The organism is Sporosarcina sp. QA0331, from assembly GCF_055808055.1.
In genome coordinates this window covers 3,928,516-3,986,186 of record NZ_CM147850.1, presented here as the reverse complement: position 1 = coordinate 3,986,186, position 57,671 = coordinate 3,928,516, and the positions used below count along the sequence as shown (strand labels likewise).

At 40.7% G+C, this 57,671-nt stretch carries 57 protein-coding genes and 1 pseudogene (2 of these 58 only partly in view); 32 read left to right on the top strand and 26 right to left on the bottom strand.

The window, feature by feature from the left end; translation table 11 throughout:
• The 12 genes from AC0L13_RS20270 to rlmH form a co-directional block, all read left to right on the top strand.
• On the top strand, positions 1-216 hold the 3' end of the coding sequence (locus AC0L13_RS20270) for a DHH family phosphoesterase (RefSeq protein WP_473642526.1). It extends 1,752 nt beyond the left edge of the window; only the last 216 of its 1,968 coding nucleotides appear in the window; its start codon lies off the left edge, out of view; the stop codon is at positions 214-216.
• Positions 217-218: 2 nt separating this feature from the next.
• Positions 219-665 (top strand): 50S ribosomal protein L9, encoded by a 447-nt coding sequence (rplI, locus tag AC0L13_RS20265; protein ID WP_473642525.1) that lies wholly within the window; start codon positions 219-221, stop codon positions 663-665.
• A gap of 15 nt (positions 666-680) precedes the next feature.
• Positions 681-2,036, top strand: coding sequence for a replicative DNA helicase (dnaB, locus tag AC0L13_RS20260; RefSeq protein WP_440498615.1), 1,356 nt, complete (start codon positions 681-683; stop codon positions 2,034-2,036).
• Between the two features lie 269 nt (positions 2,037-2,305).
• Positions 2,306-3,769, top strand: a complete 1,464-nt coding sequence (locus tag AC0L13_RS20255) for a peptidoglycan DD-metalloendopeptidase family protein (protein ID WP_473642524.1) — start codon at positions 2,306-2,308, stop codon at positions 3,767-3,769.
• Positions 3,770-3,976: 207 nt separating this feature from the next.
• The gene (gene yycF / locus AC0L13_RS20250) at positions 3,977-4,687 is read left to right on the top strand and encodes a response regulator YycF (RefSeq protein WP_440498617.1); all 711 of its coding nucleotides are present in this window, start codon (positions 3,977-3,979) and stop codon (positions 4,685-4,687) included.
• A gap of 5 nt (positions 4,688-4,692) precedes the next feature.
• A complete protein-coding gene (gene walK / locus AC0L13_RS20245) occupies positions 4,693-6,519 on the top strand; it encodes a cell wall metabolism sensor histidine kinase WalK (RefSeq protein ID WP_473642523.1) in 1,827 nt (608 codons plus the stop codon).
• On the top strand, positions 6,510-7,847 hold the full coding sequence (locus AC0L13_RS20240; RefSeq protein WP_473642522.1) for a YycH family regulatory protein: 1,338 nt from the start codon (positions 6,510-6,512) through the stop codon (positions 7,845-7,847). Before walK ends, AC0L13_RS20240 begins: the two co-directional genes overlap by 10 nt.
• Entirely contained in the window at positions 7,834-8,670 is an 837-nt protein-coding gene (locus AC0L13_RS20235; RefSeq protein WP_473642521.1) for a two-component system regulatory protein YycI, read from the top strand. Before AC0L13_RS20240 ends, AC0L13_RS20235 begins: the two co-directional genes overlap by 14 nt.
• 12 nt (positions 8,671-8,682) lie before the next feature.
• Positions 8,683-9,471: an MBL fold metallo-hydrolase gene (locus AC0L13_RS20230; RefSeq protein WP_473642520.1), complete on the top strand. Its 789-nt coding sequence runs from the start codon at positions 8,683-8,685 to the stop codon at positions 9,469-9,471.
• Between the two features lie 134 nt (positions 9,472-9,605).
• A complete protein-coding gene (locus AC0L13_RS20225) occupies positions 9,606-10,871 on the top strand; it encodes a S1C family serine protease (protein WP_473642519.1) in 1,266 nt (421 codons plus the stop codon).
• 199 nt (positions 10,872-11,070) lie between these two features.
• Positions 11,071-11,235 carry a CxxH/CxxC protein gene (locus AC0L13_RS20220; RefSeq protein WP_473642518.1) on the top strand — a complete coding sequence of 55 codons (165 nt, stop codon included), beginning with the start codon at positions 11,071-11,073 and terminating at the stop codon, positions 11,233-11,235.
• Positions 11,236-11,314: 79 nt separating this feature from the next.
• Positions 11,315-11,794 (top strand): 23S rRNA (pseudouridine(1915)-N(3))-methyltransferase RlmH, encoded by a 480-nt coding sequence (gene rlmH, locus AC0L13_RS20215; RefSeq protein ID WP_473642517.1) that lies wholly within the window; start codon positions 11,315-11,317, stop codon positions 11,792-11,794.
• Between the two features lie 273 nt (positions 11,795-12,067).
• Here rlmH and AC0L13_RS20210 read toward each other — a convergent pair whose 3' ends face one another.
• Together AC0L13_RS20210 and AC0L13_RS20205 are read right to left on the bottom strand one after the other, a co-directional pair.
• Complete coding sequence (locus AC0L13_RS20210) at positions 12,068-13,120, bottom strand: DUF4179 domain-containing protein (protein WP_473642516.1); 1,053 nt, start codon at positions 13,118-13,120, stop codon at positions 12,068-12,070.
• Positions 13,104-13,667: a sigma-70 family RNA polymerase sigma factor gene (locus AC0L13_RS20205; RefSeq protein WP_473642515.1), complete on the bottom strand. Its 564-nt coding sequence runs from the start codon at positions 13,665-13,667 to the stop codon at positions 13,104-13,106. Before AC0L13_RS20205 ends, AC0L13_RS20210 begins: the two co-directional genes overlap by 17 nt.
• A 713-nt stretch (positions 13,668-14,380) precedes the next feature.
• Here AC0L13_RS20205 and AC0L13_RS20200 point away from each other — a divergent pair.
• The 3 genes and pseudogenes from AC0L13_RS20200 to AC0L13_RS20190 all read left to right on the top strand — a co-directional run bounded on the left by AC0L13_RS20200 (position 14,381) and on the right by AC0L13_RS20190 (position 19,058).
• A pseudogene (locus tag AC0L13_RS20200) lies at positions 14,381-15,085 on the top strand (response regulator transcription factor).
• Between the two features lie 156 nt (positions 15,086-15,241).
• Complete coding sequence (locus AC0L13_RS20195; protein WP_473642514.1) at positions 15,242-17,116, top strand: HAMP domain-containing sensor histidine kinase; 1,875 nt, start codon at positions 15,242-15,244, stop codon at positions 17,114-17,116.
• 433 nt (positions 17,117-17,549) lie between these two features.
• Complete coding sequence (locus AC0L13_RS20190) at positions 17,550-19,058, top strand: DUF1846 domain-containing protein (protein WP_473642513.1); 1,509 nt, start codon at positions 17,550-17,552, stop codon at positions 19,056-19,058.
• A gap of 208 nt (positions 19,059-19,266) precedes the next feature.
• Here the strand turns inward: AC0L13_RS20190 and AC0L13_RS20185 are convergent, their stop codons facing one another.
• The 3 genes from AC0L13_RS20185 to AC0L13_RS20175 form a co-directional block, all read right to left on the bottom strand.
• Positions 19,267-20,283: a phosphotransferase gene (locus AC0L13_RS20185; RefSeq protein ID WP_473642512.1), complete on the bottom strand. Its 1,017-nt coding sequence runs from the start codon at positions 20,281-20,283 to the stop codon at positions 19,267-19,269.
• Between the two features lie 398 nt (positions 20,284-20,681).
• Positions 20,682-20,915 (bottom strand): hypothetical protein, encoded by a 234-nt coding sequence (locus AC0L13_RS20180; RefSeq protein WP_473642511.1) that lies wholly within the window; start codon positions 20,913-20,915, stop codon positions 20,682-20,684.
• Between the two features lie 3 nt (positions 20,916-20,918).
• Positions 20,919-21,239 (bottom strand): YbjQ family protein, encoded by a 321-nt coding sequence (locus tag AC0L13_RS20175; RefSeq protein ID WP_473642510.1) that lies wholly within the window; start codon positions 21,237-21,239, stop codon positions 20,919-20,921.
• A 204-nt stretch (positions 21,240-21,443) separates the two neighbouring features.
• On the opposite strand from AC0L13_RS20175, the gene AC0L13_RS20170 reads away from it, so the two are divergent.
• Complete coding sequence (locus AC0L13_RS20170) at positions 21,444-22,175, top strand: DarT1-associated NADAR antitoxin family protein (protein ID WP_473642509.1); 732 nt, start codon at positions 21,444-21,446, stop codon at positions 22,173-22,175.
• A gap of 67 nt (positions 22,176-22,242) precedes the next feature.
• On the opposite strand, the gene AC0L13_RS20165 is transcribed toward AC0L13_RS20170, so the two are convergent.
• Together AC0L13_RS20165 and AC0L13_RS20160 are read right to left on the bottom strand one after the other, a co-directional pair.
• Complete coding sequence (locus tag AC0L13_RS20165) at positions 22,243-23,205, bottom strand: aromatic acid exporter family protein (RefSeq protein ID WP_473642508.1); 963 nt, start codon at positions 23,203-23,205, stop codon at positions 22,243-22,245.
• A 52-nt stretch (positions 23,206-23,257) separates the two neighbouring features.
• Positions 23,258-24,688: a sensor domain-containing diguanylate cyclase gene (locus AC0L13_RS20160; RefSeq protein ID WP_473642507.1), complete on the bottom strand. Its 1,431-nt coding sequence runs from the start codon at positions 24,686-24,688 to the stop codon at positions 23,258-23,260.
• Between the two features lie 179 nt (positions 24,689-24,867).
• Here AC0L13_RS20160 and AC0L13_RS20155 point away from each other — a divergent pair, with 179 nt between their 5' ends.
• On the top strand, positions 24,868-25,350 hold the full coding sequence (locus AC0L13_RS20155; RefSeq protein WP_473642506.1) for a nucleoside deaminase: 483 nt from the start codon (positions 24,868-24,870) through the stop codon (positions 25,348-25,350).
• Positions 25,351-25,416: 66 nt separating this feature from the next.
• On the opposite strand, the gene AC0L13_RS20150 is transcribed toward AC0L13_RS20155, so the two are convergent.
• Positions 25,417-25,917, bottom strand: a complete 501-nt coding sequence (locus AC0L13_RS20150) for a DUF1697 domain-containing protein (RefSeq protein WP_473642505.1) — start codon at positions 25,915-25,917, stop codon at positions 25,417-25,419.
• An 18-nt stretch (positions 25,918-25,935) separates the two neighbouring features.
• Positions 25,936-26,553 carry a TetR/AcrR family transcriptional regulator gene (locus AC0L13_RS20145; RefSeq protein WP_473642504.1) on the bottom strand — a complete coding sequence of 206 codons (618 nt, stop codon included), beginning with the start codon at positions 26,551-26,553 and terminating at the stop codon, positions 25,936-25,938.
• A 173-nt stretch (positions 26,554-26,726) separates the two neighbouring features.
• Here AC0L13_RS20145 and AC0L13_RS20140 point away from each other — a divergent pair, with 173 nt between their 5' ends.
• The gene (locus AC0L13_RS20140) at positions 26,727-27,497 is read left to right on the top strand and encodes an SDR family NAD(P)-dependent oxidoreductase (RefSeq protein ID WP_473642503.1); all 771 of its coding nucleotides are present in this window, start codon (positions 26,727-26,729) and stop codon (positions 27,495-27,497) included.
• Positions 27,498-27,947: 450 nt separating this feature from the next.
• On the opposite strand, the gene AC0L13_RS20135 is transcribed toward AC0L13_RS20140, so the two are convergent.
• Positions 27,948-28,175 (bottom strand): hypothetical protein, encoded by a 228-nt coding sequence (locus tag AC0L13_RS20135; RefSeq protein WP_473647200.1) that lies wholly within the window; start codon positions 28,173-28,175, stop codon positions 27,948-27,950.
• Between AC0L13_RS20135 and AC0L13_RS20130 the strand changes: the two genes are divergently transcribed.
• Both AC0L13_RS20130 and AC0L13_RS20125 read left to right on the top strand, forming a co-directional pair.
• On the top strand, positions 28,068-30,380 hold the full coding sequence (locus tag AC0L13_RS20130) for a beta-glucosidase (protein ID WP_473647180.1): 2,313 nt from the start codon (positions 28,068-28,070) through the stop codon (positions 30,378-30,380). The genes AC0L13_RS20135 and AC0L13_RS20130 overlap by 108 nt on opposite strands.
• 622 nt (positions 30,381-31,002) lie before the next feature.
• Positions 31,003-32,079 carry a right-handed parallel beta-helix repeat-containing protein gene (locus AC0L13_RS20125; RefSeq protein ID WP_473642502.1) on the top strand — a complete coding sequence of 359 codons (1,077 nt, stop codon included), beginning with the start codon at positions 31,003-31,005 and terminating at the stop codon, positions 32,077-32,079.
• A gap of 86 nt (positions 32,080-32,165) precedes the next feature.
• Here AC0L13_RS20125 and AC0L13_RS20120 read toward each other — a convergent pair whose 3' ends face one another.
• The 4 genes from AC0L13_RS20120 to AC0L13_RS20105 form a co-directional block, all read right to left on the bottom strand.
• A complete protein-coding gene (locus AC0L13_RS20120) occupies positions 32,166-32,858 on the bottom strand; it encodes an LrgB family protein (RefSeq protein ID WP_473642501.1) in 693 nt (230 codons plus the stop codon).
• Positions 32,828-33,247 carry a CidA/LrgA family protein gene (locus tag AC0L13_RS20115; protein ID WP_473642500.1) on the bottom strand — a complete coding sequence of 140 codons (420 nt, stop codon included), beginning with the start codon at positions 33,245-33,247 and terminating at the stop codon, positions 32,828-32,830. Before AC0L13_RS20115 ends, AC0L13_RS20120 begins: the two co-directional genes overlap by 31 nt.
• 29 nt (positions 33,248-33,276) lie before the next feature.
• On the bottom strand, positions 33,277-33,930 hold the full coding sequence (locus AC0L13_RS20110; RefSeq protein WP_473642499.1) for a GntR family transcriptional regulator: 654 nt from the start codon (positions 33,928-33,930) through the stop codon (positions 33,277-33,279).
• A gap of 207 nt (positions 33,931-34,137) precedes the next feature.
• Entirely contained in the window at positions 34,138-34,896 is a 759-nt protein-coding gene (locus AC0L13_RS20105) for an SDR family oxidoreductase (RefSeq protein ID WP_473642498.1), read from the bottom strand.
• A 92-nt stretch (positions 34,897-34,988) separates the two neighbouring features.
• On the opposite strand from AC0L13_RS20105, the gene AC0L13_RS20100 reads away from it, so the two are divergent.
• Entirely contained in the window at positions 34,989-35,609 is a 621-nt protein-coding gene (locus AC0L13_RS20100) for a TetR/AcrR family transcriptional regulator (RefSeq protein ID WP_473642497.1), read from the top strand.
• A 58-nt stretch (positions 35,610-35,667) separates the two neighbouring features.
• Here the strand turns inward: AC0L13_RS20100 and AC0L13_RS20095 are convergent, their stop codons facing one another.
• Positions 35,668-36,108, bottom strand: coding sequence for a GNAT family N-acetyltransferase (locus AC0L13_RS20095; protein ID WP_473642496.1), 441 nt, complete (start codon positions 36,106-36,108; stop codon positions 35,668-35,670).
• 165 nt (positions 36,109-36,273) lie between these two features.
• The gene (locus tag AC0L13_RS20090; RefSeq protein ID WP_473642495.1) at positions 36,274-38,286 is read right to left on the bottom strand and encodes a bifunctional diguanylate cyclase/phosphodiesterase; all 2,013 of its coding nucleotides are present in this window, start codon (positions 38,284-38,286) and stop codon (positions 36,274-36,276) included.
• A gap of 253 nt (positions 38,287-38,539) precedes the next feature.
• Between AC0L13_RS20090 and AC0L13_RS20085 the strand changes: the two genes are divergently transcribed.
• A complete protein-coding gene (locus AC0L13_RS20085; RefSeq protein ID WP_473642494.1) occupies positions 38,540-39,274 on the top strand; it encodes an SDR family NAD(P)-dependent oxidoreductase in 735 nt (244 codons plus the stop codon).
• Between the two features lie 69 nt (positions 39,275-39,343).
• Positions 39,344-39,763, top strand: a complete 420-nt coding sequence (locus AC0L13_RS20080; RefSeq protein WP_473642493.1) for a MarR family winged helix-turn-helix transcriptional regulator — start codon at positions 39,344-39,346, stop codon at positions 39,761-39,763.
• Between the two features lie 34 nt (positions 39,764-39,797).
• Here the strand turns inward: AC0L13_RS20080 and AC0L13_RS20075 are convergent, their stop codons facing one another.
• Complete coding sequence (locus AC0L13_RS20075) at positions 39,798-39,920, bottom strand: hypothetical protein (RefSeq protein WP_473642492.1); 123 nt, start codon at positions 39,918-39,920, stop codon at positions 39,798-39,800.
• Positions 39,921-40,079: 159 nt separating this feature from the next.
• Between AC0L13_RS20075 and AC0L13_RS20070 the strand changes: the two genes are divergently transcribed.
• The gene (locus AC0L13_RS20070; protein WP_473642491.1) at positions 40,080-40,358 is read left to right on the top strand and encodes a hypothetical protein; all 279 of its coding nucleotides are present in this window, start codon (positions 40,080-40,082) and stop codon (positions 40,356-40,358) included.
• Between the two features lie 58 nt (positions 40,359-40,416).
• On the opposite strand, the gene AC0L13_RS20065 is transcribed toward AC0L13_RS20070, so the two are convergent.
• Positions 40,417-40,581, bottom strand: a complete 165-nt coding sequence (locus tag AC0L13_RS20065; protein WP_473642490.1) for a hypothetical protein — start codon at positions 40,579-40,581, stop codon at positions 40,417-40,419.
• A 223-nt stretch (positions 40,582-40,804) separates the two neighbouring features.
• On the opposite strand from AC0L13_RS20065, the gene AC0L13_RS20060 reads away from it, so the two are divergent.
• The 4 genes from AC0L13_RS20060 to AC0L13_RS20045 all read left to right on the top strand — a co-directional run bounded on the left by AC0L13_RS20060 (position 40,805) and on the right by AC0L13_RS20045 (position 45,077).
• Positions 40,805-42,001, top strand: coding sequence for a DUF4317 domain-containing protein (locus tag AC0L13_RS20060; RefSeq protein WP_473642489.1), 1,197 nt, complete (start codon positions 40,805-40,807; stop codon positions 41,999-42,001).
• A gap of 104 nt (positions 42,002-42,105) precedes the next feature.
• The gene (splB, locus tag AC0L13_RS20055; RefSeq protein WP_473647178.1) at positions 42,106-43,134 is read left to right on the top strand and encodes a spore photoproduct lyase; all 1,029 of its coding nucleotides are present in this window, start codon (positions 42,106-42,108) and stop codon (positions 43,132-43,134) included.
• Positions 43,135-43,266: 132 nt separating this feature from the next.
• Positions 43,267-44,046: a MerR family transcriptional regulator gene (locus AC0L13_RS20050; protein WP_473642488.1), complete on the top strand. Its 780-nt coding sequence runs from the start codon at positions 43,267-43,269 to the stop codon at positions 44,044-44,046.
• Positions 44,046-45,077: a C45 family autoproteolytic acyltransferase/hydolase gene (locus AC0L13_RS20045; protein WP_473642487.1), complete on the top strand. Its 1,032-nt coding sequence runs from the start codon at positions 44,046-44,048 to the stop codon at positions 45,075-45,077. The genes AC0L13_RS20050 and AC0L13_RS20045 overlap by 1 nt, the downstream gene beginning before the upstream one ends.
• Before the next feature lie 135 nt (positions 45,078-45,212).
• Here the strand turns inward: AC0L13_RS20045 and AC0L13_RS20040 are convergent, their stop codons facing one another.
• The 5 genes from AC0L13_RS20040 to AC0L13_RS20020 all read right to left on the bottom strand — a co-directional run bounded on the left by AC0L13_RS20040 (position 45,213) and on the right by AC0L13_RS20020 (position 50,718).
• Entirely contained in the window at positions 45,213-45,836 is a 624-nt protein-coding gene (locus AC0L13_RS20040) for a VC0807 family protein (RefSeq protein ID WP_473647176.1), read from the bottom strand.
• Complete coding sequence (locus AC0L13_RS20035; RefSeq protein ID WP_473642486.1) at positions 45,721-46,617, bottom strand: MerR family transcriptional regulator; 897 nt, start codon at positions 46,615-46,617, stop codon at positions 45,721-45,723. Before AC0L13_RS20035 ends, AC0L13_RS20040 begins: the two co-directional genes overlap by 116 nt.
• 188 nt (positions 46,618-46,805) lie before the next feature.
• Positions 46,806-48,143 carry a CitMHS family transporter gene (locus tag AC0L13_RS20030; RefSeq protein WP_473642485.1) on the bottom strand — a complete coding sequence of 446 codons (1,338 nt, stop codon included), beginning with the start codon at positions 48,141-48,143 and terminating at the stop codon, positions 46,806-46,808.
• Positions 48,144-48,356: 213 nt separating this feature from the next.
• Positions 48,357-49,064 carry a response regulator gene (locus AC0L13_RS20025; protein WP_473642484.1) on the bottom strand — a complete coding sequence of 236 codons (708 nt, stop codon included), beginning with the start codon at positions 49,062-49,064 and terminating at the stop codon, positions 48,357-48,359.
• A complete protein-coding gene (locus tag AC0L13_RS20020) occupies positions 49,057-50,718 on the bottom strand; it encodes an ATP-binding protein (RefSeq protein ID WP_473642483.1) in 1,662 nt (553 codons plus the stop codon). Before AC0L13_RS20020 ends, AC0L13_RS20025 begins: the two co-directional genes overlap by 8 nt.
• Positions 50,719-50,887: 169 nt before the next feature.
• On the opposite strand from AC0L13_RS20020, the gene AC0L13_RS20015 reads away from it, so the two are divergent.
• On the top strand, positions 50,888-53,272 hold the full coding sequence (locus AC0L13_RS20015; RefSeq protein WP_473642482.1) for a polyprenyl synthetase family protein: 2,385 nt from the start codon (positions 50,888-50,890) through the stop codon (positions 53,270-53,272).
• A gap of 192 nt (positions 53,273-53,464) precedes the next feature.
• Here AC0L13_RS20015 and AC0L13_RS20010 read toward each other — a convergent pair whose 3' ends face one another.
• On the bottom strand, positions 53,465-53,947 hold the full coding sequence (locus AC0L13_RS20010) for a DinB family protein (RefSeq protein ID WP_473647174.1): 483 nt from the start codon (positions 53,945-53,947) through the stop codon (positions 53,465-53,467).
• A gap of 125 nt (positions 53,948-54,072) precedes the next feature.
• On the opposite strand from AC0L13_RS20010, the gene AC0L13_RS20005 reads away from it, so the two are divergent.
• From AC0L13_RS20005 to AC0L13_RS19995, 3 genes are read left to right on the top strand one after another with little or no spacing between them, the layout of a single operon-like run.
• Positions 54,073-54,846, top strand: coding sequence for a Cof-type HAD-IIB family hydrolase (locus tag AC0L13_RS20005; RefSeq protein ID WP_473642481.1), 774 nt, complete (start codon positions 54,073-54,075; stop codon positions 54,844-54,846).
• Positions 54,847-54,856: 10 nt separating this feature from the next.
• Positions 54,857-55,372, top strand: coding sequence for a DUF1572 family protein (locus tag AC0L13_RS20000; RefSeq protein ID WP_473642480.1), 516 nt, complete (start codon positions 54,857-54,859; stop codon positions 55,370-55,372).
• Complete coding sequence (locus AC0L13_RS19995; protein ID WP_473642479.1) at positions 55,365-56,048, top strand: HAD family hydrolase; 684 nt, start codon at positions 55,365-55,367, stop codon at positions 56,046-56,048. The genes AC0L13_RS20000 and AC0L13_RS19995 overlap by 8 nt, the downstream gene beginning before the upstream one ends.
• A 53-nt stretch (positions 56,049-56,101) precedes the next feature.
• Here AC0L13_RS19995 and AC0L13_RS19990 read toward each other — a convergent pair whose 3' ends face one another.
• Both AC0L13_RS19990 and AC0L13_RS19985 read right to left on the bottom strand, forming a co-directional pair.
• Complete coding sequence (locus AC0L13_RS19990) at positions 56,102-56,464, bottom strand: VOC family protein (protein ID WP_473642478.1); 363 nt, start codon at positions 56,462-56,464, stop codon at positions 56,102-56,104.
• A gap of 340 nt (positions 56,465-56,804) precedes the next feature.
• Positions 56,805-57,671 carry the 3' portion of a DUF4179 domain-containing protein gene (locus tag AC0L13_RS19985; protein WP_473642477.1) on the bottom strand. Its footprint extends 240 nt past the window's final position, so the window shows 867 of its 1,107 coding nt (coding positions 241-1,107); its start codon lies off the right edge, out of view — the gene reads right to left on this strand; the stop codon is at positions 56,805-56,807.

The window sequence follows — 57,671 nt, the reverse complement described above, 5'->3', positions numbered from 1 at the left end:
GTCATCGCCTCGTTTGTCATTGCTTCTAGAACGGATGGGAAAATCGGCATTAGTGCAAGATCTCTTGGAGAGCTGAATGTGCAGCTCGTCATGGAGGAGCTTGGCGGCGGGGGGCATTTGACGAATGCTGCTTGCCAGCTTGAAGTGGAAACGATAGAGGAAGCGGTTCATTTATTGAAATCCGCTATAGAAGATAAATTGGAAAGGGGAAATTGATGATGAAAGTTATTTTCTTGAAAGACGTAAAAGGTAAAGGGAAAAAAGGCGAAGTGAAGGAAGTTTCTGTAGGCTATGCGCAAAACTTCTTGTTGAAAAACAAACTAGCTGTTGAAGCGACACCTGCAAACTTGAGCCAGCTCGAAGGTCAGAAAAAGCGTGCCGAAAAAGATGCGGCGGAAGAATTGGCGGAAGCAAAAAAACTAAAAGAGATTATTGATGAGAAAACGGTGGAAATGAAAGCGAAATCGGGTGAAGGCGGACGTCTCTTCGGATCGATTACGACTAAGCAAATTGCCGATGCTCTTGACAAAACTCATAAAATCAAAGTGGATCGCCGTAAGATGGAACTGCCTGATGCAATACGGGCGCTCGGATATACAAATGTGCCGATCAAACTGCACCCGGAAGTTACAGCTACGCTTAAAGTCCATGTAACTGAAGAATGATAGGGAGCGATAAAGATGGACCAGATGTATGATCGCGTCCCCCCGCATAATAACGAAGCCGAACAATCAGTCATTGGAGCGATTTTCTTACAGCCTGAAGCATTAATCACTGCTTCAGAGATTCTTCGTCCCGAAGACTTTTACAGAACAGCTCATGAAAAAATATTCGACACAATGCAGATCCTGAGCGATAGGGGACAACCGATTGACGTCGTTACGGTAACAGAAGAGCTTTCCGCGAAGAAGGAATTGGAAGACGTCGGTGGTATTTCATATTTGACCGAAGTTGCAAATGCTGTCCCGACAGCAGCGAATATCGAGTATTATGCCAAGATAGTCGAAGAGAAGTCGCTTCTGAGACGACTCATCCGCGTAGCAACCAATATTGTCGAAGAAGGTTTTACGAAAGAGGATGAAGTCGAAGCGGTCCTTTCCGAAGCAGAAAAAAGGATCATGGAAGTATCCAGTAGGAAAAATGCCGGTGATTTCAAGCACATTAAAGATGTACTTGTGGAAACATACGACAATATCGAGATTCTCCATACGAGAAAAGGAGAAGTGACAGGTATTCCAACTGGATTCCGTGACCTCGACAAAATTACGGCTGGATTTCAGCGAAATGACCTCATTATTGTAGCGGCCCGTCCTTCCGTTGGTAAAACGGCGTTCGCCCTGAACGTGGCGCAAAACGTTGCGACGAAGGCGGGAGAAAACGTCGCGATTTTCAGTTTGGAGATGGGTGCGGAACAACTCGTCATGCGTATGCTTTGCGCGGAAGGGAATATCGATGCTCAAGTCATGCGGACAGGGAATTTGGAAGCGGAAGATTGGCGGAAACTGACGATGGCGATGGGCAGCCTATCAAATGCCGGTATCTTCATTGACGACTCTCCCGGCATCCGGATTAACGAAATTCGTTCGAAATGCCGCCGTCTCCAACAGGAGCATGGTCTGGGCATGATTATGATCGATTATTTGCAGCTCATCATGGGAAGCGGCCGTTCTGGTGAGAACCGCCAACAGGAAGTATCCGAAATCTCTCGTTCTTTAAAAGCGCTGGCGCGTGAATTGAAAATTCCAGTCATCGCGCTTTCCCAGCTTTCCCGTGGCGTAGAACAACGTCAGGACAAGCGGCCGATGATGTCCGACTTGAGGGAATCGGGAAGTATCGAGCAAGATGCGGATATCGTCTCTTTCCTTTATCGGGAAGATTACTATGATAAAGAAACAGAGAACCAAAATATGATTGAGATTATTATAGCAAAGCAGCGGAACGGCCCAACTGGCACAGTCACTTTAGCTTTTGCGAAGGAATTCAATAAGTTCCTCAACATCGACTGGAGCCAACACGAAGCTCCGTCCTATCAATAATAGATAATAGAAAAACCTTGATCCACCTAATAATAGGTGGATCAAGGTTTTTGTCATATATAGGACTATTATCGCGAAGTAACAGCTACTTATTTATTACTAACAATTGGAAAGAAATAAGGAATAATTGGTTGCAATACTACAAGTTCATTACAAATGCTTGTAAATTCACAAGCTACTTAGCAGATATGATAAATTGAAGAAGCGTGAAAATCTTTCAGTATGATAGGCTTCTTGTAGCAGTTGCCAGTCGGAAGGAGTACTAAACGATGTTTTTCAAGAAACAAAGCATAAATGAACAAAAGAATAGAAGTAACCTATATAAAAAAGTCCAAAAGGTAGGCATCATTACGATGCTGCTTGCCGGATCAGGCATCAGTTCTGGTTTTGCCCAAGCAAAAGAAGACAACTCGACAATCCATACCGTATACCATGTTTACTCGGACAGCAATTATGTGGGAATGGTATCCGATGAGAAAAAGATTGAACAGCTCAAACAAGAGGAATTGGATAAAGCGGCCTCCGAATATGAAGGTCTCCCATTGACAATCGGAACTGAATTGTCCGTCGTTCCGGAAAAAGTATTTTCGGTCGGAACAGACGATGAACAGATCCTCGGAAAACTTCAGGACATGCTTACCGTGGAGGCGGAAGCGATCGGTGTCCAAATTGATGAAGAGACAGCATTCTTCGTCAAAGACATGGCCGATTATGAAGAAGTGATCCAAGAACTGACTTTGCAAACAGTCACCGAAGAGGAGCTTGCAGATTTCGAAGCCCGCCAACAATCTACTGAACCTTTACCACCATTAAAGGAAAATGAAACAAGACTCGCGAACATACAATTCAGTGCTAATATACAGGCGACTGAAGGACAAACGGCACCTGAAGAAGTACGAAGCGTAGAAGAAGCGATGACATTGTTGAATAAAGGCACATTGGAAGAGAAGAAATATGCGATTCAAGAAGGCGATGTATTAGGAAAAATCGCCAGTGCGCACAATATGTCGACAGCAAAACTGATGGAAATCAATCCGGGGATTACAGAAGATACAGTTCTTCAAATTGGCCAAGAGCTTAACGTGACGGCTCTCGAACCTTACATAGAAGTGGAAGCACACTATGAATCTAAAGAGATTGCCCCGATTCAGTACAAGAAACTTACTGAAAAAGACGAATCGGAATTTAAAGGTGAAAAAAGAATTAAGCAAAAAGGAACGGATGGCAAGATGTCGGTCACGCATTTGATCCGTAAAAAGAACGGGAAAGTTGTTGGAAAATCCGTTGCGGAGGAACATGTACTGGAAGAACCTGTCCATGAAGTAACAGTCGTCGGTACAAAGGTAATTCCTTCACGTGGAACAGGAAACTTCAAATGGCCGGCTGACGGTGGATATGTCTCAAGCCAAATGGGGAAACGATGGGGCAGGGTGCACCAAGGCATTGACATCGCTCGTCCATCATCACGTTCAATTTTCGCTTCCGATAATGGAGTCGTGACGGACGTCGGTTATCATGGTACATACGGAAACCGTATTATCATTACGCATAACAATGGTTATAAGACGTTGTACGCCCATCTGTCGTCCATCGAAGTTGAAGTGGGACAAACAGTACCTCAAGGCTCTAAAATCGGTGTCATGGGATCTACAGGACGTTCAACAGGCATGCATTTGCATTTTGAAGTGTTCAAGAACGGTTCCAATATCAATCCGTTGAGTGTGTTAAGATAAAGAGTAAGGAATGGAGACGCTACAGTATTCTGTTGCCGTCTCTTTTTCTAATTTTGTACAGGCTATAGCGGAAGGTTTATTGCGGAAGAAATAGAATATATAATGAATGCCGTACAATTGAACGATGAAAGTTGCTGCAAGTTATGCAAGAAGATGAACCTATATGATAATAAGTAGGCGCCACAGTGGCGGGAAAGGGAATGAATCATGCAAAATAAAACGATTTTAGTCGTAGATGATGAAAAACCGATAGCAGATATATTGGAGTTTAATTTGAAGAAGGAAGGCTTTATCGTCCATTGCGCTTATGATGGCGAAGAAGCTCTCGAGAAAGTGGAAGAAGTACAGCCGGATATTATGTTGCTCGATATTATGCTTCCGAAACGCGATGGCATGGAAGTATGTAGAGAAGTCAGGAAGAAGTATGATTTCCCGATCATCATGTTGACAGCGAAGGACTCTGAAATTGATAAAGTGCTAGGGCTGGAACTTGGTGCAGATGATTATGTGACGAAGCCATTCGGCACACGTGAATTGATTGCTCGCGTGAAGGCAAACTTACGCAGGCACTCCAAAACATTGTCCGATGAGCAGGAAGATGCGACGAATGAAATTACGGTCGGGGTGCTCGTCATTCAGCCAGATGCTTATTTGGTCCAAAAACGCGGAGAGTCGATTGAACTTACGCACCGTGAGTTTGAATTGCTGCATTATTTAGCGAAGCACATCGGACAAGTCATGACGAGGGAGCATTTATTGCAGACCGTATGGGGTTATGATTATTTCGGAGATGTGCGGACAGTGGACGTCACAATACGCCGTCTACGCGAAAAAATTGAGGACACTCCAAGTCACCCGACGTGGATTGTGACAAGACGTGGAGTCGGTTACTATTTGCGTGATCCGGAACAGGAGTAAGGAAAATGCAGAAAGTCGGATTTTTTCGATCCATCCACGTAAAATTCGTTCTTATCTATATTATGCTCATCCTTGTAGCGATGCAGATCATCGGTCTTTATTTCGCAAGGGAGCTAGAAGAAACGTTAAAGACAAACTTTACGAATTCGGTTAGGGACAGGATGAATCTAGTGGAATTCAGTGTTCGCGAAGAAATGATAAAAGACCGGTCTCCGGACGATCCGACGCCCGAACAGAGCTTGCGGACTGTCCTTTCCGGCTTTACGTCGGAAGATATTAATGAAATACGAGTCATTGATTCAAAATATCGCATTTTGGCCACTTCCGAATTGGGCAATCAATCATTGGTCGGCCAGCGATCGATGGAAGACAGTGTAAGGCGATCTATCTCATCCGAAACATTCTATGAGAATATCAACTATGACCCGGCAAAACGTGAACGCGTCATGGTTCGTGTGACGCCGATCATGGATAATAATATGGAAGTTGTCGGTGCGTTATACGTAACGGCCAATATTGAAAAAGTGTACAAGCAGATCAATGAAATTAATCAAATACTCGCGGGTGGGGTAGCGGTATCCCTTACATTCACACTTATCATCGGCATCTTCATCGCTCGGACATTCACACGGCCGATTTCAGATATGAGACGCCAGGCGCAAGCGATGGCGCAAGGAAACTTTTCAAGGAAGGTCCATGTATATGGGGATGATGAAATGGGGCAGCTTGCCATCGCCTTCAACCATTTGACGAATCAGCTTCAAGAGTCGCAGTCAACGACGGAAAGTGAGCAAAGAAAGCTCGCCTCGGTCTTGGAGAATATGACGGATGGCGTCATTTCAACGGATCGTAAAGGCAGGGTGAGCCTCATTAACGACTCTGCACTCATGATGCTGCGGATGACGCGTGATCTTGTATTGAACCGTCCTATTGCAAGTATTTTAGGATTGGAGCAAGAGTATACGTTTGAAGACCTGATTCAAGTGAAGGATTCGATTGCGCTCGATTTTAGTACGGAGAAAGAGCCTTACATCCTACGGGCAACCTTTTCGGTGACGCAGCGTGAGACGGGATTCGTGAACGGGCTCATTGTCGTCCTTCATGACAATACTGAACAGGAAAAGATCGATATGGAGCGAAGAGAATTTGTTTCAAACGTCTCTCATGAGCTCCGTACACCGCTCACGACGATGCGCAGTTATTTAGATGCATTGGCAGAAGGTGCTTGGAAGAATGAAGAAATTGCTCCTTCCTTCCTCCGCGTGACGCAAACGGAGACGGAGCGAATGATCCGGCTTGTCAATGACCTGTTGAAGCTTTCCAGAATGGATAGCAAAGAGTATGAGCTGAACACTGAATGGGTGGAATTCAATCATTTCTTCAACTCGATTATTGAGAGATTCGAGTTTTCGAAGTCACAGAACGTGCATTTCAAACGTTTGTTGCCTTCAGTGGATCTTTTCGTTGAAATTGATACCGATAAAATGACACAGGTGATTGATAATATCATCTCGAATGCACTTAAATATTCCCCGGATGGCGGGGACGTCCGCTTCGGGGTAACGACATCCGGAACATATATTAAAGTGATGATTTCTGACGACGGCATGGGAATTCCGAAAGCGAACGTGAATCGTATTTTTGACAGGTTCTACAGGGCAGACCGTGCGCGTTCAAGGGCGATGGGGGGAACGGGTCTCGGACTCGCCATCGCAAAAGAAATGATCATTGCGCATGGTGGAGAAATATGGGCAGAAAGTGAAGAAGGGAAAGGAACGACAATTTTCTTTACACTGCCTTTTGAACAACAAGAGGAAGGTGAATGGGATTGAAGTATATCGAGCCGATTAAATCGATCATCTTACTATTGCTCGTCCTATTGAGCGTCACATTCACCTTTTCCATTTGGACGTATTCTCCTCAGTTGGCAACGATTGAACAATCGCCGACAGTCGATATTTCAATCGACTCTCGGAAGCAAGTAGAGGACATTATCAAACCTTATAAATTTCTTATCAAACATGATGAAGCACTGAAGGGAACGACTTACCAAAAGTTCATCAATAATGTGTTGAAGGAAATGAAAACTTGGAAAGTGTCTCAAATGGTATATGAACCAACTGAGATGAATAAGGCGCAGATGAAATCGTTTTTTGAACAATCAAACCAGTTCACTTTGTATTTCCAAGGATTAGTACCATTGTCTGTTTATGATGAGATTTTGCCAATCGTAGATGATAATCTCCGGGACTTCAGCTTTGACCGTCTTGTCGTCAAATGGAATCCGAAGGAAATAGCATTTGAAGCGCATTTCATCAATCGGGCAACCGGAATTCGTTATCATGGAAAAATAACACCTGAATATACGATGAAATCATATCGTCAAATTGTGCTGGAAGGAGAAAAACTGCCTTCCTACACCGAAGTAAATGTCCAAGAGCCGGTCTATTTGGCGGTCCCTACTGAACCAATTAACATGATTCAAAGTACGTATTACCAAGAAGAAATAAGCCCAACACGTTTTCGGGATGCTTTATTCAATGACCCAAATGCAGTGCGACGCAGCCAAGTGGATGCGAAACATGAGGAATTCGGTGACGATCATGCGTTATTAGTTGTTAATACAGAATCGAAAATGTTGAATTTCGCTCATCCTGCGGCATTAAGCCGGAAGGAGGCAAATCCTGCTGACTTATTGAACGATGTCATCGACTCGATCAATGAGCATGGTGGGTGGACCGATTCGTTCAGGTATTCGTATATAAACTCTACTTCCCGTTATGTAAGATTCCAACTGTTCATTCATGGCTATCCGGTTTTGAGCGAGACGCCGGGCATGGCGCCAGGTATGACGGAAATTGCACAATATTACGGGGAAGATCGGGTTTTCCGTTATATCCGGCCGTACTATAAACTCGGTTTTTCGTTTGATGAAAAAACGATGGTGTTGCCTTCGGGTGTAGACATAGCAAACGAGCTGATGGAAATGGAGAATCTTGATTTTGGAACGGTTGAGGAAATTACAGCAGGATACATGATGAGACATGATGTGGAGAAACGGATTTTTGTAATGGAGCCTGCTTGGTTTTATCTAGCCAAAGGGAATTGGAATGCCTATACACCTGATCAAGGCGGGGGTGAACAAATTGGATTGGAGTAAGACGAAAACGATTTTCATCTTTGTCTTTTCGATTTTGAATATATTTCTTTATTTCTTGTATTTGGAACAGCATACCGAGGCGCAAAATGTACAGGTCGCGGGAAAAACGTCAATCGAAGATTTGATGAGGCAAGAAAATATTACGTATAATGTCCCAGAAGTCGTAAAAAATGACTTCTCCTACATTTCCGCTGACGTGAAAACCTTCTCGGAAGATGAATTGGAAGGATTAGAAGGTCAGTCTATCACAATTGTCGATCAAACTCACATCGAATCTGACATGAACGATCAAGCTCTAATCCGGAATGGTAAAGAGGAACCTTATTTTACGGAATTTCTGACGAAGTATGTTTGGAGCGGATCTGAATATGAACTATGGGAAATCGATGAGGAGGATCAAAAAGCCGTTTTCTTTCAAAAAGTGAGTGGTGAACCGATTTTCTATAGCCCGAATGCAACCTTGACGATTCATTGGAACGAGGACTATGAAGTAACCTATTATGAGCAGCGGATGTTAGAAAAATTTTCAAGTGATAACCGGAAAAAAGAAGTATTGACACAGGATGAAGCAGTTGCGTCGCTTGCCACCCGAGGTTATTTAAAGCAGGATTCGAAAGTGTTGAAAGTGATATCGGGATACTCGTCACTCGTTCAATTGACTGGAAAGCAAGTATTTGCTCCAACATGGAATATTCGTGTAGAATTAAAAGATGGTACCATCGAGGATCATTTCATCAATGCCATTGAAGGTAAAGTGATAGACTTCCAATTGGATAAAGCGGAAGTGGAAGACCTTGATGAGGTTGAGGATGAAAAAGAATAAGGAGTTTTTCATATGCGTTTCAGTGTGCTCGCCAGTGGCAGTACGGGCAATTCCATATATATAGAGACCGAAGAACATGCTTTTCTCGTCGATGCAGGGCTTAGTGCGAAAAGGATGGAGCAACAGCTAGAGAATATCGGCCGCTCTATGAATAATGTAGACGGTATCCTTGTAACTCATGAACATAGCGATCATATTAAAGGGATCGGTGTTCTGGCGCGACGACACAAAGTTCCGATTTATGCGAATGAAAAGACGTGGCTTGCAATGAATGGGCTTGTCGGCGAAATTCCGATGGAGCAGCGTTTTCACTTCAATATGGAAACGAATATGTCATTCGGCTCGCTTGATATTCAATCGTTCGCAGTTTCCCACGATGCTGCGGATCCGATGTTCTACGTTTTCCATGAAAAGGACCGGAAGCTAGCACTCATCACCGATACGGGGTATGTGAGCGACAGGATGAAAGGTCATATCCAAGGGTCAGATGCATTCGTATTTGAAAGCAATCATGACGTCGGTATGCTGCAAATGGGGCGTTATCCATGGTCCGTCAAACTCCGGATTCTGAGCGACGTTGGGCACGTCTCCAATGAAGATGCCGCAGTCGCAATGAGCGAAGTTGTAGCCCAAAAAGAAACAAGAATCTATTTATCGCATTTGAGCAAGGACAACAATATGAAAGATCTTGCAAGGATGAGCGTTTCGCAAACATTGGAAGCATGCGGAATCCGATCAGGGGAATTTGTACATTTGTATGATACTGATGCGGACAAACCGACAGAGCTTGTCACTGTCTAATAAACATCGAAAAGCTTTGCCTTCGGGTGAAGCTTTTTTTATTGGTCAATATCCTAAAGTTAAATAAAAACTTGATTTTAAACAATCGGATTGGGGTAAAGTGAGTGTAACTGTCTACAGAAAGGGAGAGGAGAATGGACGAGTTTAATCAAAAACCTGACAATGAAGAAGAAAGGCAGGATATCCAAGAACCTGAAAGACGTGAAGAGCCTCCAAGATATAGCGAAAGACCTTTGAAGCCGAAGCGTCGTGGCGGATTCCTGCCAGCTCTTTTCGGGGCACTGCTCGGTGGACTCATCGTCTGGTTGATAATGAATTCTACTTTCGATAAAGAAAAAGTGACACCGCAAGTCGGAAGCGAAACGACAGGTGAAAACAATCTGTCTAGTGAGCGGGTTTCCGTAGATATTAATACAGACGTCACTGACATTGTCTCCGAAGTCACGGATACTGTTGTTGGCATTACCAATTTGCAAACAGTGCGCGATTTTTGGTCTTCGACAGAAACGACTAGGGAGACAGGCAGTGGATCGGGTGTCATTTATAAGAAAGAAGGCGACAAAGCGTATATCGTTACAAACCATCACGTTGTCGAGAACGCCCAAGGACTTGAAATAACATTCGACGATGGAACAAAAGTGGACGGCAGACTTGTCGGTAGTGATATGTGGACGGATTTGGCCGTAGTGGAAATCGATGCGGCACCTGTAAAAACAGTGATTCCTTTCGGCGATTCTGATGCGTTGAAGCGGGGGGAAACTGTTCTTGCAATCGGTAACCCGCTCGGCCTCGGTTTTGCAGGTTCTGTCACGATGGGCATCGTATCCGGGAAGGATAGATCGATTCCAATCGATTTCGATGAGAACGGTACAGTCGATTGGCAAGCTGATGTTCTTCAGACCGATGCAGCCATAAACCCCGGAAACTCTGGGGGTGCTCTTATTAATATGGCAGGCCAACTGGTCGGCATCAATTCGATGAAAATCTCCGAAGCGACAGTGGAAGGAATTGGCCTCGCTATTCCAATCAACATCGCAGTACCAATTATTAAGGATCTAGAAATGACCGGAACGGTTCAGCGACCGACAATGGGTGTAAGTCTCCTCGATTTACGAGATGTTCCTTCAACCGAACAGCAAAGAGTGCTGAAATTGCCGAAGGACATAGCTAACGGCGTGATCGTCACTCAAGTATTCCGTAATACGCCAGCCGAGGCGGCGGGTGTTCAACAATATGACGTCATTGTAGAGATGGATGGAAAGAAAATCGAAGACATGGTCAGCTTGCGAAAACATTTATACAATGACAAAAAAGTAGGCGACATGATGAACATGAAAGTGTACCGGGATGGAAAACAGATTGAAATCGAAATGGAATTGAGGGACGGCAATACGTTCTAATGGCATAAAAGTGAGCGAGAAACCGAATAGAATGTTACACTTTTTACGAGGATGTAATATTTATTTATCCACAACAGGCAGCATAGCAGAACATCGGCTATACTGCCTGTTTTTCTGTAAAAGTTATGAGCATGTGGATAAGAAATCAAAATTGTTAATAACATTGTGTAAAAATTCAAGGAAGAAAGAAGTGTGGATAATGAAAATATATAGCTGTGAAACCCATATCAATCATGCGCTTGACGTGTTTGTTGCAAAAGAGGAGACATTCCCGATCATGGAAAAAATCGAAGATGAGAAAAAGTTATCCACAAAATGCGAGTACTGTGACACACCCGCATCTTATATTGTGGCGAACGAATAATCGGGCACAATATATAGGTTTCATTGTGGATATGTGAATAAGTTCTGTGTATAACATTTCAGCAAAGGTGGACAACCCTGTGAATATTACAATTGTGTCAGTTGGCAAACTAAAAGAAAAATATTTGAAAATGGGCATCGATGAGTATGCCAAACGACTCGGTGCCTATGCAAAAATCGATCTCGTCGAAGTGGCGGATGAAAAAGCACCCGAGTCATTGAGCGAAGCCGATATGGAAATCGTCAAAAAGAAAGAAGCAGACCGGATCCTCGCTAAAATCAGCCCGGATGCATACGTTATTGCACTGGCGATCGAGGGTAAGATGAAAACGAGCGAGGAATTGGCGGCAAGTATGGAGTCGTTAATGACGTACGGCAGGAGCAAAGTCGTCTTCGTCATCGGGGGATCTCTCGGATTACATAATGATGTATTGAAACGGGCTGATGAGCTGCTGTCGTTCTCTAAAATGACGTTTCCTCATCAGCTAATGAAATTAGTGTTGCTGGAGCAGGTGTATCGAGCGTTTCGGATTATTAAAGGTGAACCGTATCACAAGTAAATGCGGTTTTTTATAAGTGACTATTCACGGCAAAGGAGAATATGAATGATGCTTTTAGTAGAAGAAAAAATGATGTATTTGAGCTACTAGATTAAGGGAAATTAGTGAGGGCAGAAGCTGTATGTAAGAGCACAAGTAATAAAGAATAATTAATAAACCACTCAAAGCATTTTCATCAATAATGCTTTGAGTGGTTTTATTTTATCCTCTTTTGAACGAATATTATTCTATGGTCAGTTTTGTGCTCATTTCATCATTGAGCATTTGTATTTGTTATCGTTCAATTTCTACAATGATATCATCTAGTTGCATTGTTTCAACCGACTCATAAATGTTATCTAAGTTTTTAAAGTGGAATACTGGTGTGAAAATTAACGTTTTTGCATCAGGGTGCAGCTGGCCAAAAGTAATCATATAATTGATTACACCTAAAGTGCCTTGACCACCGTTAAATTTCGATTTATACGTATTTCCTAAGTCATCCTTCAACAGTAATTCTGAATAAATTACGTTATATTTATTATTTAGCATTTCATTGTGTATGCCTTCTTTGTAATTAACGATGGATGAGTATGGTGTATACGTAATTTTGCTGATTTCTACGTTTAGATCATTCTTTTCTGATTTAGGAACTTCAACTGTTTGAACAATTGTATCAGAGGCTTCTGCATAAATTTCGAAATCCCATTCGCCTTGAACGACATCACCGTTTTCAGGATTAGATAATTCACGGATATTGAATTGGAACGTACCTTCATCAATGGAATGTGATAAAGGTAAAATAGCGGTTGTCATACCTACATATTTATTGTGAGCAATTTTATAAATGTCATGCTCTGCATGGAACAAGGAGTTTTGCTGGCCATTTAATGTGAAGCTGCCATCGATTAAAGCGATTGGACCTAAATCTTTTTCTGTATCAATTGAGTAGCTAACGAAAAGCTTTTTACTGTCTAATAATGTTTCGGTAATTGTAATTGTCGTACCATTACTTTCAACCGTCATATTTTCAGCTTCTGCAAATCTGTCATAGCCAATTAATGTTGTGCCATATTCTTTTTCAGAGAACAGCTTAAAAATACTATTTATGAACGGAATTTCCTGTGCAAATGTTGTGTATGAAAGTCCCACCAATGAAGTGGCACCAATACCAATAGCTAGGCATGCAGCTGCAATTCCTTTCGTCCATTTTTGAGAGCTATTTTTTTTGATTTGTTTTCGCAAATCCTTTTTAAATTGTGCCTTTTCAAACTCTGATACTTCCACCTTGTCAAATTCATGGACATTTATATCAATTTCATTAAAATGATTAAATAGTTTCTTCAATTTGAAAACCTCCCAATGAATTTTTAAGCTTCTTTTTTCCGTGATAAAGTCGATTATAGACAGCAGATTTTGTCATTTGAAGCTGACGTGCGATTTCCTCTGTGTCAAAGTCTAGTAAGTATTTCATAATAAATATTTTTTGATCGACTGGTCTTAGTTTTGAGATAATGGCGTAAATATTTTGCTGCTCTTCGAGTAGCATATTTTTTTGGTATGTTAATTCGTCTGCTGTGAAGTCTAAATTAAGAGAAAGGCTCTCTTTTTTTCGCATTTCGATACGGATATAATTGACTGCCTTATATTTTGCAATGACACAAACCCATTTTTGAAAATCCGTAGACCCACCCGTAAACTTTCTGGCATTTTTCCAAATCGACAACAAAATTTCGTTACAGCATTCCTTAGACAGATCATTTTTATTAAATGGTCCTAATGTTTTTACGACCACCCCTTTAATAAGCGGTAAATAATGATCAATTACATAATCAAGAGCTTCTTCTTTGCCGGCTTGAAGAAGAGCTATAAAATTTTGCTCGTTAATTTTCATCAGAATCTCCTTTCCTTGGAACGATTGTGTAAAAGCTTTTACACTTTATATATCGTTTAGAAGCAGACAGTTTTCGCAAATAAAAAACTTTTTTAAAAATAGAAATCAATTACTTCATTCATTCTCGTTATGATGAAAATTCCCTTCATATTGTGCGACACAATTGTTGTTGTAATAGTTGGTTTAAATCCTAATGTAATCGAGTACCTCAAAAAGTAATTTAGATGAGTTGTAGCAGGGGCAGTTTGATGAATTTTTATGATGTATAAATAGTTGAGAAAACAAGATGTTTCTTTTGAAATGATCTTTATGCGTGTTGGCTAAATAACTGTGAATGGATATTTTCAGGAATATTCCAGTATAGAAAACCCGTCAAATTTTTCTTTTCAACTAGATGAAAGCTATATAGTTCAACATTAAGAGAGTTAAAAAATTGTAGAAGTATATGTGGAATATGTAGAATTAAGGATAAATAAAAACCGCATATAGAGATAGTGCGGAGAATCGTACCATAAGTAAATGGTATTTTTGCGTTAAATCAGATATGAATACAACACGAAAGCCGATTTTCTGAGCAAACAGAAAATCGGCTTTTATAAACTTAGGAAAAACACTAAGAAACTATTAAGAATTGGTGTGTGTGTTTGTTAAGATTTAATTAGTATCATACCCTTATACGAAATTTATAGGGGTGATCACATGAACTTAAAGAGATGGAGGAGCGTTGGTCGTTGAACATTTTGATTTGTGATGATGATAAAGAAATTGTAAGGGCGATTAGTATTTACTTGGAAAATGAGGGCTATCAAGTATTCAGAGCTTACAATGGGCTAGAGGCAATCGATCTTATTCGAGATAATGTTATTCACCTAATTATTATGGATATTATGATGCCAAAAATGGATGGAATTACCGCGACGATGAAGATTCGGCAAGATAATATGATTCCGTTAATTATGCTTTCTGCTAAGTCGGAGGATCATGACAAAATACTCGGATTAAATATCGGAGCAGATGATTATATGGCGAAGCCATTTAATCCGTTAGAACTTATGGCCAGAGTGAAATCGCAGCTGCGAAGGTATACGACATTTGGCAGTCTTGAGGTGAGTAGTCATGTATTTCAATCGGGTGGGCTCATGATTGATGATGAGCGGAAAGCCGTTACGGTTGATAAAGAAGAGGTCCATTTGACGCCCGTGCAGTATAAAATTGTAAAACTTCTCACAGCAAATGCCGGGAGAGTATTCACAATTGAAGAGATTTAAGAAAAGGTATGGAATGAAAGGGCCGTCAATCCAGAAAACACGGTTTCCGTTCATATTCGAAAAATTCGAGAGAAGATTGAAATTAACCCGAAAGAACCGAGGTATTTAAAAGTTGTATGGGGAGTTGGGTATAAAGTTGAAAAATATTAGTCATGCACGTATTACGAAAGTGTTTATGTTTCTCGTGGCAATCGCGTGCTTAACAGGTAGGCGCTAATTGACTCGGAATACAATAGGGTCCAACTTAGTGATGTAAATACGAATAATTATTTTGAAAGCCAATCGTTCGCCGAGGAAAATTACGGCTTGTTTCACATCTTAACAGAATTAATCGGAGCATATAAAAGTGAAGAATATATTTTAAGTGGTAAGTCACTGACGAAAGAAGATAGCCGAGTCATTGAAGACGAGTTATACGATGAATATTATTTTTCAAATGAATATGATCACGACCTGAAAGAATCGGATAATAAGCGCATTTTCAAAGAAGAATATGCGGATAAGATCAAGCGTAAAAAAGAAGAACGTATGCGGATGCAAGTAAAAGAATTTTATCAGTTAGTCGATACACTGAAAACTTATGAAGGCATCGTCTATTATGCGAGTGATGGCGAGCATGTATTTTCCAATAGTGATTTGAATAAGAAAGAGCAATTTGAATCCTATGACGCCTATATGCTGTATGGGGATTATCAACAAAAAATTTATCCTAATAAAGTGGAGGAGAGTCACTACTATAATTACTTTATGCATAAAGCTGACAAGTTGAATCCACAAACAGACGTCATGTATATAGCGTTTACAGACTCTTTTCTACAACAAAAAAAACAGGAATGGGAAAAAGATAAAGCAGAAGCTAAAAGGTTTCTGAATGAATCTATAGTATTTTTAGTAGGATTTATTGTATCTTTTATTTATTTAATGATTGTGATTGGAAGAACATCGTTTAAAGATAAGGACATTCATATTCATGTTATTGACAAACTCTATAATGACCTTAATGTGGCGATCGTTGTTTGTTTAATGTCGATGTGGTTCGTCATGATTGTGGAAGTGTTCCGTGATATCTACCTGCTTCTCACGGTACCTATTTTTATCGTTGCTTTACTTTTGATTTTATCGCTCGTCAAGCATATTAAAAATAAAACAATCCTTTCGCATACACTCATCTATCAAATTCTTAAAAAGGTATTTCTTGCGATAAAACATGTATTTGACAGCGGTAGCTTAGCCGTGAAAACTGTGCTACTTGTCATTGGTTATCCAATAATAGTTGCGGCAACGTTTTTTATATTTCCGATTACGATTGGTCTAGCTGCCTGGCTTGCGCTAAAAAAGGTGAAGTCGTTTAACCGCATTAAAGAAGGTGTAGAGCACATTAAAAATGGTGATCTTCAGCATCGAATTGAAATAGCCGGAAAAGGGGAGTTTAGCCAACTCGCGGGGAATATTAATCGTATTACCGAGGGGTTAAATAAATCAGTAGATAGTGAAATTAAGAGTGAGCGTTTAAAAACAGAGCTCATTACAAATGTTTCGCATGACATCAGAACGCCTTTAACGTCAATCATTACGTATGTCGATTTATTAAAAATAGAAAATGATCCTGAAAAAACTGCTGAGTATATAGAGGTGTTAGATCAAAAATCGAAAAGACTCAAGCATTTAACGGATGATTTATTTGAAGCGGCAAAAGCGTCAAGTGGAAGTATGCCTGTTCAGTTAGAACGGATTGACATCGTATCCTTACTAACGCAAGGAATCGGAGAAATGGATGAAAAAATTGAAGCGTCGGCATTAGATGTTAAGTTAGCCCATCCAACAGAAAAGGTGTATGTGAAGGCTGATGGTAAACTGTTATGGCGCTCCATCGAGAACTTATTTTCGAATATTTTTAAATACGCACTGCCTGCATCAAGGGTATATATAGATGTTGAAGATGTAGGGACTGAAATACTCGTGACATTTAAAAACATTTCAGCTTATGAATTAAATATTTCAGTCGATGAGCTAATGGAACGCTTTACACGAGGAGATGAATCTAGATCAAGTCAAGGTAGCGGATTAGGCTTGTCGATTGCTGAAAGCCTTATTCATATCCAGCATGGAAAATTTTCAGTTCAAGTGGATGGAGATTTATTTAAGGCAATGATTTATTTACCGAAACTTCTAAATGAGTAATAGATTAGATATGTGAGTGTCCTATTCCGCCGCCGACAATCGAACGGAACGAAAGAAACTCCGAAACCCACTACATTCTTGGGTTTTGGAGTTTCTTTTTATAGTTATTAAACCGAAATCTAACTTTTTCCTTACGACGGTAAATCAAATTAACTCAGTTAATGAAACCTATCCAAATGGAATAGTGGGTTTTCGTCGTTATTTAACATTGCATCTGATTAGAAAGATAATCTAAATGCAATACTATGGATGTTAAACATTTAAATGGAGATATTGAATACAAAGATGAACGATTGGGCAGGTTTTCCTTTGTCAATTTTTTTCATAGCTTTATAATGATAAAAGATGGATTTTAGTTAGTTTTTTCTCTTAAGGCGTTTTTATCTATCGGTTTAAGAGAAAGCTTGAAGTATAGAAGGCGGGCGGAATTTAAATGAAAAAAATTGGATTTGATTTGGAGAAGTATTTGCAAGAACAATCTGCCTACATCCTAGAACGGGTGCAGCAGTATGATAAACTTTACTTGGAATTTGGCGGAAAATTGATAGGCGACAAACATGCCAAGCGTGTCTTGCCTGGATTTGATGAAGATGCCAAAATCAAATTATTGAATACGCTGAAAGAAAATGCGGAAATCATCATCTGTGTGTATGCTGGAGACATTGAACGGAACAAGGTCCGTGAAGATTACGGTATCACTTATGACCAAGATGTCTTGCGCTTAATCGATGAATATCGGGCATATGACATTTCTGTCAACAGTGTCTTGCTCACTCGTTATCAAGGACAGCCAACAGCCAAAGTATTTATGACCAAGCTTGAGAGAAACGGAATTAGCGTCTATACCCACAGTGAAATCAAAGGTTATCCCACAAATGTGGACGCGGTCATTGGTGAGGAGGGATTTGCGATGAATCCCTATATTAAAACGACAAAGCCAATCGTGGTAGTAACGGCCCCCGGTCCGGCCAGCGGAAAGCTTGCAACCTGCCTTAACCAAATGTACCATGAGAATAAACTGGGAAATAAAGTCGGCTATGCAAAGTTTGAGACTTTTCCGGTTTGGAACTTGCCGTTAAAACACCCGGTAAACATCGCTTATGAAGCGGCTACCGTCGATTTGAAAGACGTGAATATGATTGACAATTATCACTATGAAGCATACGGGAAAGTAGCGATCAATTACAATCGTGACATTGAGACGTTTCCTGTCATCAAACGGATTATTGAAAGGATTACTGGTAAAGAGTCTGTTTATCTCTCACCGACTGATATGGGTGTTAATCGTCTGAAATCGGGTATCACCGACGATATGGTCGTACAGGAAGCTGCCAAGCAGGAAATCATTCGGCGCAGTTTCGTCGTAGAGAACGACTATAAAAAAGGGCTTGCCGATGAAGATAGTGTACGCCACATGCAAGTGATGCTGGAAGAGACGGACTTAAAGAAAGAGGATCGGGCACCTGTATTGCCGGCCCGTAATTATGCGAAAGCAATCCAAGAGAGAAATGACAGCACGAATTTACAAGCCGTAATTGCAATAGAACTGCCAAATGGCGAGATGATCACCGGTCGAACGACAACTTTGATGGATGCTTCGGCTGCCGCGATTCTGAATGGGTTGAAGAAATTGGCCAATATTGCCGATGAAATTGATTTGTTGTCACCGATGATTTTGCAGACGATTCAACGGTTGAAAACCGATGATTTGAACAGCCGAGTCCCGACACTAAGCGCCAATGAAGTGTTGATTGCACTGGCAATCAGTGCGGTCACCAACCCTACTTCTGAGCTGGCTTATAAGCAACTGCCAAATTTAAAAGACACACAAGCCCATTCTACGGTTATATTGAATAGGGAAAACGAACAGACCTTTAAGAAGCTTGGAATCGACATTACCAATGATCCAGTATATCCGACTGAGAACCTGTATTACAATTAGGTTTTGGAAAACGATTGCCTTTTCTTCTTATATGGTAGTCTAAGGAAGATGTTTACTAAAAAGGTGTAGTCTTCTTCTAATTAGAAGACTACACCTTTTTGGATTAATGGATTAACTGCCGGAAAGTCTGTTGGAACCTATTAGCATAGTCATTATTAAAATTGAAACAACACTACATTCAAGGGTTTTTGGAGTTTCTATTTTTGAGTCAAACCTGCACAGGGATGGTCTTCATTTCATAGATTTTTTGGAGCGTAAGGACATGATTTATCTTCTCGTCATCGTCCTCTTCGTAGAGATACGATTCTACAAGCCTGTACCCGAATATGAGAAGGATCATCTCGTAGACGCAATGATCAGCGATATCGGATACATCCGCAAACTCCGAAAAGCCTTTATAATACGCCGGGACGCATCGCTGGTAGTATTCGACCATATGATTAATATCGCTTTCATCCGCAATTAGGCTTGCGAGATCCTCTCCTAGGTAACCCCATCCGGATGTGTCCCAATCGATGAGCGCGATTTTCCCGTCGGCATAGATCAAGTTGGTCACCCAGAAGTCTCGGTGGCATAGCACGAGGGGCAATTTTTCAATGCGGGCGAGTATCTCGTCTGCATGCGTATCGATGTCGATGAGCATTTGCCGAACGTGCTGAGGCAATTCGCAGTCTTCCGAGCGTATATAATTATAGACGACCGGCCATGATCGGTAATGCAAATACGTATTCTTCATGAAATCTGCATGGCTCAGGTTGTTCAGGCTTTGCAGCACAGCAGGCTGCTCCTTATACAGTTTGCCTTGATAGCGTCCTAACTCCAGCGCGGCCTGTTCATACATGTCACCGGTCAAGTCTAAACCGGTTACACCGTCGATATATTCAAGCCACAGCTGGAATTCATTTTCTTCGGCATTGATCTCGGCGTATAAACAAGCCGGCCAACGGAAGGTATCCGAGAATGTCGCTCCCAAGTCAGACGCATAAAGATCATATTCCCGTCGCCATGAACCTGGATCTCCGTAACGCTCCCATTTCTTCTGAATTTTCAGCACGATACGGTACGGCAATTTTTCATTATCTGCGGTTTCGGCGCTCCCTGTTACTAGGTAGACATTTCCCACAGTTCCGCCCTGTAACTGCGTAGTTTGGCAGTCGGCCGAGATGATATCCGTCTTAAATTGTCGGCTTAAGGCATAGATCAGAGAATCAAATTTCATATTCATTTTTTGTTAGCTCCTTTAATGTTGTTTTTTGGACGCAAAAATGCCACGGACAAGCAGCCTCTAAAGAAGCTACTGTCGCGTGGCATCAGGACGAAAAAAGATACGATCTTCATCGTATCCCGCAAACAGCAATATTCACGAAAGGTTACTTTGAATGGCATACCAAATAATACGGGCGTTTCCCGCTTTTTTCTCGTATGCCTACTATTCAATTTTAAGACCAAACCACCATATAAGTAGTTGCCATTAAAATACATCTCCCTTCGTGTCAGGAACTTGCTTATCGCTAAGCTGTCAATAGAATAACTTGACTTGGAAAAAAAGTCAATGCTTTACAGTGCGGTCTGATGGTGCAGGTTGTATCGGCTTTTGAAGTGGGGCCTATAACAGGCTCATTTTCAATTTTTGCCTTCCTCTTTATAAAAGCGTTCGCCAGATTCCGGGTTGAAATAAACAACTAATCTTTTATTTGTGATTGGATCAAGTGAAATCTCATTTGTGCGTACGAATCCTTTTGGTACTTGCCTGCCGTGTTTTGTTTTGAAACGACGATCCCAAATGAACCATGATCCGATGATTAAAACAATGAGAATAAGGAATTGGAGACTGTAAAATCCTATAACCCATATCATTAGTTATCTCTCTTCTATAATAACTGCTGTTCCATAGGCTACAATTTCACTCATATTTTGACCAATTTCACCTGAATCAAAACGCATCATAATAATAGCATTCGCACCCATTGCTGTAGCATTTTTCACCATACGATCCATTGCTTGTTTTCTGGCATCTTCAAGCATTTCTGTATATTGATTTATTTCTCCACCTACTAGCCCCTTAAGAGAAGCAACGATATCTTTACCAATTCCTCTGGCTCTTACGGTTAAACCAAATACTGGACCTAACACTTCTGTAATTTGGTGGTTGGCAATATTCTCAGTTGTTACGATCATCATATGAATCCGCTCCTTAAAATAATAATCATTACATATTTATAGTATAATATATCTTTAGAAAAGTAGAAGTATTTGCCAGTGACAAATTATAGTGAACCATACTACAAATTGGCAAAAAAGTTGATGAGTAAGATGGAGTCTGATTGTTAATAGTGGATTGTTTGACGGTAGGATTAATGAAAAGTATGGGAGGAAGGGCACCAAATGGCTAAAAGACCTGTTTTTATTTCAGATACCGGTCAAAAGGATTTCGTAAAAATGGTGGATATTGAATTTGAATGGTTCCCTGGATTTTCAGTAAAACAAAAACAAAGATCCATTCAATCCCTACATGAAAACCTATTGGAAAAATACCCATCTCTAAAAGTGTTGGAAGTGTCCAGTAAAGCGGACAATGAATTAGGCATTTCATTGAGTGCATTTAATTTAATGATTGAAACAAAAAAGGGCATTTCGTTTAGTGTGGAATCCGCTTTTCAAGCAAGTAAGGTATTTGAATTTGGTGGACCTTTTATTGACCTTTATGAAAAGACCTCTAAAGAGGCTAAAAAAGATCAAAGATTGAAAGATAGTGGTCACTTACTTCGGTTCCAATTTTTTAATAGGGAATTCGGGCTTGAACCGAAAACGCTATTTTATGACTGGCTGTACATTAATGCACTTTCTTTAAATAATGAGCTAAGCGACCAAGTCGTAAATTACGAAGCCTTTACGGATATAGAATTTAACCCGCAAAAATCAATCAACTGTCAAGCAAGATCGGTTGCCCTCTATGTATCTCTACATAAGTTAGGGTTGCTCAATAAAGCTTTATTATCAATCGAGGATTATAAAGAAATAGTTATGGGAGAAACTCATGTAGAAAGCTTGGATAAGAGAGATGAGAACGTCCCAATTGAGCGATTAACTATTTTCAATAGAATGATGGAAGAGTAAAAGACGAGAAGGAGCAACCCCCCTCGTCTTTTACTCTTCTGGCACAATGATCTGCTAGCATCAAAAGCTAACGTTTATTTCTGTTAAAGATATTTTTCTTTATAATTAAGTAGTTCTTGATCTCGAAATTCAAATAAAATAGGTTTGCTCTAACTTCAAATTCTTCTCTTGTCTTCGGCAGTTCTGTTTGCCGTATGGACTCTTCGTACTCCTCTAAAAGCTCCAGTGCGATGGTTGTATCTCCTGAATTAACATGTTCGCTAATATTCAGGAAGATACCGGCAAGCATTCCTTTTTGTTTGATGTCTAACTCTGAGGAAGAAACGATGCTTATGATGTCTACCATCTGTTTTAGGATTTCGAGTTGATCCTCCCGCATTTCCAGATAATAATAATCTTTATTTTCTTTACGTAACAGATGATTTTCTACATCTTGTATCGTAATGTTTTTAGCCTGGTTCAGGATATTTTCTACTTCGATTAACTCTTTGCCGTCCCAATTTTGCTCACTGTCTTTTAAAAGCATGGAGAATTGATATAAAATAACGCTGAATTTATTTTCAATTTCCGTTTTATATCTTTCAATTTCTTTCTTAAAGCTTGGCATAATACTGTTTACGAGCCAGGCGATTCCTATGCCGATAATAATTATATAGAGTTCGTTCAATAAATTTTCTAGGTTTGCTTCCTTGACTGTATATATATGCATAATGACAACTATGCTAGTAACAAAACCTTCCTGAATACGTGCTTTTACAAGGATTGGGACAAACAATAAGATAAATAGAGTTAAGATCATGGGATGATATCCTAGTAGTTCAAAACAACTGGAGCCAAGAAGTAATGATAATAAAGATGCGAAAAACTTTTTCTGTATAGAATGTAACGTCTTTTTCTTAGTCTTCTCAATACACATGATGACGATTATTGCTGCAAATGATGCAAATTCCAAGTCGAATAAACTTGCAATCCAAATTGCTAACCCTGCCCCTATGGCAGTCTTAATCGTCCGATATCCCATTCCAACCATAAACATCATCCTATAATTTTCTATTCTTTCATTATACCCAGTTACCGGGCATTTATTTTACTCTGTGCTTTGACTTTTCTTTATACATTTCTTGATCCGCTAATTCAAGGATTTCTTCAGGGCTAAAGAATGTTCCAGGTCTATATTGATACAAACCGTGGCTTGCTGAGATTGGATAAGGCTTTTGTCCTGTTTTAATCATTCTTTGAAACTCATTTTGAATTCTGGACCAGATTCCCTGTGCGACGTCCATTTGCTGTTCGAAAAATAGAATGATAAATTCATCGCCGCCAAGACGGAAAAGGACATCCTTCTCTCTAATATGGAGTTTGATTGTTTCGCAGCAAGTAATAATCAAATCATCGCCTGCAGAATGTCCGTACCTATCATTTACCACTTTTAAATTGTTTATATCAATAAAACAGATGATGAAATCTGAAGAACCATCCATAAGGTGTTCAGAAAGAATTTCCATTCCTCGCCTTCTATTAAGAACACCTGTAAGTGGATCAAGCGAAGCGTGGTGATAAAGCTCCGCTTCTGTTTCCTTCAAATCTGTAATATCAGTGCTTCCCATTAGGACGCAGTGCTCCCCTAAGTAATTGACCAGTTCAAAATTGAGCATCGACCATTTCTCTTTATGTTTGACCATATAGTTTTTTAGGCTCTGATGTTCTTCGAGCTTTTTTACTATCGTTTGTTTTTCTTCAGGGCTCGAAAGCATGTCCCATCCATCAAGTTTTGTCATATCATTATCTTTCAAATGAAAGTATTCGATAGCCTGCTGATTTAAGAGCAAAATGTTGCCGCTTGTAAGATTGAAAAGAATCAACGGATTAGGATTCATATGAAATAACCTGCGAAAGCTTTCTTCATTCCTCTTTAGTTTCCATTCGTTTATAAAATTATTTTTGCGAAATGTATAGAAAGCGTACGCAATCGTTAATGAAATGACAGCTGCGCCGGTTGAATTCACCAGCTTCAATAGAAACGAAAAGTGACTATTTTCAAGTATGTATAATCCTGTAATGAAAAATAGATGAATTCCTGTGGTGATGCCAACTTGATAACGTGGCTGAACTGGGAAGACAACAGCAGCAGCTAGTAGAATAATAATATAGGCATAGATATTACCGTTATTAAGCTGACTGTTGATCGAAGAAAGGGCGCCTATAAACAAATAAAGAAATAAATAGGAGGGGATAATCAACCTTTTGGAATTGTCTTTGTTTCGGCGGTAGAGGATCAAAAAGAAAAGGGAGATCATCAGTCCGAAAATATGAAAGGTTGAAAGGCTGATTTTATAAAACGGATTGTCTAGTTTAGCCAAGAGAATAAAGTCCACAATGAAAAAAAGGGGATAAGTGAAGATGAGCATAAAGGAAACGTGCTTAATTCGCTCAAATAATAGGTTTTCATTATAGTCGATAAATTGTTGCTCGATATCATTTTCATGCGTTGTTTTTTTTGCCAACAATTTCATCAGAAAAACCATCCCTCGTAATCAAATCACATCTTATTTTATCATACTGAACTCTGGGCAAATCGTAAAGGACGCATAGTGTTTACTTTGTTTGTCATAGAGAACTATATTACGATGGAATAGGGGAACTGGAGTATATTAATGTGATTCCTAATACGATCAATGAGGAGGATTCAATTATGATAAGTGATTCAGACTTGAAGCACCTACGACGTTGTATTGAATTAGCTAAAACCGCGCTGGAGAAAGGCGACGAGCCATTTGGTTCAGTCCTTGTCTCAGCCAAAGGGGACGTGCTAGCTGAAGACCATAACCATGTGGCAGGCGGCGATCATACTCAACATCCGGAATTTGCATTAGCTCGATGGGCGGCCTCGAATATGTCTCCGGAAGAAAGAAGCAAGGCGACAGTATATACTTCTGGCGAGCATTGCCCTATGTGCGCTGCGGCTCACGGGTGGGTTGGGTTAGGCCGAATCGTTTATGCAAGTTCATCCGAACAGCTAGTACAATGGCTGAGTGAAATGGGAGTTGCCCCATCGCGCGTACGGAATCTTCCTATCCAAGATGTTATTCGTGATACGACAATAGATGGCCCTGTTCCTGAACTAGCGGAACAAGTACGACAACTCCATCATCAGCTCTATGCAAATAGGCATTGAATAGTTTGTCTTATGAAAAAGACCACTTGGAACGTTGCAATGTTAATGTTCCAAGTGGTTGTTTATTTACATTTTTAAAAGGATTTTCTCGACCGTATTACGGTTACGGAGTGTAGAGGCTATATGAAGCTTCTTTTCAAAAAATGTATTGTTGTATTTTGTTTGATGAAAACTTTGGGAGAGATTGATAATAATTGTTTTCTGAGTTACTACGGAAAATTCTTCGTCTACAACCGATTTGAGAAATTCTATTTGCTCATTTGATAGTTGTTCTTTTAAAAACATGACGTAGACATTTTTTTTTAAGAAAAGTGGATGCTGTTGAACATTTTTGAGTTCATCCTTAGACCGAATTGTAACAGGTATATCAAAACCGTATGTTTCTTTGAGCTTTGATTCAATTTGTTGTTCATTAACGGTAATGTCTGTAAATAATACATTTCCTGTTTGAATATAAGTCTGAACATTTTGAAAGCCCATTTCTACAAAGAGTGATTTTAACGATTTCATATCAACTTTATTTAATTTGCCTAAGTTAATGCCTCTAAGAAATGCCACATAAGACATGCCAATTTCCCTCCATATTTAGTTCCTCGCTTGTTCTTCTCTTTTCTGATCTTTTACATAAAATCCATTCGTAGAAGTAACCATTAGTTCAATAATTTGTTTTGACATGTATTCTGGTTCCTCGTTAAAATCTTCTTCTATCCACCGAATGATGAGCCCCGCTACCCCATGAGCTCTGTATATGTATAACCACTTTGGATCGATGATTGTACCTTCTTCCAACTCGTAGTCATATTCCGCAATGAATAGTTCTTCGATCGCTTTTGCCATTTGATAACGGAAATCTACCCGAATATGATTGCTCAACAACAAGCGAAAAAGATTGGCGTTATCTTTAAAGTAGTGGAATAGCGTTATGTCTTCCGCATTCATTTCATGGAAATTAACTTTTTTGATTGATTCATAAGGAACTCGGATTTGATGGATCATTTCTTTCAGAACATCTTGAATGAATTCATCTAATAAGTTATCCTTTGTTTCAAAATTAGCGTAAAAAGTTCCTCTGTTATAATTTGCTTTTTTTGCAATTTCTGAAACTGTAATTTGAGAAAAGGGTTTTTTAAAGAGTAATGTTAAAAACGCTTTTTTTATCGCGGTTTTGGAACGTTGAATTCGTTTGTCAATATACTCTTCCATCCCTTCACCCCGTTTCGATAAAGAACTAACTATATTTTACAACTTTTACAGAACAAAAGACATCGATTTGTTCAGTAACCAACATCCTCAACTTTTTGTTGATTGCACAGGTATTTTGAATTCCGATAAAATAAAGATGTAAGAATTATATAAAAATAATGGAGGTAATTTATATGACATTTCCAGTATTAGAAGGAAAAGTTGCTATCGTAACTGGTGCAGCAATGGGAATGGGAGAAGCGACTGCTAAGCTTTTCGCAGATGCAAAAGCAAAAGTGGTCATTGCAGATTTTAATGAAGAAAAAGGAAAAGAAGTTACATATTCAATAAATGCGAATGGCGGAGAAGCGGCGTTCATTAAAGTCGATGTTTCCAATTCAGAACAAGTACAGGCAATGGTGAAATTTGCAGTAGAAACGTATGGCAAATTGGACGTAGCAGTTAATAATGCTGCACTTACGCCGGACGATAAACCAGCAGCTGAATTTGATGAAGATTACTGGGATCGCTTAATGGCAGTAGATTTAAAAGGGGCGGCTCTTTGCATGAAATATGAATTGCAACAAATGAAAGCACAAGGCCATGGTGGCTCTATTATTAATATTTCTTCTGTAAGTGGATACCGTCCACAACCGAATAATATCGCATACGTTGCTGCCAAGCATGGTGTTGTAGGTATGACGAAGGTGGCGGCACTGGAAAACGGTCCAGAAAACATTCGTGTAAACTCAGTTGCACCTGGCGCGATTGATACACCAATGCTTCGCGGTGCACTAGAACAATTTGGCTTTACAGAGGAAGAATATGCACCACAATTGAGCTTACTAAACCGCTTCGGTCAAGCTGAAGAAATTGCTCAAGCAACTCTATGGTTAGCCTCTGATGCATCTTCTTACGTTACAGGTACAACTATCCATGAAGATGCTGGTTATACTTCTCGTTAATTGACGGGCAAACCTATTTTTTACTCGACCACTTGGAACGTGATACTAACGTTCCAAGTGGTTTTTTCTGTTTATATTTTCCTTCTCGATCCTTCTGACTTATCTCTTTTGTCCAGTGTATTGGAAAAATAAAATATAAGTATGTATAAAATATAATTATTTTGCTTTTACTATTTGGCTAAGAATCGCATGATATAGCATTTGAATAACACTTTACGGCTTTGGAATCAGTACTTATATCGTGTTATTTGTTACTGTTTTGTAATTAGACATACATCCTCGTGTAATAGTTTTTCTTTATACTAAGAAACTTATTAGTTAGCAAGGGAGAGACGAAAAAATCATTCCGATACTAATAGACAAATAAAATGCAAGGAAGAGGTAAGAGAGATTAAGATGAAAAAACGAATTAGTTCAATTTTTTTAACAGCAACAATCTTCATGTCTTCATTAGTTCCCGCTAATGCGATGACCGGTGGAACAGAAGGGGATAAGCCTTGGATGAACACCGATCTCTCTGCCGAGGAGCGTACTGAACTGCTTCTCGATGAGATGACGATGGAGCAAAAGATCCAGCAAATCGCCGTCTCGCGCTTCAACGAGAACGACACCGGTGAGACGGTCGTCATCAAAAGGAGCGGTACTAGTAAGTATATGAACGGTGAATTTGCGCCACAAGGTACCCTGCCTGGTTGTGAGTGGCAGGACACTGGGCGACAGATCCGTGGGATTGAAGAACTAGGCATCCCTACAATTCGCATGACTAACGGTGGTACGGGCGTTAAGGGCGGTTCATGTGGAAATGACCCCGAAGCAACAGGCCTACCGTCCACCCTTTCAATGGCTGCGACTTTCAACCGCGAACTAAACTATGAGGCTGGCCGAATCCTCGGTGAGGAGACACGAGCCTTCGCGCATCACGTGCTACTCGGACCGGGTATGAACTTAGTGCGCCACCCGTATAATGGCCGAAACTATGAGTACTTCAGCGAGGACCCGTATTTAACAGGAACCCTAGCGACTGAGCAGGTCAAAGGTATTCAAGACCAAGGAGTCCAAGCCCAGCTTAAGCACTTGGCTGGCAATGAACAGGAAACCGAGCGGTGGACAATGGGTGTCCAAGTTCCTTCACAGGCCATGAATGAGCTATACATGCTGCCATTCGAAATGACTGTCAAGGATGCTGACCCAGCTTCCGTAATGTGTTCGTTCCCTGACGTCAACGGTACATATGCATGTGACAGTTCTGAACTGCTACAAGATGCCTTGCGAGGCAACTGGGGCTTTGACGGTTACGTCATGAGTGACCGCCGAGCGATTCACGACACGGTGTCAGCCATCAAGGCCGGCACAAATGTCGAGCTAGACTGGGCGCCGCAATACTACACTAAGGAAAAAATCCAGGATGCCCTCGACTCGGGTCAAGTGACAGAGGACGATATCGACAATCTTCTTCGTCCACGCTATATCAAGATGATCGAGTTCGGCCATATGGATGAGCCTTACGACAAATTTATGCCGGAGATCGTCGATCCGATGGTCAACGGTGCTAGCGCACGGAAGATGGCTGAGGAAGGTTCTGTACTATTGAAGAACAATGAAGGCTTCCTACCACTGAACGGTGAGCCGAAGTCAATCGCGCTAATCGGTGTTGAGTGGTTCGCAGGCGAGGCCAAGATGTCTCCTCGTTCCATTCGGGACAACAATGAGAACGTCGTGACTCCTTACACGGTCACTCCGCAAGAAGGACTTGAGAATGTTATTAAGGAGCTAGGATACGACACTAAAGTAACGTATAATGATGGCCGTGATCCAGAAGCTGCTGCCAAGCTAGCTGCTGAATCCGACGTCGTGCTACTTATGATTGGCGATAACCCGCATGAAACTGTGGATCGTGATACACTCGGTTTCCCGGCAATCGACCTTGATACACACAAGGATCGAGAAGATTTGGTAGAACAGGAGCCGTTAATCGATGCGGTCCTAGAGGCCAATGCGGAAAACACTGCTGTAGTTCTGAAAACTTCTGGCACGGTGCTAATGCCATGGCTGGATGAAGTTCCAGCTGTACTTCAGGCTTGGTTCCCAGGTATGGAGGATGGCAATGCTGTAGCCAACCTACTTTACGGTAAGGTCAATCCTTCCGGTAAGCTTCCGATGACATTCGGCGCTACTGAACGTGAGGCTGCATTTGAGACTGAGGAGCAGTTCCCTGGAACTCGTCAAGACACTGGCAAGGTAGGTGGTCCTGGTGCGTACGGTGACGGTTCCGATCAACTGATCGCCAAGTACACAGAAGGCCTTGAGATGGGCTACCGCTGGTACGAAGCAAACAATGTGAAGCCGGTCTTCCCATTCGGTTACGGCTTGTCATATACGACTTTCGAGTATGACCGCCTGAAAGTCAAAAAAGTACGTGGTAAAGGTAAAGGCAACAATGGCTCGTTGGCCGGTATTGACGTGTCTTTCACGATTACGAATACAGGTGACGTTGCCGGTAAAGAAGCGGCACAAGTCTACTTGACGCTACCGGATGAGGCAGGACAGCCGACTAAGCGTCTCGTCAACTTCGAGAAAGTTTACCTTGAGCCAGGTGAGAGCCAACGAGTGACTTTGCGTATTAATCATGAAGACTCTAACCACCCGTTCTCCTATTTCATTCCGGAAGAACCGGACAACCTTGCGAACTGGGCAGACGGCGAGTGGGCAACTGCTGACGGAAAATACCGTGTGCATGTCGGTGGTTCCTCTGCAGACACGCCGTTGGAAAAAGATGTTCCAATGAACTTCAAACTCAGCAAGGACAAGAAAAAGGACAACAACGGTAAGGCGAAAGGCAAAAATAAAGGCAATAACGGGAATAAAGGAAATAAAAACTCCTAACAATAGACCATGGATGATGAAGGCAATCCGTTAGAAATCGTCAGGAATCTCGAATATAGTGAGCCCGCGAGCCTCGGTATAAATTGCCGAGCTCGCGGGCTCACCCCTTTTCTCGACGTTTTTAAGGGCGAAGAGAGGGATGAAAGAGACAAGGAAGGACGTGAAAAATCTTATGAAAAAATCTGTATGGAACAGTAGGAGAGGTCTGATGCACTCATCATTGATGGTCCTTTGCTTAGTAGTCCTCTTGACTGGATGTACCGTCGAGGAATCCGACAAACCAGTCGAAAAAGATGACGTTGTGGCACCCGAACCTTCAGAGCACGGCGACTGGCATGCTCCTGGATTGGTGGATCGGTCCGGCAAGCCGATTGAGGTGCCTACGCCGGGTCCGGCGACGGGTAAGACATTGGACGTCACCGAATTCGGTGCAGATCCGGATCCGGACTCACCCGACGATGCAGCAGCCATCCGAGCCGCTTTGGAAGCGGCTGAACCGGGTGACGAGGTCGTACTGCCAGCTGGCACGTATGATTTGCGCTCCACTGACCCTGCCGACAAGTCTGCGAACATCGTGTTGCAAAGCGGTGTGCATCTTCGTGGCGAGGGCCAGGAGCGTACCGTGCTGCTGACCTCCTTTAATGGGGAAGATGACAGCCGGGTCATCCGTGGCTCTGGTGTCAATGATGTCATCATCGCTGACTTCACCATCACGTCCCGTCATAAAGGTCCACTCGGCGATGACCCTGATGAGAGGGATGCAGGTGGCGGCCCGATGTATGGGATCTACCTCGGAGCCCATAAAGGGCAAGGTAGCTCCCGTGTCCTCGTGAAGAATGTGGGCATCCGTAAGTTCGAGCGTCACGGTATATCCGTTAAGGCAAGCCGTGAAGTGACCCTTTCAGGAAACCATATTAGCGAGGCAACTGCCGTAGGTTCCGGCGGACAGGGGTATGGCATCGCTGTCGAAGGCTCAAGGGATCAGCACGACCCGGATGCCGCTAATGATTCGCGCCATAACGTCGTCATTGGCAACACCTTCGATGGCAAGCATCTTCGGCACGCCATTCTGTTGCAGTTCCCAACCCATAATAATCTTGTGGCGGAAAACACTATCGTCGGCAGCCTCCTCGACGCCATCGACCTGCACGGTGAAGGTGAATACCTAAACGAAATCCGGAACAATATTGTCATCGGCGGACAGCGGGCGGGCATTGCGCTAGGCAATTCAGGCGGGTCCAAGAATAAGCATGACGCCTCGGGACCGGGAAACTGGGTACATTCCAATCAACTGATTGGAAACCGTCAAGGAATCCTCGTTATTCTCGGAACTCCCGACACGCTTATTGAGAACAATAGGATTACTGGCGGCGAGGATTCGAAGACGGGCATCGAGCTCCGCAATGCGCCGGGCACGAAGCTGCAAGGTAATTATATTACCGGAGGAGATAACGGATTCTGGGCAATCCGGCTATTTGAAGACCGTGGTGCTGACGGACGGGGAACAGGAATCCCGTCAAGCATCAGAATCGATCGCAATGTTATTCGACAGAGCGCCAATGGTATCAAAATCGATGCGGGCGAAGACCTCAGCCTGATTGAAAATGTTGTGGAAGGCATAGACGGAGATAAGTTGAGGGTGGCCGACGGAATCGAAGTGAGTGGGCATGCCCAGCAGTCTAATTCGAATGGGACGTGACAGGGTGAGCTCAACAGCTCTCCCACCATAAGAAAAGTCCAATTTCCAGTGCAAAGGAAATTGGACTTTTCTTATATTCGTACGCTTCAAATATTAAATACCCACACAACGACCGGTCCAAGAACAGAGCCGATGATTGCACATAATGCCATTGTGACCGAACTCATTGAAAAAGTGACTTCACCGTATTCGGCAGCTTTGGAAGTTCCGATAGCATGTGATGCACTGCCGAGGGAGATGCCTCTGCCAAGAGGGCTATGCACGCGCAATAATTTAAAAATGGTTGGAGCAACGATAACACCGAAGATTCCTGCAAACATAACACCGACAACTGCAAGTGAGGCATTTCCGTCTAAGCCTTTAGCGACTTCAATTGCGACAGGAGTCGTAAGGGATTTGGGGATAAGGGAAACGGATAATGAATGACTGATCCCAAAAATTTTAGCGAGGAGAGCAACGCTGACCATTCCGGAACTGGCACCAACCAACACCCCTCCCGCAATAGGCAGCAGATGATCTAGTAAAAAACGTCGTTGTTTGTACAAAGGGTAAGCAAGTGCAACAACGGAGGGACCTAAAAGGGAGCTGATCCATTGCCCTCCTACCATATAGCTTTCATAAGAAATATGAAACACCGAAAGAATGACTATAATAACTGTAGTGGCAGTCAGCACGGGTATTAAAAATGAGTATGAAAACCGTTTATAAATTTTCGCCATTGCAAGATAAGCAATGATGGTTAATAGTATCATGCAGAATGCGAGTGCAGCTTGTTGCATTCTTGATCATCCTTTCTCTTTTGTGCCTTTTTCTCAAAAATTTGACCTGCCATTCCCGTAATAGCAATCGAAAAGATAGTACTTACGAGAATGGATAAAACGAATAATGCACCGTGAAAAGAAAGTAATGAAGGATAGTTCATTATGTCAACTGTTGTCGGAATAAAAAACAATACTAATATACTTAGTACAAACTCTGCTCCGGTTTCAATCCATTTGACAGGAATAATCTTCATGCATAAACAAGTGAAAAGTAATAAGAGCCCTATGATACTACCCGGAATGATTAAGTGAAAAAGATTTTGAATAACATTTCCGATGTAGGAAAATATATACAAAACAAAAATTTGTAAAACAATGATGAGAGTTTTCTTGATGTGTTTTTCCATTTGTAAACAACTCCCTTCTTCTTTATCTTCTATTCTTCAAGATTTGAAATTATGGTGGCATACGCTTTATCAATATGATTACTGACAGCATCCGTTGTTTGTCTTACATTCCCGGCTTTCAGACCTTCAATAATTAACGTATGTTCATAATAAATCTCATCTACGCTTTTTCCAGCCTTCAATGAAGCGAATCGATACCAGTTAAAATGATCGGTGAGATTTTCGATTAACTGATACAGCCGGAGATTTTGACTTAACTCCGCTAAAAATAAATGAAAGGAAGAATCATAGTACACAAACTGTACAGGGTCTTTCTTGTTTGTGAATAGTTGTTTATCCATCTCTTCGATCCTATGTATTGCTTCGTCGTCAATAAGAGGAATGAGCAGTTCGATGACCAATACTTCATTCGCTTTTCGCAATTGAAAAATATCGTCTACATCGCGCTTGTTAATGGTTTTGACGAAAATTCCTTTCCTTGGGACAGAGGTGATCCACCCTTCTAGTTCCAGCTGCTGCAGACCTAATTTTAGCGGGGTGCGGCTAATTCCAAGACTTTCGCTAAGTGACCGTTCATTTAACATGGAGCCTGGTTCAATTTCATGTTGAATAATAGCTTTCTTAATTTCGTTATATGCATGATCCTTAAATAGTGGGGGTTGTTCTGCTTTAAGGAAGTTCATCGATATCACCTTTTTCATAATAGTCGGCAGGAAGAGCTTACGTGATTGATAGTGAAACGAACTAATGGCATCTGGTATACCAGATGCCATTGAAAATTATATCACTATTTTTTAAAGTATACAATCTATGCTGTAAAGTTCAGTTTATTCATGAGGTTAAAAATAAAAAAAAGACCACCAAGTGCGTGGTCTTTACGTATGTTAGCTTTAATATGCAGTCCATCCGCCATCGATTGCAATCACTTGTCCGTTCACAAAACTTGCTTCGTCCGATCCTAAGAAAATGGCTAATTGGGCAATCTCTTCTGGTTGACCAGCACGAGGATTAATGGCCATTCCTAGAGATTGGCGGCCTGCGCCATACTCACTTATATTTGTCATGGAAGAACCAATATTCGTGATGACGGCTCCAGGTGCAATGCCGTTGCAACGTATATTTTTATTCGCATACATGAATGCTGTATTTTTTGTTAGTCCGACGACAGCATGTTTTGATGCTGTATAAGCAGCTCCTGCGCGAGCGCCGTATAAGCCACCGGCAGAAATATTATTGACGATTGTGCCATGTCCTTGTTCCAAGAATAGGTTCACTGCAATGCGCATGGATTTCATAACAGCGGTAGTATTGATAGCGAATACCTTTTCCCATCGTTCATCCGATACTTCACCGACAGGTTCCATTCCGTCCATGATGCCGGCATTATTCACGAGGATGTCTAATTTGCCGAAAGTTTTTTGCGTTTCATCAAAAAGTCGTTGCACATCCTCTTCTGATGCAACATTTGTTTGAATAGCGATAGCTTCAGCGCCTGCAGCTTTAATTGCATCTGCAACTGCTTGGGCACCTTCTAAGTTGATATCCGAAACAACGACTTTTGCGCCTTCCTTTGCATACCCTTCTGCAATTGCTTTTCCCATTCCAGATGCTGCACCAGTGACGATAGCAACTTTACCTTCAAGTCTCATTACAAATCCTCCTCCTCATAATTACTGTACATCTGTTCAATAAAAATTATAATAAGAGATAAGAGTTGTTGCAATAATCAAATATGGGATATATGTTCAATAAAGAACGGAATCTAAAAAACTGTTCAGTAAGAGGTGAAAAAGTTGTGCGTACAGATTTGCGTGTAGTGAAAACGAAAGAGGCCTTGCATAATGCTTTATTGGAACTATTGGATGAGAAGAGTTTAAATGCTATTTCCATATCGGAAATTTGCAGAAAGGCTAAAGTGAATCGTGGTACATTTTACTTGCACTATACACAAGTAGAGGATCTGTTCGAAGAATATTTTAAGGAAATTACTGCGGATTTGTCGCGTTCCTACCAAGAGCCGTATCGCCACGTTTCAGTATTGAAAACGAGTGAATTGAATCCAGATACAATCCGTATTTTTCATCACATTGAAAAGTACAAACGATTCTACCGTATTGTTTTCTCAAAGAAAGTTCCTTTAATGTACTATTATTTATTGTTCGAGGAAATAAAACGTCTGTTGCTTCAAGATAAGGAGGCTCTTCTAAGAGAAGAAGTGAATGAACAGTTATATTGTGCCTATCAGGCGAATGCCATTATCGGTATCATTATTGAATGGTATCAAAAGGATTTTAGTTATAGCGTTGAGTATTTAAATCGTCAACTTGTACAATTCATAAATATACATTCCGATTCCGTATGAGTAAGAGGCACATAAAATAAAAGCTTTGCTTTCGGCAAAGCTTTTATAGTCGTTTTCATCATTTACCGGTTATTTCTTTTATCATGACGATATGTGGAATACCGTCTTCCATAAATACATTGGATGAGGTTCGATAGCCAAGTTTTTGATAAAAACCTTCCGCATGTGTTTGTCCGTGCAATTTAACTTGAGATAATTCTTTTTGATCTGCAATCTTCTCCAAGGCGGCAACAATTACTTTCCCCAGGCCAAATTTTCGATAAGCCGGTAGGATGCAAATTCTTTCTAGTTTTCCTACGTCATCAACGACCCTAATTCTTCCCGTTCCGACAGGCTGTTCATCGTAATACACTAATATGTGCTCACATTGTCCGTCCAGTTCGTCAAATGCATCGAATTCATCTTCTAGCGGAACGCCTTGTTCTTTAACAAACACTGCTTTCCTAATAGAAAAAGCCTTTTCAAGGTCTTGAACTTCAGTTATTTGTTTTACTTCCATCTATATTCGTCCTTTCTGGATTTAATAGTGTAGGCAAGTCAGTTTTGAAATCGTCAATGTAGCAAGTATATAGAAATGAAAACCTATTTCCAACAGCTTTATACACAAAAGCTGAACAAGATTTTCTACTAGAATAGAAAACATGTCCAGCTCTATTTGGAAAAACTATATAGTGACTGACTGATTGTCATGCTTATTGAAAAACCGCTTATTAATTTCTTCAATTTTCATCGGTTTTCCATAAAAATAACCTTGAACTAAGTAACAGCCGAGTTGAGTCAATGATTCGATATGTTCTTCATTCTCGACTCCTTCAGCAATCAAATCCAATTGAAGATTTTCCGCCATTACAATAATTGCATTCATAATGGCCCGCTTGCGAGGAGTATCCAAATCATTCGTAAATAATCGATCTAGTTTAAGTGTATCAATGGGCATTCGATCAAGTAACCCGATAGACGAATAACCTGTACCGAAATCGTCCATTGAAACTCGCACTCCTAAGGAACGGATGCTTTCCAGTTGCAAAATGATGTCTTCAACATCATAAAAGACCATGGATTCTGTAATTTCCAATTCAAGCATTTGAGGTTCCAAATTTGTCTTGTTAAGCGCATCTTGCACCATTTCTTTCAACTGTCCTGACTGGAATAGCCGGTTGGAAAGATTCACAGAAACGGGTTGAAGATCGCCGTGTATTTGCCAAGTTATACATTGATGGCACACTTCATTCAAAATCCATTTTGTAATCGGAACGATTAGTCCCGTCTCTTCTGTAAGGGGAATAAATTCAGCTGGCGAAATAACCCCAAGCTGCGGATGCTCCCACCGAAGCAAAGCCTCAAAACCGTATAAACTATCTGTTTTCACATTCCATTTTGGTTGGTATACGATGTAAAATTGGTTATTTTTCAGCGCAGACCGTAAATCTTTTTCTAACTCCATCTTCCGCACTTCTTCAGCACCAAGAGCATCGTTATAAACGCAATATCGGTTTTTACCCGATTTTTTCGCCCTATACATTGCCATGTCCGCTTCTTTTAGCAACGTAAAACGATCGGAGTTAGTAATGGTGCCGATGCTAATTCCGATACTTACCGTAATATATAATTCATTTTCTTCAATGCGATAGACATCCTTAATACTTTGTAAAACTTCATTTGCCAATTGTTCTGCCCGTTTTTCATCACAATGTTTCACGACTAATAAAAACTCATCGCCACCTATCCGGAACACTCGCTGGTCATTGCGAACAAATTGCTGCAAGCGAGTTCCTACTTCCGAAATGAGGAGATCTCCCATATTGTGACCGATCGTATCGTTAATAACTTTAAACTTATCCAAGTCTATGAATAGAACACCGATACTTTCGTTGCCAATAAAGGTATCAAAGAACTTATTCATTTCATTCCGATTCGATAGACCGGTGATGGTATCTTGATACGCCATCTTCTCCAATACATTTCGATCGAAAAACATGGCTCCCCAAGAAATAAATAAAATGAATAAAGTTGTAATCGAAACGCCGTACAGTAAAAACAAATCAATGCCTTGCGAGTGCTCTATCAAATGCGAATGGCTTTGAAACTTTGCCGCCTTTACTCCTGTATAGTGCATTCCGCAGATGGCAGTTCCCATGATGATAGCGGACAACCACTTCACCGAACTGGCTGATCGTTGATTTTTAAAGCGGAGAAACAAAAACAACGCCGCGTAAGATGCAATGAAGGCAATAATGACGGAAAGGATTAATAAACCTTTGTCATAGGACATTTCCATTGGCATAATCATAGCTTCCATACCGATGTAATGCATTGCAACAATTCCGCTTCCCATCGTGAAGCCACCTAATGCCAGCCTCTTCATGTTAACGATCTGCGGCATTGTAATATAGAAAGCGATGAATGATGAGAGCACACTAGCTATCATTGATAGGAGGGTAAGCGATGCGTCATAGTCCATATTTGCATGTATTTCGAATGCAAGCATTCCTATGAAATGCATGGACCAAACGCCGCTGCCCATTACAAATGAGCCTGAAAAAAGCCAAAAGTACTTCATCCCGCCGTTTGCATACGAGATTTTTGCTGCAATATTTAGTGCAGAATACGAAGCTAATATTGCTATTACCACCGACAGTGCGACGATATACATATTATAAGAACCTTCGATGTACAACTACATTTCACTCCCGATTGCTACTAAATGAATAGAGGAAATCCTCTGTAATCAATATACAAGTATGTTCTCAAACTTTTTTCCTGTCAACATTAAATAACTAATTCATATCCATGATTAATTAGTTCTAAAGACCTTTATGTGCAATGATAACTCGCCTAGAGTTATTCATTGTCATATGGATAAAATTTTGATAATATTTAGCTGTAAAACATTTAGACATCTAAATATATATAAGAAAAGAGGAATTCTCATGGGAAGATTAGATAATAAAGTAGCGATTATAACTGGAGGAGCATCAGGCATTGGGGCAAGCATGGTGGATTTATTCAGCCAGGAAGGTGCAATTGTCATTGCCGCGGATATTAATGATGAAGCACTTGAAATGGCGAGCCAAAAAGAAAATGTATATGGAATGAAATTAAATGTTGCGTCAGATGATGCTTGGGAAGCATTAGCAAAAGAAGTGAACGACCGTTTTGGTAAAATTGATATTCTCGTCAATAACGCCGGCATTTCATCAGAAAAACCATACCAGGATATTAATCTTGACGATTGGCAAAAAATGCTTTCAATTAATGGCTTTGGTCCATTTGCCGGTATAAAACATGTCGCCCCATATATGGCGGCTCAGAAGCAAGGTTCCATTGTTAACATTTCATCCTATACGGCTCAGATTGGCCAAGGATTTAATCACTATTCTGCTTCTAAGGGAGCTGTACGTGCTCTATCTAAAGCAGCAGCGACTACATTCGGCCATCAAGGAGTTCGTGTAAATACTCTGTTTCCTGGTATTATAGAAACACCTATGACACAGTCCTTAAGCACATCCCAAGATCTTCTTGGACGATTGATCCAGGCAACGCCGTTGCAACGTTTAGGTAAACCGGCTGACATTGCAAACGCAGCATTGTTCTTGGCATCGGATGAATCATCTTATATCACAGGTTCAGAACTAACGATAGACGGTGGATTCTCAGCACAATAACATGTAAGCTAAGAAGGGCTCCTAATTTTATTAGGGGCTCTTCCTTGTAGAAAGTGGGAAATGAATATCATGAAAGAACGTACTATTTTCGAAATCATCCATAATATGGATAAGGTCACGAATAATTTAATCATTCAGTGGAACAAAATGTTCAATGAAGATCTCGGTGTCTCCCATATTCTTGTGCTAGCCCATCTAAAAGTCCACGGAAAAAGCCGACCATCCGATATTGCAAAAGTTTTAGGGTTGACGCCGCCTACGTTAACGCATTTGGCAGAAAAGCTTGTAAGAAAAGATTTAGCCGTTAGACTGACAGACGAGACTGATCGTCGGATTATCTATTTAGGAATTACTGATAAAGGCGAAGAGATGGTTGTGAGGGCAAACCAGGAAGGTGCAGAGCTGCGCAAAAATTTATTTGAACAGTTGACAGACGAAGAACGGGAACAACTGCTAAGAATTTATGAAAAACTAAATAGTCCTCAATAAATTAATAAACACCAGCCTCCACCGGCTGGTGTTTTTAACCATTGCTATTTTGTAGTTCTTCATACAGCGCATGAGCCTTTTCCTCGGCCATACTCTTATCTGTATCATAGATAGTGATCAGCTTATTTCCGATAATAAAGTTCCATTGTTTTGTCATGTTATTCACCTGCCTTATATCTTATCTTCTTTATATACCACCTTTGTGGTGTTTCTAAACATCAACCATAAAGGAAATGTATTCTGCGCATAGTTTCACGATATTTTACGATACTAAGCTCGCTGTAACTTATCCTATTTGCAGGAGGGGAAAACGTAAATGGCAAAGGACTCAAAACCGAGTTGGAAAAAGGATCATCCAAGCACTTTTCTAAGCAACTCTGTCCTAAAAGCAGATCGCTCTGTTAAGCAGGCGATGTCACACCCGGAAGAGATGGCGGTTGAGCATGCATTCAATTCAATCTTCCGTGCTGAAAACGCATTTGCAAACGCAGTGGAACGTAATGAGCATATGGATACTGTCCAGCAAAACAAAGAACAGTTGGATTTGATGAAGCGGCAATTGAACGAAGTACAGGAGCAAGTAGAGGAAGAGTGATGTGAGACGATAGCCCCCTCCGATTTTTGGGGGTTATTTTACTTATGTTAGAAAGTAATCAAGTATTCTTTTTCTCTTCTCTTACTGACAAAATAGCCACACCTGCTCCATATTCTCCGCGAATCACTTTTCTCGCACCAATTGAATTTCTTGCAGTCACTTGCTTTGTCTGTTTCGTCCCTTCCAGTTCCATCTCTACAAGAAAGCATTTTGACCCACACATCAAAGGAACCCCTCATTTCATTAGTTTTGTTTTAATTGTAGGATAACCTCGCTTTGATTGGAAATGTACCGTAGTGTTTGAAGGAAATAAGCCGCATATTTTCGAAATTGATTATGTTCCTTCTAACCTGATAAACATTGATATAATAAAGGAGTGTCAAAAGCTAAGTGATCGCTTTGGACGCTCTTTTTTCTATATGAAAGCCAGGGAGTTGAAATTATAAATGAACAAAAAAGCTATTGCGGATATTCGCAAACGTTTTAAGCTGGATACGGATTTATTGAAAATCATGGATATTTATAACGTGTACATCAGGCAGGAGAACAGTGAAATCTATCACGAAGCTTGTCAGCCGTTTTCCTTGTTGGATAGGGAACAGCAAGAATTATTTCTAAACAATTTCAAAAAAGTATTAGGTGGGAAACTGGACGCTAAGCTATTCGAAGTGAAGTTTCGACGTCAATCGGAGGAGGAACAGGACGAGAATCATACGCAACGAATTCTTTATGAAGGGCTTCATGCAGGTGATGTGGACGGGTGGAAGGCGGATATGCAACGTATCGCCCAAAAAATGGTGCAGGACATTCAATATGAAAAAGACATCGTCATTACTTTTATTCGCGGGAATTATTACAAACCGACGAAACGGAATAGCGAAGAGTCGGAAGTGGCAGCACGAGACGAGGTATACAAGAATCCCTTCATCCTTTGCAGTATGAATCAGACAGTGGAGCCGAAACGATCGCTCGTATTCGATTTCGTTGAAAAGGAGTTTAAATCCAGTTTTGTAGCGGATCCCATCATTAATCTCACGTCCCCAATCGGTGGATTCTTATTCCCGTGCTTTACGGACAATGCAGCAGATGTAAATCATATTCTTTATTCTGCAGGCAAAGCAAACAAGCCGAATTTCCAGTTCATCGAGAATGTACTCGATGGGGAAGAAATTATGACGGCAGAGGAAGACAAAGTCGTTTTTGAAGAGATTGTTAAATCGGTCGTCGGTGATGAAATGGATACCCGTACCCTTGCGAGTGTGTATGATGAGATCCAGCGCATGATGGAAGTGGATGAGGAAGAAGAGGAAGAAGAAAGCACACCTACTTTGGATACGAAAGAGGTGACTCGCGTCCTAAAGGCGAGCGGCTTGGAAGATGTCAATGCTGAAAAAGTGGAAATGGCTTTCCGAAAAGTGATCGATGATGATACGTACGAAATGAAGGCGAGCCATATCGTTCCTAGTTACACATCGAAGTCCATCAAGATCGAAACGAAAGTCGCGAACATCGCCATCAGCCCGCAAGACTTGCGATTTGTAAGGCAAGTGAACGTCAACGGTAAGCGATGTATATTGATCGAGGTGGAAGAGGACACGATGATTGAAGGATTTACGCTTATTTCGGAGGACTTGTTGGATTAAAAGACGGGATTCTCCATTAAATAATTTCTCGTTTTAAAGACAAGCTAAGAAAAAAGAGAAAGGTGATCACATGGATAACAGACATGGATCAGGTCGTGCATAGCATGAATAAACCCTTCACACCACAGCTTGTTTATTTTGAACCGAAAGCGTTGGATTATCCACTTGGAAAACAATTAAAAGAGAAGTTTGAGAAAATGGGGATTGAAATCCGATTTACAACTTCACATAATCAAATCCGGGATTTGCCGGGTGAGACGGATGCTCAAAAGTATCGAATCGCAAAATCGACGTTAGTTGTCGGGATCCGGAAAACGTTGAAGTTCGATACATCCAAACCTTCAGCGGAGTATGCGATTCCTTTAGCGACAGGGTGTATGGGACATTGTCATTATTGTTATTTGCAGACGACAATGGGAGCTAAGCCGTATATCCGCACGTACGTGAACGTGGATGAGATTTTTGAAGCCGCTGACAACTATATCGAAGAACGGGCTCCAGAAATTACAAGATTTGAAGCGGCCTGTACATCTGATATTGTTGGTATCGACCATCTAACCCATTCATTGAAAAGGGCAATTGAACATTTTGGTCAAACTGAATTGGGTAGGCTTCGGTTTGTAACCAAGTTCCATTATGTGGACCATCTGCTTGACGCCAAGCATAACGGACACACTCGATTCCGATTTAGTGTGAATGCTGATTACGTTATAAAAAACTTCGAACCAGGCACATCTTCTTTGGAGAAGCGCATTGAGGCAGCGGGGAAGGTGGCAAGAGCAGGTTACCCACTTGGCTTTATCGTCGCACCCATTTACATCCATGAAGGCTGGGAGGAAGGGTACCGTCATTTGTTTGAACGTCTTGATGAAGAATTGCCAATGGATGCTCGAGAAGATATTACATTTGAATTTATTCAGCACCGATTTACAAAGCCCGCTAAAAGGGTCATCGAGAAAAACTACCCGAAGACAAAACTTGAGTTGGATGAGGAAAAACGGCGTTACAAATGGGGTAAATACGGAATTGGCAAGTACATTTATCAAAAAGACGAAGAAGATGAATTAAAGGATCATTTATATAGCAATATGGAAGAGTTCTTTCCAAATGCAAAAATAGAATATTTCACGTGAAACAAATTGGAAGTTAGATTGTCTTTAGAAATTTAGAGAAGCCTTATAATGTGGCTTCTTTTTTTTGTTTCAACATACCTCTTGACCTTCAAGTCGCTTAAAGGTGTACGATTGGTGTAAGGGGGTGGGAGCTTGACGCATTTCATAACAATACAAACGTTCTCGGAAAGAGTTGGGATTGCCAAAAGTGCGATCAGGTATTATGAATCGAAAGGATTGCTAGGTTCTATTGAAAGAAATGAAAGTGGGTATCGAGTGTATCGGGAAGAACAGGTTGAAACAGTACGTTTGATTTCCAGTTTACGTCTAGCGAATGTTTCACTCGAAGACATTAAGATGTATTTGGAGGAAGACAATGAAACAAATCGACAACGAATGATGGACGATTGGATTCATATGATTAAAACGAGACAGGAAGTCCTGAATGCAAGTTTACGTTATTTAGAAAGCTATTCAATGAATGACCCAATTTACCTGGTTGAAAAGGACAGGGAGAAAATAATTTGGTTCTCTGCTGCATCTGAAATCGGAAAATTCAAGGATCATTTCACGGAACGGGTAGAAGAATTAACGAAATCTAAGATACCTATTCAAAACAGTTATTTGAAGTATATATCGGGGATCGATGTAATTCAGGCAATGATTGGATTCAGTGTTCCTGCTGATTTGGATGTTAGTTTGGTAGCTGGGGTTGACCAAGTTGAGGAAATGGCTCCCACAATGTGTATAGCCATGCCCTTTAAAGATTCTATCGAGAAAATTCAAAGTGGGTACGAAAATATATTCAACTATGCAATCACACATGATTGGCTTCCGACAGGCCCTCTATTGGAGTGGTATCGTGGCAACGATCTAGCTAATCTTGATCTGTTGATGCCTGTCACTCGAATTGTGGGAAGGAGGAATTGGTAATGCGTCAGGCAGAAGAGCTTACGGTAAGGATAGTGGAACTGAAAGGCAGCTCCTATCAAATTGGATTAGACCAGAGTAAAGAATTTACGTCATTTAAGTCCTCAGAAAAAATGGCTATGCTTCATGCAATGACCTCCGGAACTGATGCTCAAAAAGCCAAGGAACTATTAGAGAGTATTTCCCCGAATATATATCAAGAACTGAACGGTTTTGCAAGAGGACTAGAGATGGATACCGATACAATAATCCAACTCTTTAGCGGATATGACATAGCATTCCCGGACATGGGATGCACGGCGTTTGTACAAAATGGCTATTACGTACGTAATTATGATTTTAGTCCGGAAATGTACGATGCACGATTAGTTTTTACAAAGCCTGCAGATGGTTATTGCACCGTCGGGTTTAGTCAGCAGATCTTTGGAAGGCTCGATGGAATGAATGAAAAAGGGCTTGTTGTCGGCCTGCATTTTGTTAATAGCAAGCATCGGGGAAAGGGGTTTATGGCAACGACGATTGTCAGGATGTTGCTGGAGCAATGCGGGAGCATTGAAGAGGCATTAGAATTGCTGACAACTATTCCACACGGATATTGCTTTAATTACTCGTTAACTGACCCAAGTGGGAAAAGTGTAATCGTGGAAGCTTCTCCTGAACATCAAGTTGTATATGTGACTGATCCCCTTATTTGTACAAATCACTTTGAATCTGAAAGACTGCAAGAGAAAAACAGACCAGAAATTTTAGGCTCGGTAAAGCGAAAGGAGTATGTACGCAGTTTGTTGGATGAAGGAATGTCTCCGCTTTCCGCCTATCATCGGTTTAACGACTCGAATTCCCCACTATTTTTCAAATACTATAAAGAGTACTTCGGTACATTGCATACGGTCGTCTATTCTCCAAAAGACTTGAACATTATCGTTGGAGTTGGCGAGAACTGTAAGCCAATGACTTTTTCTCTTAAAGATTTTATAGAAGGGACCTTAAATCTTCCTGAGTATATGAAGGGAGTTATTCACCAAGAGATGTAAGTATTAGCGAACGAAAACAAGGATGTCGATCATTCTCCCATAGTTAGTTTTAATTCATTTATAATGCAATGTCAGACTGCATGCAGAGTGATAAAACCATGTAGTGAGTGATATATCAAAAAAGACAGTGCATTACTATGCGCTGTCTGCTTGTTTATTACCCATAGTAACACTTTCGCCATAATGCTCTTTTACATATCTGTTCACTTTCGAAACAACATAGAAATAACCGATCATAATCAACCCGCTGAAGAACCAGCCGCTAATCTGCATGTAGATTAGCATTTGTCCATATCCTTCAACGCCGTATGAATAAATGAGCCAGGCTTTCAAAGAGTTTTGGAAGACGCTGCGTACAAAAAACAAACCAGTCATCATCTGATACCACTTAAATATCCCTTTGCTTGAAAACAAGGTCTTACTATTCTTACGGGGGTAGCCCTGCAAGTAGGCGAAGTCCACAGCGAAATAGAGTGCTAACGGTTTTCGGAACAAAATGGATAGCAGAAACAAAGCAGCATAAACATAACCGAGGTACACTTGATTCCACAACATGTTTTCCGCACTTCCTGAAAGCAAGTTGACTATCGTGCTTAGGAAAAGGGAAAGAATGATGAAAAGACCGCTAATATTAAGTTGCCGTTCACGAAGGAAACGGTAAATCGTGTAAATGAATCCAGGTACGGTTGATAGAAGCATCGCATAATAATCCCCGAACAGTTCGCGGCCGTAATTCCATAGTAAAAGGGGGAGGAGCATATAAAAAACAAGGTCGAGCACCATCAGTTTCTTCATATGCCCATACCCCCACCGTTCGATTTATAATAGTGTTGAATCGCCTGATCGATGAATATGACCACATCTTCCTCGAATTGAAAAAACCTGTTATTTCGTTTTCCTTATTAAGATTCCATACTTTGTTTGCCAACTCAACATTGCCTTTGTACATCTCTTGTACAAGAGCGATCCATCGCTTCGCCAATTGCTGTGCGATTTGGCTGGTCGGACATTCTTTGACATTAGCCCGGACGTCTTTGACTAAAGCGGTTGCTGTCTTTGCCAGCTCACTGTCTTCTCCCAAAGAAGGTAGCTTTTTTAATAGACTTTGTTCTTCAGCGGAAAAATGTTTATCCCACAATTTCTTTAATATATTTTCACTCTTTGGGTAAGTATAAAACGATTCAAAGATAGATTCCCAATTCATATCTTGTCCAATTTCTGCTAAAGCCAATAAGGACTTGATCGAGTTTTCCATCTTCATTAGTTTTTGCTGTTCCGTTTGGATCATTTTCAATCGCATCTCCAGCAAGCTCTTGCTATTTAATTGTTTGTCATTCATTGCTGTTTGGATGGATTCTAACGGCAGACCTACATTTCGCAAGGTCAGAATGTAATGGAGCTTTGATACATCCTCATTTGAGTAAACACGATGACCCTTTGCGTTTCTTTCCGCAGGCGGCAACAATCCAATTTCATCGTAATAGCGCAATGTTCGCAAAGAAACTCTACCAAGCTCCGCAAGTTTTCCTATCGAATACACGACCTCCCCACCTCTCACACGTTATGTCCATTATAGAACCTTCCGTTACGTAAGGCGCAATGATTTTTTAAAAAGTATAAAAACAATTTTTATTTTGATTATTTTAAGAAATTTTGCTCATTCATATTAAACGGCCGACAATAAAAAATTATCATACACCCCTAGGAGTGTATGATACCTTTTTGCATTTAAACTGCAACAACCCCAAGTAAAACTGCAATGACTAGGAGTAGAATACTAAGTCCCCACATCATCATAAAAGAATAACGGATATGCTTACCCATTTCCAGACCAGCAAGGCCGAGTGCCAACCAAAGAGCCGGTGATAAAGGACTGACAAATGTTCCGATAATGTTACCGATGATCATCGCGTATGCAGTAGAGAGCGATGGGATACCGAATGAAAGAGCTACCTGTTCAATAATTGGCAATAGGGCAAAATAGTAAGCATCTGTGCTTAACAGCAAATCGAAAGGTACGCCGAATACCCCAATAATAATATGTAAATACGGAGCGACGAATTCCGGTAAAACGGTTACAAGATCTGTCGCGATCGACGTCAGCATATTTGTACCGTTTAAAATTCCTAAGAAAGATCCAGCTGCTAAAATAATGGTCGCCATCATAATTCCACCTGGTGCATGCACTTTAATGCGCTCCATTTGGTCTTTGACTTTCGGGAAGTTCAGTGGCAATGCAATACTAACACCAATCATAAAAGCAAAGCCTGCAGGGATGACGCCCCATACGAGAACTCCAATAACTGCAATTGCAAGAAGGGCGTTGATCCAAAGAAGTTTTGGACGCTTTAAATCGTTCACTTCAGTAACAGTAGCTGCCAATTGTGCTTCAGCAATTGATTCATCAGAAGCTCCTTCTTCCGATACTCCTTCGCTTAATGAAGCCTTCTTCGCGATTAATCGTTTTTCGCGATATCCTAAAGCAACAGCGATAGCGATTAATAAAACCAGACCGATAATTTGAATTTGAATGAGTGGTCTCCAAATTTCCGTAACATCAACGTCCAACACAGAGGCTGTCCTGCCGAGCGGGCCTGCCCACGGCACCATATTCATAATCGAAGCGGCTGTCCCGACGAGCATCAAAAGCAAATAAGGATTCATTTTCAACCTCTTATATAAAGGCAGTAATGCTGGAATTGTTATAAGGAACGTAGACGCACCAGAACCGTCCAAGTGTGCAATAGCCGCAATGATAACTGTTGCAACAGCAACAGCAATGACATTTCCACGAGAAATGGCAATCATCTTATTGATCAATGGGTCGAATAAACCGACATCCTGCATGATTCCGAAAAATAAAATCGCAAAGATGAACATAATGGCAACGCTTGCAACTTTGGTTGTACCTTCCGTAAAGAACACACCAATTTCATCGAAGCTGAAGCCTGCAGCAAATGCACCAGCTACCGGAACTAGCACTAATCCAACGATAGGAGAGACTTTCCCGCTAATGAGCAACGCGACAATGATGACAATCGTAATTAAACCAATAATACTTAGCATATAGATCTCCTCTCTAGCAAACCGAAGTCCACTTTTGAAAGAGAGTGGTTATGTAAGCGGATACATACTTCATAAAAAAAACAAGGAACGCTGTACAAAAAAAAATAACCATCTCTATTTCAAAATATTCTATAGTTAGAAATTTATCATAGAGAGGTTATAAGAATAAGTTTATGTAATTAAAAACACTAATGGTTGTTATGAACGTTTTGTTCATTTTGTCCACGGGATGTATTTTCGTTCTGGACGTCCAATATCCCCATACTTCAACTGTGCATCTGCTTCCTTTGTGGAAACTAAATACTCCAGATAGCGCCTGGCAGTCGATCGGCTGACGCCGACTTGATTACCTGCGTCCAATGCAGTGATGCCAAATTCACCGCTTTCCTGTAGTATCACTTTTATTTTTTCCAATGTCAGTTGATCGATTCCTTTTGGCAATCTTTCCTCGTTGTCATTTATTGGCGGCGGTGTTATTTGCAAGCCTGTCAGAAGATCGATTTCTTCTTGCATGAGCTCTATTTTTGTCGCTAAAAGTTCTTTTTGCTTTCGAAAATTTAAAAAGGTCCGTTCAAATCGATCGAAGTCCACCGGTTTCACCATATAATCGAAAATTCCTCCGCGTAGCGCCTCTGCAATGGTTTCTACTTCCTTCGCAGCAGTTATCATAATGACATCGATTTCAGTAAACTCGTTTCTCAATGTCCAAAATAAATCCATACCTTGAACATCCGGAATATAAACATCCAGTAAAATAAGCTTGGGTAAATGATCAGTGCTGTGTAAATACGTAAGGGCTTCGTCACTCGTTTTAGCAACATATGACACTTCAAATTTATCTAATCGATTGACGAATTGCCGATTTATCTCTGCAATCCGAAAATCATCTTCAACAATCAATACTTGAATGGTCTCAAGCATCCGATTCCCTCCTTTCTTTTGGTATCGATAACACGAAGCTTGCGCCGCCAAGATCTCCTTCTTCCAAATAAAGATCACCATTTACTTCCTCAATCAGCTGCTTTGTAAGCGCCAATCCAAAGCCACCGTGCTCGCCTTCCTTTAATGTAAACCCTTGCTTAAAAATCATATTTACATACTCGGCAGGCACGCCTTCACCAGCATCATCTATTTCAAAAATGATATCATTTCCGATATCAGTGAAAAAGATCGCTATTTTCCGATTGGCTGGTGGAACCTTCTTCACTGCATCCATCGCATTATCAATCAAATTTCCAATGGCAGTCAACAACGCTTCACTTTGTTTTTCGCTTAAATGGGTTACCATTCGGCTATCCTCTTGAATTGTGATTTTTATTCCTACTTCACGTGCCTGATTGATTTTGCCTAGTAAAAGGCCGCTCACTTGGGGATCGGACACTTTTTGGATGAGCAATCGAATCCAATTTTTTTGAAGAGAGCTTTCCCGCTGAATAAAGTGAATTGCCTCTTCTTTTTTGTCGAGTTGCAATAAACCGAGGATCGTATAGAGCTTGTTTGAAAATTCATGTGTTTGAGCGCGAAGGGCGTTTGTATATTGTTTAATTGACGTCAATTCTTTTGTTAATAAATCAATTTCTGTTTTATTCCGGAATGTGAATACGGTTCCGACTAACGAGTCGTCAGAATAGATAGGCGCTTTATTGGCAAAAACAACTGATTTGCCGATTATCATTTCTTGGTCGGTTTGCTCTTTTTTGACTTGAAGAAAATGCAGTAATTGCTGTGCAGGTGCAAGGTCTTTGATCGACATCCCTTCATATTGTTTAGAATAAATATGGTGATTAAATAATAATTGTTGGGCGGCAACATTGATCATTGTGATGTTGCCGTTTTGATTCACAGCAATAATGCCTTCATGGGTTGATTGGAGAATTGCTTCTTTTTGAACAAGTAAATGGGCAATTTCTTCAGGTTCTAAGCCATACAGGACCTTTTTAATATATGATGCAATAAGAATAGCGCCGATCACGGCTACAACAGCAATATTAACTAAGACAAGCCATAAGTAGTTATTATAAGACGATATCAAAGATTGGATATCATTCACTAAAAATCCGACTGAAACGACTCCCACAATCTTTCCGTCCAAGTACACTGGGGCTTTGGCACGTACTGAGTCACCCAATGATCCGGCTGCTTTGGAGACATACGACTCACCATAAATCAACGCCTGTTCATTATCTTCCCCAATCATTTTCTTTCCAATTTTGTCCGCATCAGGATGCGCATACCGAATTTCTTCCGTATTGCCGACGACAATGAATTCGGCCTTCGTCGCTTTTTGGATAGGTGCGACAAGGGGGTTGATAATGGATGCAGGGTCCTCATGCCCGAATGCCTCGGCAAGTTCAGGTATATGCGCGACGCTTTCCGCCACACTGAGCGCGCGATCTCCAACTTGCGCTTCCATTGTGTCGGAAATGAAATGCCCTATGAAAAACCCAATCACTGTTATGATTGCGATAATGAGAGCGCCTATTAATAAAATCATTTTCATTTTGAAGCTAATAATAATAGTTGGTTGTAAATGAGGATTTTTATCATGTCTTTGTCTTTTATGTAGTTGAATCATATTTGTCGGCTCCTAACAGTGCGATTCCTTTCAATCATAATAGTAATTCAAGATAATATGCTAGTATTTGTTTATGACTGCATGCGCAATGCAGACGATGCTATCCTATTGCATATAGTAGTATGACTATTTACAAGCAACTAAAAAATTGAAGTAGAGGTAATGTAGTATGAATGAGAAGTTACAAAAGAATGCCGATGCCTATTATCGGCTAGCTGAGAAGAAGGCTGCAGATTATTTTGAAACACTCTCTGGACAGCTCGCAAACAAGACTTATGCTACTACCTTAACGAAAGACATACAGACTTGGAAACAGAATCATATTCATCACAATACATTGGTATCGTTGTTTTCGCGTGGAAAGGGAAAATCCGATTCACGGGGGTATCACGGCTATATTCAATGGCTGGAATACACGGGAAAACTCGATAATTACTTGGATCGAAGCATCTCCTATATTTTCTTGCGCGATTTGGGCAAATCACTTGATTCACCTCATACGTTGAACAGAATCAGGCATGTAGTTGATGATATAAAACAACACCTGCCGCTTTCCGGATCGACTGGAGATGAAGGGAAAACGGAGATGTTCAGCATGGCGGGCTTATATCGTTGGGCTCAGAGAGAAGGCGTTGAAACAACGCTGATCTGGTTGATGAATAAACTAAAGACCGTCTCTTCTAATATTCCAGAGGGGTTAAATTCTGATGAGGCGAAGCGGAAGCTGATTAAAATCATTGCTGGGGTCATCATGCATCAGATTGAAGAGATGAGCGATGAGGAAACACCCGAGGAACGCACCCGGAAGTTGGACGAGGCGATAAGATTGGGGTATTCTTATGGCCTAACTTATCCTTTTATCGACGATCTTCTGGATTCGGACGTCCTATCCGCGGAAGAGAAAAAGCAATATTCAAGTTTGATACGAACAACTCTTATTACAGGATCCGTACCCGAATTAGGGGAGTGGGCGGGAAATAATAAGGAATTAATTCGATATATTCATTCCGAACTTCGGGAAGCTTTTACGTATATTCAAGGCTGTTTGCGACAAGAAACAAAAGATCATTTCTTTGAGCAATCCTACGTGTTTTTTCATGCCCAGGAAGTGGACCGTGAAAAAGATCTATTACATGCCAATTATACGAATGAAGAGCTTTATATCCCCGTTATTTTGAAATCCGCTTCTTCACGTTTAATTGTCCGATCGGTTCTTAGTGCTGATGAGGATGATGGGTTTGACAACCGAACATTCTTTTACGGAATTTATAACCAGTTGGCTGACGATTTTGCGGATATGTTTGATGACTTGGAGGCTGACGCGGTTACGCCTTATACGTATTATTTGAAATATCATCGTACGCGTTCGGACCTCATAAACCCTTTTGAGTTGTATTGGACGGTCATCTCCAATTTGATTCATAACGTGTATCATTCGGATAAAAAGACGCGCGAAGTAATGTTAAACCGTGCGATAAATGGATTAAAACGATTTAAAGAGCGTGCGGGAGATAAAAAATATAACGAAGTGATACAGTTATTCGCAACCGGAAATCCCAAGTTCGATAGTCTCATCCAAAAGATGGTGCGGAAAGCGGATGATGTCGATTTCTTTGATAAACTGCTGCGGGACCATATCCTTGCCAATTTGAAAGAGGAAGGGGAAGAGCGGGAAGCCTTTTTAGACACGGTCAAAACCGTACGAGGTCAAATCAACGAAGTGTTGTATATCGATGAGAGCGATAATGCTTCTTTGTGGGAAGATCCAATTGTTAGTGCCGCAAATTACAGTTTGTATGGCGATGGAAAGCGACTTAGACCGATCGTGACGTGGTTTATGGGTGTGCACGAATACGGTTTGGATAAGTCTGCGATCGTGCCTGTGCTGAAATCATTGGAATATATGCATACAGCTTCCCTCATTTTCGATGACTTGCCGTCTCAAGACAATTCATCTATCCGGAGGGGACGACCGACATTGCATCATGTTTATAATGCGGCTGTGGCGGAATTAACCGGTCTTTATCTGACACAAAAAGCGGTGGAACAACAAGCGTCGCTTGACCAGTTTGATCCGAAAGTGGTGCTCCGCCTGATTCAATATTCGGCCGCGAAGACAACGGATATGTGTAAAGGCCAAGCAATGGACTTGAATTCCAAAGGCAAGCAATTGACATTGGAACAGTTAAACACGATGTGTTTTTACAAAACAGGCATAGCATTCGAAGCCTCTCTCCTCATGCCTGCAATTCTAGCAGGGAAACAGGAATCCGAACTAAAGATGTTGAAACAATTTGCCTATCATGCCGGCATCGCTTTTCAGATCAAGGACGACTTGCTCGACATTGAAGGGGATGTAGGCTCACTCGGAAAGCCAGCCGGAAAGGACGCCGAAAACAATAGTTCAACATTCGTCTCCATTCTCGGCACTGAAGGCGCACGCAAAGCAATGTGGGACCACTACTCCACCGCAATGGAAACATTACAAGAAATGCAGCACAAAACAACCTACTTAAAACACCTATTACATTACATCGTCAACCGAGACAACTAATAAGTCTTCAGAATATTTTCGGTGCCTGTGCAGCGAACAATTCAGATTATAAGATACAATTGTATATAGAAGAATTGAAAATTCGATAGTATAAACATTCTATTGTTTAATTTATGTACTATCATTCGTTAGGTTGAATTGTCATAAATGTGTCTTGCACAGGCACCGGAAAAAATGGGCTCCCACTCAGTTTCATTGAAGGGAGCCCATTTTGTTATCATAAATTCTGAAAATCAAATCCGATGAAACGGGTTTTAAGCCAATCTCCCTCGACCAAACAGATAATTGACCAATATGATGGATTTCATGGGAGATAATATGACGAAGAATCTTGTCGTAGCTAAATGAATAGGTATTGCCGTTTCTACTATTTACCTCAACTATTTTGTTCTCAGAGTCAACAGTCCAATTATGTAGGAAGTCCTTCGTTTTTTCTTTCATGAAGTTCGAATACCTTATTACATCATCCAAACTGGATATAGAATCCTTTTCAGGATAAACAATTGGCTCTTCAAGCATATAATTCATCCATATCAATTCACAATCAATCACATGAGAAAGATTTTTTAAGATGCTTCTCATGCCACCAACTCTTTCAGTACGTAGCTCTTCCTCAGAAAGTGATCCACACCATGCAAACCAGTCTTCTCTTACTTGCCAATTGTATAGAAACATATTTAGCAATGCACTCGCTCCTCTAAGAATTAATTCTTTTACAATTGTAATCTTAAATTTCAATTATATGATAAAATTTGGATATGTGGTATTTTTTCATGAATTAAATCGAAAGGTTGTTTCGGATGGGTTATAAGATTGTATTTTTTGATGTGGATGGAACGATCACAAACTTCGAGGACGGAAGCATTTCGAACAGTACAAAAGAAGCGATTAAAGCGTTAAACAATAAAGGAATAAAAGTTGTCGCCGCAACAGGCAGACCATTATCTATGTGTGCTGAAATAGAAGCTTTAGGGATCGATACTTTCATTACCGCAAACGGAGCCTACGTAAAACATAATAAAAAGATTATACATAAAGTGCCGATGGATAAAAGAATAGTTCAAGAAGTTGTTGAGTTTGCGTATTCACAAAACAATGCATTATCGTTCTACTCCGAGAGATTAAGTATGAATGGTATTAAAGATGACAACATATTAAAAGCATTGAAGGAAACCTTATCGTTGAACGATTACCCCAACACCAATCAACAGATTTTTGAAGATGAATTATTTTTAATGTGCCTATTCGCAGACGATAACACCGTTGAAAGATATGTTGAAAGGTTTCCCAATCTAACATTTAAAAGGTGGCATCCTTTTATTTTAAATGTATTGCAAGAAGACATATCAAAGTCCTTAGCAATCATCAAAGTGTTGGAGTATTTTAATGTTGATAAAAGTGAGGCCATTGCATTTGGGGATGGGGAGAACGACATTGATATGTTGGAATTGGTAGGGTTGGGAATTGCAATGGAGAATGGGCACGAGAAATTAAAAATGGTAGCAGACTTCGTGACTAAAAAATCCAATGAAGATGGTATCGCTTTTGCATTGGAAAAGTACGGAGTCATTTGAGGAGGATATTATGAGCAGGTTTGAAGAAGAGTATCTCAGAGTTACAATAGAGCAGTTTAGACATTTAAAAAAACGTGCTGAAGATGGAATGCAGCAATTATCTGATGACGAATTACACTGGAAACCTAGTGGCGAGTCTAATAATATTGCAATCATCATAAAGCATTTAAGCGGAAATATGCACTCCCGTTGGGTCAATTTTTTAACTACAGACGGTGAAAAACCTTATCGGGAAAGAGATATGGAGTTTGTTGATGGAAATGAATCTAAAGAGCATCTAATGCAAATTTGGGATGAAGGATGGAAATTACTTTTTAATACGATTGAAAACCTTAAAGCAGAGGATCTATTAAAAACCGTTACATTGAGACAACAACCTTTGAGTGCTTTTCAAGCAATTCAAACGGAAGTAGCTCATATTAGTTATCATGTAGGGCAGATTCTTTATATCGGAAAACAAATTAGGGATAAAGAATGGATAATCTTAAGTATTCCTAAAACCATTCGGAGGGATGGAAATGATTAAAGCAGCGATTTTCGACTTAGACGGGACATTGTTGGACCGAGACGAATCTGTCAAAAAGTTCATTGACCATCAATATGATAGGTTGCACAAGTTCGTAGGCCATATTCCAAGGGAGAGGTTTGCAGCAAGGTTCATCGAATTGGATAACCGCGGATATGTATGGAAAGATAAGGTTTATCAACAACTGGTCGATGAGTTTGAAATTTACGGTATAGCGTGGGATGAGTTGCTTCAGGATTATATTGACGAATTCAAGAATAACTGCGTCCCTTTTGCTAGTCTCATCGAAATGCTGGAGTCATTAAAAAGAAAAAACTTGAAGCTAGGGATGATTACGAATGGCAAAGGGCAGTTTCAGATGGACAATATAATAGCGCTTGGCATTGAAAAGTATTTTGACGCTATTTTAGTATCTGAGTGGGAAGGAATCAAAAAACCTGATTCGCAAATATTCAATAGAGCATTTAAGCAGCTAAATGTTTCGCCTAGCGAAAGCATATTTGTAGGGGACCATCCTGTAAATGACGTGGAAGCAGCTAAAAATGCCGGAATGATTGGGATTTGGAAAAAAGATTCTCAATGGAGTGCAGTGGATGCTGACTTTGTCATTGATGATTTGATGGACGTGCTTTTGCTTATAGAAAAGATAAGTATTGTGGAAGAACAGCATTCTTAAGAAAATAGACGATGGAAAACAATCTATCCATCGTCTTTTTGACATCCGTAAGCTCATTTCTTTTGGATAAGCCCAAAGCCAATTCCTGTAGGATCTACTAAATAGGCAAGGTAAAACTCATCAAACTCCATCTTATCTCTAACGACCATAGCGCCATTTTCTTTAGCTGTAGAAATTGCCTCATCAATAACATCTACTTCAATTTGTATACGTGTTCCATGTGGAAAATCATTTGGTCCTTTTCCAATTCCCCCGTTGATTCCATCATTTTCTTCAGAACCAGTCGAGACAGCCCAGTAATCCCAATGGGGTTCGGCAATCTCCCAGCCAAAAACAGTTGAATAAAATTCCGCCGCTTTTTCAGGTTCTTGACTACTTAACTCAAATCCAATTACGTTTCCTGTGTTTTTTTTCAAATTAATATTATCCCCTTTAGTTGAAATCACAATTTATATTGAGCGTAGCTTATTGACAATTATTTCAAATTTCCGTTATTTCTGCAAGTGTTCAGCGGGTTAAAGGTTAGTACAATTAAAACAAAAAGACCACCGGTTACGCGGTAGTCTTGTATTTTTAGTCAATTGATTTGTAGGATCTATTTAGTAGCTGCAATTCATGATCTGGAAGTTACGTTGTTCAGCAATGAAGAAGTCGGGCGTTAATACGTGTCGTTCGACGTTTTGCCGAACGGATTGTCTAAAATGACAAAAGGATGCAATCCTTTTCAGGAATTGCATCCATTCAGTCAAAAGCGTATTATTTCAAATCAAATTGCATTGGTTCAATGGCATATGGCTCCTGAACAAGGTCTAGCCAACCTTCTTCATCAATCATTTCATACACATTGACAATCGGGGTTATCGTAATGGACGTCGCATCCTCATGGAACTGAGTCGTTGTGATTCTTGGTCTACTGGTATAGTCTTTGAAGTCTTGGAAGTCCGTGCTGTGGCCAACGTCATGATAATAAATCATGTTATAGTCATTTCCCAAATCATCTTTCACGAGATATTCAATCTGAATACCGCGCCATTCTTCCTCTTCTGCTGCGGCTGTCCGTACGTCAACCATTTCTGAAAGATAAAGGGTTGTGGAAATAGGCGTTTCAGTCATTTTAGTCAGCGTTACATCAATACCATTGGCCTTTGAAGTAATACCAGCGTCCGCAAATCTTTTCGTCTTACTATCGAGAGCTTGCAAGTTAAGTTGGAAGCTCCATTCTCCCGGGAATTCATCATTGACGTTTGACAAGTTCAGAATGCTGCTACCATCCCAAGTTGCATTGATCTCATCTGGTTTAGGACCTTGAATCAGCTGATAGATAAAGAGCCCGGCGTATTCATGATCATTGATCTTTTTTGTAATGTACTTCGAGTATGATCCATAATGTTCATATTCGTTTCCAAATTCTTTTGCATGAAAGCTTCCTTCCATTACCGGTCTTTCCCCTAAGTCATGTTCACTTTCAATTGTATAAGCAATTGCAATATTTTCACCATCATACACTGCATCTGTTACTGTAACAGCAATGCCGTTGCTCTCTTTCGTCACACCAATATCCGTTGCAAACGAGTCGAATTTCTCGAAAACATAATCATCATGGTCAACAAACTGCTCGAAGAA

Bases quoted from the DNA above. Each gene is read 5' to 3' on its own strand.
- AC0L13_RS20175 (WP_473642510.1), bottom strand. From the start codon at position 21,239: ATGATGATCGTAACAACTGAGAATATTGCCAACCACCAAATTACAGAA.
- AC0L13_RS20060 (WP_473642489.1), top strand. From the start codon at position 40,805: ATGAACAAAAAAGCTATTGCGGATATTCGCAAACGTTTTAAGCTGGAT.
- AC0L13_RS20140 (WP_473642503.1), top strand. From the start codon at position 26,727: ATGACATTTCCAGTATTAGAAGGAAAAGTTGCTATCGTAACTGGTGCA.
- AC0L13_RS20255 (WP_473642524.1), top strand. From the start codon at position 2,306: ATGTTTTTCAAGAAACAAAGCATAAATGAACAAAAGAATAGAAGTAAC.
- AC0L13_RS20170 (WP_473642509.1), top strand. From the start codon at position 21,444: ATGGCTAAAAGACCTGTTTTTATTTCAGATACCGGTCAAAAGGATTTC.
- AC0L13_RS20220 (WP_473642518.1), top strand. From the start codon at position 11,071: ATGAAAATATATAGCTGTGAAACCCATATCAATCATGCGCTTGACGTG.
- AC0L13_RS20160 (WP_473642507.1), bottom strand. From the start codon at position 24,688: ATGAAATTGTTGGCAAAAAAAACAACGCATGAAAATGATATCGAGCAA.
- AC0L13_RS20230 (WP_473642520.1), top strand. From the start codon at position 8,683: ATGCGTTTCAGTGTGCTCGCCAGTGGCAGTACGGGCAATTCCATATAT.
- AC0L13_RS20205 (WP_473642515.1), bottom strand. From the start codon at position 13,667: ATGAAAATTAACGAGCAAAATTTTATAGCTCTTCTTCAAGCCGGCAAA.
- rplI (WP_473642525.1), top strand. From the start codon at position 219: ATGAAAGTTATTTTCTTGAAAGACGTAAAAGGTAAAGGGAAAAAAGGC.
- AC0L13_RS20150 (WP_473642505.1), bottom strand. From the start codon at position 25,917: ATGTCTTATGTGGCATTTCTTAGAGGCATTAACTTAGGCAAATTAAAT.
- AC0L13_RS20070 (WP_473642491.1), top strand. From the start codon at position 40,080: ATGGCAAAGGACTCAAAACCGAGTTGGAAAAAGGATCATCCAAGCACT.
- dnaB (WP_440498615.1), top strand. From the start codon at position 681: ATGGACCAGATGTATGATCGCGTCCCCCCGCATAATAACGAAGCCGAA.
- AC0L13_RS20120 (WP_473642501.1), bottom strand. From the start codon at position 32,858: ATGCAACAAGCTGCACTCGCATTCTGCATGATACTATTAACCATCATT.
- AC0L13_RS20030 (WP_473642485.1), bottom strand. From the start codon at position 48,143: ATGCTAAGTATTATTGGTTTAATTACGATTGTCATCATTGTCGCGTTG.
- AC0L13_RS20095 (WP_473642496.1), bottom strand. From the start codon at position 36,108: ATGGAAGTAAAACAAATAACTGAAGTTCAAGACCTTGAAAAGGCTTTT.
- AC0L13_RS20080 (WP_473642493.1), top strand. From the start codon at position 39,344: ATGAAAGAACGTACTATTTTCGAAATCATCCATAATATGGATAAGGTC.
- AC0L13_RS20010 (WP_473647174.1), bottom strand. From the start codon at position 53,947: ATGTTTCTATACAATTGGCAAGTAAGAGAAGACTGGTTTGCATGGTGT.
- AC0L13_RS20165 (WP_473642508.1), bottom strand. From the start codon at position 23,205: ATGGTTGGAATGGGATATCGGACGATTAAGACTGCCATAGGGGCAGGG.
- AC0L13_RS20105 (WP_473642498.1), bottom strand. From the start codon at position 34,896: ATGAGACTTGAAGGTAAAGTTGCTATCGTCACTGGTGCAGCATCTGGA.
- walK (WP_473642523.1), top strand. From the start codon at position 4,693: ATGCAGAAAGTCGGATTTTTTCGATCCATCCACGTAAAATTCGTTCTT.
- AC0L13_RS20045 (WP_473642487.1), top strand. From the start codon at position 44,046: ATGCGTCAGGCAGAAGAGCTTACGGTAAGGATAGTGGAACTGAAAGGC.
- splB (WP_473647178.1), top strand. From the start codon at position 42,106: ATGAATAAACCCTTCACACCACAGCTTGTTTATTTTGAACCGAAAGCG.
- AC0L13_RS20110 (WP_473642499.1), bottom strand. From the start codon at position 33,930: ATGAACTTCCTTAAAGCAGAACAACCCCCACTATTTAAGGATCATGCA.
- AC0L13_RS20065 (WP_473642490.1), bottom strand. From the start codon at position 40,581: ATGTGTGGGTCAAAATGCTTTCTTGTAGAGATGGAACTGGAAGGGACG.
- AC0L13_RS20145 (WP_473642504.1), bottom strand. From the start codon at position 26,553: ATGGAAGAGTATATTGACAAACGAATTCAACGTTCCAAAACCGCGATA.
- AC0L13_RS20185 (WP_473642512.1), bottom strand. From the start codon at position 20,283: ATGAATATGAAATTTGATTCTCTGATCTATGCCTTAAGCCGACAATTT.
- AC0L13_RS20190 (WP_473642513.1), top strand. From the start codon at position 17,550: ATGAAAAAAATTGGATTTGATTTGGAGAAGTATTTGCAAGAACAATCT.
- AC0L13_RS19995 (WP_473642479.1), top strand. From the start codon at position 55,365: ATGATTAAAGCAGCGATTTTCGACTTAGACGGGACATTGTTGGACCGA.
- yycF (WP_440498617.1), top strand. From the start codon at position 3,977: ATGCAAAATAAAACGATTTTAGTCGTAGATGATGAAAAACCGATAGCA.
- AC0L13_RS20040 (WP_473647176.1), bottom strand. From the start codon at position 45,836: ATGCTCCTCCCCCTTTTACTATGGAATTACGGCCGCGAACTGTTCGGG.
- AC0L13_RS20085 (WP_473642494.1), top strand. From the start codon at position 38,540: ATGGGAAGATTAGATAATAAAGTAGCGATTATAACTGGAGGAGCATCA.
- AC0L13_RS20100 (WP_473642497.1), top strand. From the start codon at position 34,989: ATGTTCAATAAAGAACGGAATCTAAAAAACTGTTCAGTAAGAGGTGAA.
- AC0L13_RS20020 (WP_473642483.1), bottom strand. From the start codon at position 50,718: ATGATTCAACTACATAAAAGACAAAGACATGATAAAAATCCTCATTTA.
- AC0L13_RS20075 (WP_473642492.1), bottom strand. From the start codon at position 39,920: ATGACAAAACAATGGAACTTTATTATCGGAAATAAGCTGATCACTATC.
- AC0L13_RS20015 (WP_473642482.1), top strand. From the start codon at position 50,888: ATGAATGAGAAGTTACAAAAGAATGCCGATGCCTATTATCGGCTAGCT.
- AC0L13_RS20005 (WP_473642481.1), top strand. From the start codon at position 54,073: ATGGGTTATAAGATTGTATTTTTTGATGTGGATGGAACGATCACAAAC.
- AC0L13_RS20115 (WP_473642500.1), bottom strand. From the start codon at position 33,247: ATGGAAAAACACATCAAGAAAACTCTCATCATTGTTTTACAAATTTTT.
- AC0L13_RS20025 (WP_473642484.1), bottom strand. From the start codon at position 49,064: ATGCTTGAGACCATTCAAGTATTGATTGTTGAAGATGATTTTCGGATT.
- AC0L13_RS20240 (WP_473642522.1), top strand. From the start codon at position 6,510: ATGGGATTGAAGTATATCGAGCCGATTAAATCGATCATCTTACTATTG.
- AC0L13_RS20000 (WP_473642480.1), top strand. From the start codon at position 54,857: ATGAGCAGGTTTGAAGAAGAGTATCTCAGAGTTACAATAGAGCAGTTT.
- AC0L13_RS20225 (WP_473642519.1), top strand. From the start codon at position 9,606: ATGGACGAGTTTAATCAAAAACCTGACAATGAAGAAGAAAGGCAGGAT.
- AC0L13_RS20155 (WP_473642506.1), top strand. From the start codon at position 24,868: ATGATAAGTGATTCAGACTTGAAGCACCTACGACGTTGTATTGAATTA.
- AC0L13_RS20180 (WP_473642511.1), bottom strand. From the start codon at position 20,915: ATGATATGGGTTATAGGATTTTACAGTCTCCAATTCCTTATTCTCATT.